Here is a 57,453-nt window from a genome sequence, read left to right as displayed (position 1 = left end):
TCGAAGCTGGCAAAGCGTCTCTCGACCTCGGCGACGACCTGGCCGTGATCGACCGCGCCGGCGGCCGCCACCACCATGTCGGGCCCGCGATAATGCGTCGAGAGGTAGCCGCGCAGCATGTCGCGGTTGAAGGCGCGCAGCGTCTTGGCCGTGCCGAGCAGGGAGCGGCCCATCGGCTGGTCAGGATAACAGAGCTCGTTCAGGTGCTCGAACACGACATCGTCGGGCGTATCCTGCGCGGCACCGATCTCCTGCACGATGACGTTCTTCTCGCGCTCCAGCTCGTCGGGCTCGAAGGCGGGATTGGCGAGGATGTCGGCGAGCACGTCGAGTGCGAGCGGCACGTCGGCCTTCAGCACCCGCGCGTAATAGGACGTGGTCTCGGTCGAGGTGCCGGCATTGAGGTCGCCGCCCACCGCCTCGATCTCCTCGACGATCTCGCGCGAGGAGCGCTTGGTCGTGCCCTTGAACGCCATGTGCTCGAGCAGGTGCGAGATGCCATGCTCGTTCGGCTTCTCGTCGCGTCCGCCGACGCCGGCCCAGACGCCGAGCGCCGCAGTCTCGAGATGGGGCATCTCGTCGGTGACGACGGTCAGGCCGGAGGCAAGTTTGGTCATCTCGACGCTCATCCGGCAACTCCTTGCTTTGCGGCGCGGCTGACCGACAGCACGAACCGCTCGACCTCGGCCTGATCGTTCTTCATCACCCTCATGTGTTCGGATTTGGTCATCAAGCCGTCGAGCCAGGCCGGTAATTGCGGCCGCTGGCCGCAGGCCGCCTCCACAGCGTCGGGGAATTTGGCCGGATGGGCGGTGGAGAGCACGATGCTCGGCACCCTCGTGTCGGTGGTATCGCGGTCCGCGACGGCAAGCGCCACCGCCGTATGGGGATCGACCAGTTCGCCTGCTTCGCGCCAGGCGGCGCGGATCGCAGCCGCAGTCTCGGTCTCGTCGGCGCGCCCTGCATCGAACTCCTCGCGGATCGCGGCGAGCGTCGCGTCGGGCAGCACGAAACGTCCGGACTGCTTCAGCGACTCCATCAGCCGGCGCACGCCTGCTGCATCGCGCCGGCTCGCCTCGAACAGCAACCGCTCGAAATTGGACGAGATCTGGATGTCCATCGACGGCGACGCCGTCGCGTGCACCTCGCGCACCTCGTAGATTCCGGTCTTCAGCGTCCGCGCCAGGATGTCGTTGACGTTGGCGGCGATGCGCAGGGTCCGCACCGGCAGCCCCATGCGCTTGGCGACGTAGCCGGCGAAGATGTCGCCGAAATTGCCTGTCGGCACGACGAAATCGACCGCGCGCGCCGGCGCCCCAACGGCAACGGCGGAGGTGAAATAGTAGACCACCTGGGCGACGATGCGCGCCCAGTTGATGGAATTCACGCCGGACAGCGAGGTCGCATCGCGGAAGCGATGGTTGTTGAACATCCCCTTCACGATCGCCTGGCAATCGTCGAAGGTGCCCTCGATGGCGAGCGCATGGACGTTGGCCGCGCCCGTCGACGTCATCATCCGCCGCTGCACCTCGGAGATGCGGCCGTGCGGAAACAGCACGATGAGATCGACATTCTCGAGTCCCGCAAAGGCTTCGACCGCGGCGCCGCCGGTATCGCCGGAGGTGGCGACCACGATGGTGGTGCGCTGGCCGCGCTTGGCGAGCACATGGTCCATCAGCCGCGAGATCAGCTGCATCGCGACGTCCTTGAAGGCGAGCGTCGGGCCGTGGAACAACTCCAGCACGAACTGGTGCGGCGACATCTGGCGCAGCGGCACCACCGCGGGATGGCGGAAGGTGGCATAGGCCTCGTTCGCCATACGACCAAGCTCGGCGTCCGAAATCTCGTCGTCGGCGAAGGGACGAATCAGGTCGACCGCGACCTCCCAATAGGGCCGGCCGAAGAAGCCGGCGATCGTCTCGGTCGGGAGCTGTGGCCAGGTCGCCGGCACATATAGGCCCCCGTCACGGGCAAGCCCGGTCAGCATCACGTCACAGAAGCCGAGTTCGGGGGCCTCGCCCCGGGTCGAGATATAACGAGTCAAACTGCCCTCCAAAGGCCGGCCGAACCGAGGCTCGATCCTTAAGCCTTTGATTTTACGAAACTACTTGATAACAGCCAGAGGCTTTGGGCCACCATAAAGTGTTTTGCGGCATCGGGAAACCGCTTCCGGCCCTCCTATCGCCCAATGAAAAAGGGCTGCGGCATTGCCGCAGCCCTTCTCTTGGAAGGTCTGTCGTTGTGTGCAGACCGGTTTGCTTCGTCAGGGTCGCGCCCGTCAAAACCGTTCCGGCAAGCATTCGTCGCCGGCCACGAAGTCGTCAAGGGCCAAAACCGTGCCGGCCGAAAAATGTTCCTGTTTTTCCCGACTCGTTTCGGGCACGACTACTGCAATGCAGCCGGGGGTTTATTTCAGATTGCTACTTTTTCCCGAAAGAATTTCTGCTGCAGGAACGAATACAGGCCCGGCCCATTGTGTCCGCGGATGGGTGCCGCCCGTTGCCCATGCATTGCCCGGCAAACGGCGGCGTCGATCCGTCGACCGAACCGCTGCATCCTGGAGCAGCCGGTTCGGTCGCTGGCAGAAGGTCAGTTCATCCCGATTTCCACTGCGATCCGGATCAGGTCGGAGTGGTTCTTGGCGCCCAGCTTCTGCTTGAGCAGGGATGTGGTGTTGGCCACGGTTTTGTAAGAGATGCCGAGCGCCTCGGCGACCTCGACGATCTTGTCGCCGCGTCCAAGCAGGCGAAGGATCTCGAGCTCCCGCGGCGTCATCTGCGAGGCCGGATTGGCTTTGATGGCCGCACCGGAAAACGTCACGGCCTCGGCGAGTTGCGGCGAGATGAAATGGTCGCCCGCGACCACCTTGCGCACCGCTTTCAGCAGGATCCGGGGATCGTCGCCCTTGGAGACATAGCCCTGCGCCCCGAGCTCCACTGCCCGCACCACGAAGGCCGGATCGTCGTTCATGCTGAACATGATGATCTTGGCATCGGGATCGTCCTTGCGGATGCGTCGCATGAGCTCGAAGCCGGAGACATCGGGCAGGCTGATGTCGATCACGGTGACGTCGGGCCGCTTGCTGACATAGGCGCGATGCCCGGATTTGGCGTCGCTCGCCTCGTCAATGCGAATTGAATGGTCGGACGCGAACAGGGTGCGGCAACCGGACAGCACCACGGGATGGTCGTCGACGATCAGGACCCTGGTCGCCAGCTTGGCGGTATCTTGCATCGCGCACTCTCTTGTTTTTCGACTCATAGACCGGCGGGAATAAATGGAAAGGGTAAATCCCGCCGATGCGCGTTAGAATTGGCCTAATGTGGCAACGACTTTCGTTCAGGACGCAACTGTTTCTTCCGCTCGGCGCCAGCTTTCTGGCGGCGCTGATCCTGGCGGGCTTGCTGCTCCATATATTCGCAACGGACCAACTGGCGGCGGAGAACGAGCCGAGACGGCGTTCGACAGAGGCCATCGCCGCCGCGCTCAACGACACGCTGCGCACATCGGACAATCCACGGCGGACGCTCGACGCCTTCGTCCATTCCTTGGACACCTCCTCCGATATCCAATTCCGCGCCTCGGATGCGCGTACCACGCCGTCACCGAAGGACGGCCTGCACAAGCCGCATGGCGTGCCGCAATGGTTCATCGACCTTCTCGCCACCCCCGACATGGACGCGGCATCGCCGGTGATGATCGACGGCAGACGCATCGGCGATATCGTATTCCTGCAGGACATGTCGGCCGATCTGTTCGAGAAATGGATCGGCTTTCTCGCGCTCACCAGCCTGGTCGCCGTGCTGATGGTTCTTACCGGCACGATCGCCTATGTCTTGGCGGGATCCGTCCTGCGGCCTTTGCAAGATCTCGGCCAAGGTCTCACGCGGATACGACGGGGCGATTACACCAGGCCAATTCCGGTCGGGGGTCCGCCGGAAATCCGGCAAGGCTGCAAAGAGGCGAATGCGCTGGCTGCAACGCTGGCGCAACTGAGCCAGGACAATCGCGATCTGATGCACCGGCTGGTGTCGCTCCAGGACGACGAGCGGCGCGATCTCGCCCGCGAATTGCACGACGAACTCGGACCGCTGTTGTTCAGCATCCGCGCCGGCACGATCGCGCTGGCCGAGGCTGCGCCGCCGGCGGGAAATTTCGGCAATTCCGCACAGAGCCTGCTGCAATCGGTCGAGGCGCTCCAGCAGACCAATCGCCGTATCCTCGACCGGCTGCGGCCGCTCTATATCGAGGAACTCGGCCTTTCGACCAGCGTGCAGACGCTGCTCCGGACCTTTCGCAATCAGGCTCCGCACATCATCCTGACGGACACGATCGACGCCGATCTGAACGTGATCGACGGGCCGGCGGCCCAAACCGTGTATCGGCTGATCCAGGAGGCACTGACCAACGTGCTGCGCCATGCCAACGCCAGCAACGCTCATGTAAGGGCGACCGTCGCCGGCGAGACGCTCGCGATCGAGATCTCCGACGACGGCGGCGGCTTTCCTGCGGGCAACGTCTTCGGCCGGGGCTTGACCGGCATGCATGAGCGCGTGCGCGCGCTCAGCGGATCGCTGTCCCTGTTGCGCGTGGATGAGCGAACTTACGTCCGCTGCCGTCTTCCCGTCGAGACGACGCGGGACGCGCCGTCAGCAGGCTAAAGCATGATCCGGAAGAGTGCGCAGCGGTTTTCCCAAAAGATCATGCTGGAACGACAACCCAGGCTGCGATGACGATTCATCCCAACCGCTTCGCGCTCTAGCATACGCAGCCGTCATGCGCGTTATGGCGCGCGGGCTCGCATATTGTGCTGCGGATCTTGCCTTCCGGGTTGAAACGAAACGAGACCTGAATGCGCAGCGCGCCGGCGACGGAATATTCGAGATCGACGCCGTGGGGCGTCGGATGGATTTCCTCCAGCCCGAAACCTGCCGACGAGAAGGCGCTGAGCCGCGGCTGCCAATAGGCTTCGAGCGCGCTCCGTCCATGATATCGCTGCGTGCCGTTGCACGCGCATTCGAGCTGGGCGTCGTCGGCATAGAGATCGAGCAGCGCCGTGAGGTCGCCCTTCCGGCAGGCGTCCACCCAATCGACGATAATTCCCATCTGGTCGAAATCGCTCACGCCGCAATCCTGTCTGCCGCGGAAATAACCAGCGGCTTAGGACCACACTCGTGAATATGCGCTGAATAATAAACCCCGGGCGATACCGGGTTCCCGCGAGATGGTTCCGAACAAGCTCAGCCCTGCCGCCGGCCTCTTGCCCATACGGCGAAGGCGATCAGAAGGGCGCCGGCCAGCGTGAACCAGGTCATCGCATATTGCAGGTGATCGTCCTTCAGATTCACGTCGAGCGGTCCCGGTCGTGGAATGCCATTCGCGGGCGCGGGATGCTCGAGATCGACATAGAACGGCGCGACCGTACCCCAGCCGAGCGCGCTTGCGATTCCCAGGTGATCGCGCACGAACCAGAGCCGCTTGTCGCGATTCTCCGCCGGCGTCAGCCAGCCTGGCGCCTCGGGAAAACGCAGATAGCCGGTGAGCGCCACCGGTTGGCCCGTGACGAGCTTCTTCACCGCGCGATCCTCGACACCGCGATCCTGCATCGTGTTCTCGACGAAGCCCGCATCGATCACGACCGTCTCGCCCGTGGGTAGACGCGCCGGCAGAAACGCCCAGGTGCCGGGGCCGGAGGCGTCCTTGCGCACCGCGGAGCCGGAGGAATAGACCATCGCATCGGGCAGGGCCGCGTAGGTGGCGGTGAAGCTGACGCGGCGGAATTCATCGCGAGCAGGATTCAGCGCGGTCCACAGCGCCGGCGGCGGCAGCGCGACGGGCGCCGCCGCAAGCCGCTCGGTGAGTGCCGCGATCAGCTCGTGCTTGGCGGTCCGGCGCTGCAACTGCCAGACACCGAGCGCTACGAACGCAGCCGTCAGGAACAGCGTGAACAGCGCGAAGCCGCCCACGCGGGCCTTGCGCGCGGGCTCGCTCATTTCGCGCGGTCGACCAACCGGCCCGGCGCCGCCTTGTGGTGGAACTGCAGCGCAATCAGCAGCGATTTCATCGCACGCAGCGGCAACAGCGTGGTGGCGAGGATCAGCGGCAGCCAGAGCGCCGCATGCAGCCAGAACGGCGGCTGGTACTTGACCTCGACGACCAGCGCGCAGCCGACCACGATGGCGCCGGCGAGCATGATGATGAAGATCGCCGGGCCGTCGCCGGTATCGATGAAGGCGTAGTCGAGGCCGCAACGGTCGCACGCAGGCGCGAGCGTCAGGAAGCCCGCATAAAGCTTGCCCTGGCCGCAGCGTGGGCATTTGCAGGCGAGCCCGCGCATCGCGCTTTGCAGGACGGTGGTTTCGGGCTGGGGTGGGCCGGCGGTGTCGTTCATGATGGCGGACCCTATCACAGTTTCCGCCGAACGTTCGGCGGCCGGCAAGCGAAAGGGCGGCCCTGGGGCCGCCCTTTCTGATCGGTTCGATGCAACTTAGTGGGCGGCGTGGGCCATGGTCTCGGCGCCGCGTCCCCAGACATAAATGCAGAGGAACAGGAACAGCCAGACCACGTCGACGAAGTGCCAGTACCAGGCGGCGAACTCGAAGCCGAGATGCTGCTTCGGCGTGAAATGGCCGGCATAGGCGCGGAACAGGCAGACCAGCAGGAAGATGGTGCCGACCAGCACGTGGAATCCGTGGAAGCCGGTCGCCATGAAGAAGGTCGCGCCGTAGACATTGCCGGCGAAGGAGAACGCCGCGTGGCTGTACTCATAGGCCTGCACGCAGGTGAAGAGCGCGCCGAGCACGACGGTGAGGATCAGGCCGTACTTCAGGCCCTGGCGGTCGTTCTCAAGCAGCGCATGGTGCGCCCAGGTCACGGTGGTGCCGGAGGTGAGCAGGATCAGCGTGTTCAGGAGCGGCAGATGCCAGGGATCGAAAGTCTCGATGCCCTTCGGCGGCCAGGTGCCGGGGACAGAGCAGGCGCCGGGCTGCGTGCCGAGGCCGCAGCCGAACACCGCATCGCGGGTGGCATGGACGGCGTCGGCCGGAAACAGCGCGGCATTGAAATAGGCCCAGAACCAGGCGACGAAGAACATCACCTCGGAGGCGATGAACAGGATCATGCCGTAGCGGTGGTGCAGCTGCACGACGCGGGTGTGGTCGCCCTTGTACTGGGCTTCCTTGATCACGTCGCCCCACCAGCTCGCCATGGTGTAGAGCACGCCCACGGTGCCGACGCCGAACACGATCGGCGCGGCGGAGAACATGTGGTGCATCCAGGCGATCGCGCCGACCGCCATGATGAAGGCCGAGAGCGAACCGACGGCCGGCCAGGGAGAGGGATCGACCAGGTGATAGTCGTGATGCTTGGTGTGCGCCGTAGCCATTCCGTCTCTCTCCTCAATCCCGTGCCTGTCAGGCACTTATCCCCTTGTTTCCAACCGCCTGAGCGTGAGCCGGGCGGTCAAAGATTTCCCTTGCGTTTGTCGTCCTCGCTGGCGGCGAGCGGCTTCACCACGGGGTCGCGCACCGGATAGAACGTGTAGGACAGCGTGATCGAGCCCAGCCCGTCATTCTCGTGGTCGTCGACGATCGAGGGATCGACGTAGAACACGACCGGCATCTCGCGCTTCTCGCCGGGCGCCATGGTCTGCTCGGTGAAGCAGAAGCAGTTGATCTTCTGGAAATAGGAGCCGACCGTCAGCGGCGCGACGTTGTAGGCGGCCTGGCCCGCGGTGGTGCGCGCGGCCTGATTGGTCACGGTGTAGAAGACGGTCACGACCTGGCCGATATTGACCTCGATCTCGCTCTGCTCCGGCTCGAACTTCCATGGAAGGCCGGGCGCGACGTTGGAATCGAAGCGCACCGATATCCTCCGCGCGATCGGGCCGGTGGCCGGCGCAGAGGTCGCGACCTGCGTCGTGCCGTTGAAGCCCGTGGCACGGCAGAACCAGTTGTAGAACGGCACCGCCGCGTAGGACGCACCGACCATCAGCGCGACCACGCCGCCGCAGATCGAGGCGACCAGCGCGTCGCGGCCAAGGCCACCGAGACGGCCCTTCGTGGCCGTCCGGTTCTGATCCCGCGATATGGTCGGCTCGTGATCCATGTTACCTACATCGGCCGCACTAGCACTGCCGGTCCCTTGACCATGGTGACGGCGAAGAACAGCACCACGAGCACGCCGAGCGCGAGCGCGATTGCGATCGAACGCTGACGACGGCTCTTTTTCTGCGCCTCGGTGAGGACGATTCCATCTGGCTCGGGTTTGTCAGCCATTCCTGCCTCATGCGCCCCCAACTATCGGAGCAAGCGCCCGGTACACGACCTCTGCCAGCAGGGTCGCGAACAGCGCGAACAGATACAGGATCGAGAAGGCAAAAAGCTTGCGGGTCGCGCGCAGCGACTGGCTGCGTTCGCGGCGCATATAGACGTTGATCGCGAGCACCAGCATGCCGGCGCCCAGGATCAGCGAGACGATGCCGTAGACGGCATCGAAATAGCCGAGCGCCCAGGGCGCCGCGGCGACCGCGATCAGCACGATGGTGTAGAGCAGGATCTGGAGGCGGGTCGCGTCGGGGCCGGCGACGTTGGGCAGCATCGGAATGCCGGCGCGCGCGTAGTCGTCGGAGCGGAACAGCGCCAGCGCCCAGAAATGCGGCGGGGTCCAGAAGAAGATGATGGCGAACAGCAGCAGCGGCTCGACGTCGACGGTGCCGGTCACCGCAGCCCAGGCCACCACCGGCGGCAGCGCGCCGGCCGCGCCGCCGATCACGATGTTCTGCGCGGTCCAGCGCTTCAGGCCCATCGTATAGATCACGACGTAGAAGAAGATGGTGAAGGCGAGCAGCGCGCCGGCGATCCAGTTGACGAGGATGCCGAGCGTCATCACCGAGAAGAAGGCGAGCGTCATGCCGAACGCCATGGCTTCGGGACGGGTGATGCGGCCGCGCGGGATCGGCCGGTTCGCGGTGCGCGACATCTTGGCGTCGATGTCGCCTTCGAGCGCCATGTTGAGGGCCCCGGAGGCGCCGGCACCGACCGCGATGCAGAGCAGCGAGGTGATCGCCAGCACGGGATGGAAATGCCCGGGCGCCATCGCCATCCCGACCAGCGCAGTGAAGATCACCAGCGACATCACCCGGGGCTTGAGCAGCGCGAGATAGTCGCCAACCCCCGCTTCTGAGATGCGTGGATTGATGTCGATGGCGTTCTGGTCGAGGACGGACACTTAGATCTACTCGCTTCGTTATAGCGCCGCGGCGCCCGTCACGGGCGCCGCGGAAGATTGCCTATTGCACGCGGGGCAGCACTTCGAACTGGTGGAAGGGCGGCGGCGAGGGCAGCGTCCACTCCAGCGTGGTCGCGCCGGCACCCCAGGGGTTGTCGCCGGCCGGCACCTTGCGGGCGAAGGCGTCGATCACGCAGTAGAGGAAGATCAGCACGCCGAAGCCGGAGATGTAGGAGCCGACCGACGAGACCAGGTTCCAGCCCGCGAAGGCGTCGGGATAGTCGACGTAGCGGCGCGGCATGCCCGACAGGCCGAGGAAGTGCTGCGGGAAAAACACCAGGTTGACACCGATGAAGGTGACCCAGAAGTGCGCCTTGGCCAAAGTCTCGTTGTACATGTAGCCCGACATCTTCGGGAACCAGTAGTACCAGCCGGCGAAGATCGCGAACACCGCACCGAGCGACAGCACGTAGTGGAAGTGCGCGACGACGTAGTAGGTTTCCTGGAGCACGCGATCGACACCCGCGTTCGCCAGCACGACGCCAGTGACGCCGCCGATCGTGAACAGGAAGATGAAGCCCACCGCCCAGATCATCGGGGCGCGGAATTCGATCGAGCCGCCCCACATCGTGGCGACCCATGAGAAGATCTTCACGCCGGTCGGAACGGCGATGACCATCGTGGCCGCGACGAAGTAGGCCTGCGTCGCCGAGGACATGCCGACCGTGTACATGTGGTGCGCCCACACCACGAAGCCGATGCCGCCGATCGCGACCATGGCATAGGCCATGCCGAGATAGCCGAACACGGGCTTGCGCGAGAAGGTCGAGACGATCTGGCTGATCATACCGAAGCCGGGCAGGATCAGGATGTACACCTCGGGGTGACCGAAGAACCAGAACAGATGCTGGAACAGCACGGGGTCGCCGCCGCCGTCGGGTGCGAAGAACGTCGTGCCGAAATTGCGGTCGGTGAGCAGCATGGTGATCGCACCGGCGAGCACCGGCAGCGACAACAGCAGCAGGAACACCGTCACCAGGATCGACCACACGAACAGCGGCATCTTGTGCAGGGTCATGCCCGGCGCGCGCATGTTGAAGATGGTGGTGATGAAGTTGATGGCACCGAGGATCGACGAGGCGCCCGCCAGATGCAGCGACAGGATCGCGAAGTCGACGGCCGGGCCCGGATGGCCGGAGCTCGACAGCGGCACGTACATGGTCCAGCCGGCGCCGACGCCGTTGGCGCCCGGCTCGCCCTCGACGAAGGTCGACATCAGGAGCAGCGCGAAGGACGCCGGCAGCAGCCAGAACGAGATGTTGTTCATGCGCGGGAACGCCATGTCGGGCGCGCCGATCATCAGCGGCACGAACCAGTTGCCGAAGCCGCCGATCATCGCGGGCATCACCATGAAGAAGATCATGATCAGGCCGTGGGAGGTCACGAACACATTGTAGGTGTGCGTCTCGTGGAAGATCTGCACGCCCGGATACATCAGCTCGGCGCGGATCGCGATCGACATCAGGGCGCCGATGACGCCGGCGATGACCGCGAAGACGAGGTACATCGTGCCGATGTCCTTGTGGTTGGTCGAGTAGACGTAGCGCCGCCACCCGGTCGGATGGGCGTGCTCGTCATGTCCGTGGTCTTGCGCGTGATCGCCGTGTGCCGCTGCGCTCGTTGCCATTTTCAAATCCTGCCTTGCGTCCCATGCGGACCTTATGCGGTCCCGCCCTTTTTGTCGCTTTCAGTCCCCTTGAGCCGTCGCCCGGCGCTTACTGCGTCGGGCCGGCCGCGGAGGCGTAGGTGCTGGTGCCGCCGCTCGCAAATTTCTTCTTGGCCGCCTCGACCCAGGAGGCGAACTCCTGGTCGTTGACCACGCGGATCGCAATCGGCATGAAGGCGTGATCCTTGCCGCACAATTCCGAGCACTGGCCGTAATACATGCCGGTCTTGGTGGCCTTGAACCAGGTCTCGTTCAGCCGGCCCGGAATGGCGTCGATCTTGACGCCGAAAGCCGGCAGCGCGAAGGCGTGGATGACGTCCGCGCCCGTGGTCTGGACCCGAATCACCTTGTTGACCGGGACCACCATCTCGTTGTCGACGCCGAGCAGGCGGGGCTGCTTGTCCTGGGCCATCAGCGAGTCGAACTCGAACTTGCCGTTGTCGGGATAGGCGTAGGACCAGTACCACTGCTTGCCCGTCGCCTTGACGGTCAGGTCAGCCTTCGGAATGTCGAGCTGAAGGAACAGAAGCCGGAACGACGGCACCGAGATGCCGACCAGGATCAGCACCGGAACCAGCGTCCAGGCCACCTCGATCAGCGTGTTGTGAGTGGTCCGCGACGGCACCGGATTGGCCTTCGCGTTAAACTTGATGACCACGATCACCAGCAGTGCCAGAACGAACAGCGTGATCAGGGTGATCAGCACGAACAGGAAATTGTGGAACCAGACAATATTGTCCATCACCGGGGAACCGGACTGCTGCAGCGTCCACTCCCACGGCGCCGGCTGCCCGAGCTCGGCGAACGCCGCACCACCCGTACCCAGCGTGACGCCAGCCGCCACCAAGGCGATGGTGGCCAATCCCAGCAATTGCCGGCCCACCCGACCCATCGACATCCTCATGCCGTTCGCGCTCCCCTTACGAAATCACCCCAAGTGCATTCCCCTATTTCCGGGAAACGCTTATTCGATCCGCCAGTCCGACAAACCGCCACGCAAGAATACCTCTAAGAGGAATTGGGGCCAGATCGCTAGAACGCGAAATCAAGCCTCTCAAACCATAATTCTTGATCTATCGCAATGCAGTCTTGAGCTCGGTCTGTCAGCCATCACCGGCAAGATATTTCCCAGCAACATCAAACAAAAATACCGTTTGCCGGGATGCTGCGGCTTGACAGCGGAATTGCCCGCGGTAGGCACTGGCGGATGGCCGCGCAGGAGCCTGATTCGTGCCGGCGGCGGCGGCGCGAGGCGGCGCGGAATTTGCTTGGGAATCGCCTTCAAGACGCCGTCATTCCCGTATCAGTCCGCCAGATTGGCCTGCCAAGCGCGAGCGACCCAGGCGAGCAGAGGGACCGACCCGATGGGGCTTTCGAGATCGATGGCAAAGCCGGCTAGCGGCCTCCCGGCGCTGGCCGCCCTCCTGACCGCGATCGTCCTCCTGGCGCTCCCCGGCCTCGCCCATGCGCAGGGCGCGGTGCGCTCCGTCCATGGCGACTGGCAGATTCGCTGCGATACCCCGCCCGGCGCCCAGACCGAGCAATGCGCGCTGATCCAGAGCGTGGTGGCGGAAGACCGCTCCAATGCCGGCCTGACCGTGATCGTGCTGAAAACCGCCGACCAGAAGAGCCGCCTGATGCGCGTGGTGGCGCCGCTGGGTGTGCTGCTGCCCTCCGGCCTCGGACTCAAGCTCGACAACCAGGACGTCGGCCGCGCCGGTTTCGTCAGATGCCTGCCCAACGGCTGCGTGGCGGAAGTGGTGATGGACGACAAGCTGCTCGGCCAGCTGCGCAGCGCCAAGACCGCGACCTTCATCATCTTCGAGACCCCCGAAGAAGGCATCGGCTTCCCGCTCAGCCTGAACGGGCTCGGCGAGGGCTACGACAAGCTGCCGTAGCGGCCGATCGGGCACTGGTGAGCGATCCTATTGTTTCCGTAATGTGAGGCTTGGCGCCCTCGCGGAACCGGTCCGAAACCATTATCTTGCCCCACAGCCCCCGATAATGGACGGACTCATGACCAACCCTGCAACAACCTCCCTGCTCGACCGTGCCAATCTCGACCGCGACCAGGTTCGCAGCGAGGTCGCGCGCGGGCTTTCGGGCGCCGACGACGGCGAATTGTTCCTGGAATACAGCCAGACCGAAGCGCTGATGTTCGACAATGGGCGGCTGAAGCAGGCGACCTACGACACTTCGCAAGGGTTTGGCCTACGCGCCGTCAAGGACGATGCGGTTGGCTACGCCCATTCCTCCGACGTGTCGCTGCCGGCGCTGATTCGCGCCGCCGACGCGGTCGCCGCCGTGCGCGGCGGCTACTCCGGCAGCTTCGCCGCGCCGCCCCCGCACACCAATGTGCGGCTCTATGGCGACGACAATCCACTCGATGCGCCCGGCTTCGAGACCAAGGTCAAGCTGCTCGCCGAGATCGACGCTTACCTGCGCGACAAGGATCCGCGGGTGCGGCAGGTCAGCGTCAGCCTGGGCGCGACCTGGCAGGTCGTCGAGATCCTGCGGCCCGATGGCGAGAGCTATCGCGACATCCGTCCGCTGGTGCGCGTGAACATTTCCGTCGTCGCCGGCCAGGGTGACCGCCAGGAGAGCGGCAGCAAGGGCTATGGCGGCCGTGCCGGCTATGCCGAATTCATCGAGAGCAGATCCTGGCGCGAGGCCGCCGACGGCGCGCTGCGCGAGGCGCTGGTCAATCTGGAATCGATTCCAGCGCCGGCCGGCGAGATGGACGTCGTGCTGGGCGCCGGCTGGCCCGGCGTGATGCTGCATGAAGCGGTCGGCCATGGCCTGGAGGGCGACTTCAACCGCAAGAAGACCTCCGCCTTTGCCGGCCTGATGGGCCAGCAGGTCGCGGCCAAGGGCGTCACGGTCGTCGACGACGGCACCATCGCCTCGCGGCGCGGCTCGCTGTCGATCGACGACGAGGGCACGCCGACCAATCGCACCGTGCTAATCGAGGATGGCATCCTCGTCGGTTACATGCAGGACCGCCAGAACGCGCGCTTGATGAACATGAAGCCGACCGGCAACGGCCGTCGCCAGGGCTACGCCCATGTGCCGATGCCGCGCATGACCAACACCTACATGCTCGCGGGCGACCGCGATCCCGCCGAGATCCTCGCCTCGGTCAAGAACGGCGTGTTCGCCGCGAATTTCGGTGGCGGCCAGGTCGACATCACCTCAGGCAAATACGTGTTCCAGTGCACCGAGGCCTACAAGATCGAGAACGGCAAGATCGGCGCACCGCTGAAGGGCGCCATGCTGATCGGCAACGGGCCGACCGACCTGCATCGCATCCGCATGATCGGCAACGACCTTGCGCTCGATACCGGCATCGGGACCTGCGGCAAGAACGGTCAGGGCGTGCCGGTCGGCGTCGGCCAGCCATCGCTGCTGATGGAACGCATCACGGTGGGTGGAACGGGCGCATGAGCGTGGAAGACAAAGTGACTGTCACCCCCAAGCGGAAAAGCAGCGGCTGGGGTGGGCAACTCGTGCAGCTCGCCGGCATCGTCGCCGCGGTCTTCATCGCCAAGGGCGCGCTGGCCGAGCCGTTCTACGTGCCGTCGGGCTCGATGGAGCCGACGCTGCTGATCGGCGATGCGCTGCTCGCCTCGAAATTCCCCTATGGCTACGGCACCTCGTCGCTGCCGATTCAGATCAGCCTGCCCGAGAGCGGCCGGGTGTTCGCGGAGACGCCGAAGCTCGGCGACGTCGTCGTGTTCCGCTGGCCCGGCGATCGCTCGCAGGCCTGGGTCAAACGCGTCGTGGGACTGCCCGGCGATCGCATCCAGATGCGGCAGGGCCAGCTCTTCATCAACGACCGTCCCGCCGAACTGAAGCCCGACGGCGTCGGCGCCGCCGAGGACGATCGTGGCGGCAGCGAGCCTGCCTATCGCTATGTCGAGACGCTGCCGAACGGCGTCTCGCATTTGATCTTCAAGATGCGCGACAACGGCCCGCTCGACAACACGCCCGAAGTGACGGTGCCGGCCGGGCATCTCTTCGTGCTCGGCGACAACCGCGACAATTCCGCCGACAGCCGCGTGCCGCTGCGCGCCGGCGGCGTCGGCCTGTTGCCGATCGACAATCTGATCGGCCGTGCCGATGCCGTGCTCGGCTCCTGGGATCTCGGCATGCGCGGTCAGCCGGTGTGGACCTGGCTGTCCGGGTTCAGGCTGGCCCGGTTCTTCACCGCCGTGCATTGAGCGGAAGTCTCTCCCCTTCACGATGAACCGTGACGAATTCCTCGCGCTTGCCCTGAGAAATCCCGTCAACGCTGCGATTGCCGACGCCCTCGCGCAGCCTGCGCTGCCGGATGCCTGGCTGGTCGCAGGTTGCCTGGTGCAGACGGTATGGAACGTGCTCACCGGCCGTGCGATCAGTCACGGCATCGCCGACTACGACGTGTTCTACTTCGATCCCGATACGTCGTGGGAGGCGGAAGATGCAGTGATCCGCAGGCTGCACGCGCGGCTCGCGCATCTCGGCGCCAGGATCGAGATCCGCAACCAGGCGCGGGTGCATCTGTGGTACCCCGACAAGCATGGCTCGCCCTATCCGCCGCTGACGTGCTCGACGGACGGCATCGACCGTTTCCTCACGGAGAATACGCAACTGGGTATCCGACCCGCCGGCGGGAATTTCGACGTCTATGCGCCCCACGGGTTCGATGACGTCGCAAGGCTGATCGTAAGGCCCAACCGGGCGCCGAACTTCTCCGCCGCCAATTACGAGGCGAAAGCCGCGCGATGGAAGGCACTGTGGCCCGAGCTCACGGTGATTGCGGCAGAGTGAGCAAGACTCACTCCTGTCCCGGACAAGACGCGTCGCGAAGCGACGCGGCGCAGAGCCGGGACCCATCGTGCAGAGATTGCGGGACCGCAATGGGCCCCGGTTCAGCAGCGCATCACCCTGTCCGGGGCACGACTACGAGCATCACCGCACCACGCCCGACGTGAATCCGGCCTTGCGGCGCGGCGGCTTGATCTCCTTCTTCAGGAAACAGCGCGCCTCGCGCCCGACGTAGCCGGGGCGGGCATAAGTGAAGGCACGGCATTTGTTGTCGGCGGTGCAGGCGGCCTTGCAGGCCTCCACGCTTTCGCCGTCCTTGAGCTCGAAATTGCGCAAATCACCACCCGGGCGGTCGATCGACGTCTCGACGCCCTCGACGCGCGGCTCGATCACGCCGGCGCCGCGCACCCCGGAGATGCAGCAACTTCCCGGCACGCGCGGCGGCACGGTGTTCTTCAACCAGCAGACCGCCGAGCCGCCTTCGACGTCGGGATAGCTGAAGCTCCAGGAGCGGCAGCGGCGGTCGCGCTCGCACAGCAGCGCACAATCCTCCGGATCGCCCGAGGTGACCGGCGTGCTGAAATAGTCGCCGCCGGGCCTGTCGAATGCTGTCTGCGCGCGCGCGGGCACGCTCGCAAGCGCGAGCAAAAGCAGCGCGGCACAAGCCAAGAGGCGTGCCATGACGGCCCCAGGCGGGCGGCCCTTCACCATCGGAACAGCTTTCGAGTTATTGAGGACGCTCAGGTTTTCCGGCCCGATCATTTGATCGCCGCAAACCTGTACGGGCGATGAACGGCTCGGATCCGGTCGCTCGCCTATGACTCTAGAAAGCGTACTCCGCGTAGACCGGTTCCACCGAGCCCTTCCAGGGACCGTTGAACTTCTCCAGCATCTCCTCCGCCGGCGTCCGGCCGGAATCGATGATGCGATCGAGCGGCTCCAGATGGCGGGTCTCGTCGCGGCCAAGCTGGTCGATCCGGCCGCGCCGGCGCAAGCCGGCATGTGCCAGAACGAGGCACTCCTTGGCGATCTCGAACAGATAGCGGTCCTTGATTCGCGCCTTGAAGCCGAACCGCGGCACGTCATCGCGCAGGGCCTGACGCTCATGCGCGGTCCAGTGCTTCACCATGTCCCAGGCGGCGTCGAGCGAAACGTCGTCGTAGAGCAGCCCGACCCAGAACGCCGGCAGCGCCGGCAAGCGGCCCCACGGACCGCCGTCGGAGCCCCGCATCTCGAGATAGCGCTTGAGCCGCACTTCCGGGAAGATCGTCGAGAGATGGTTGGCCCAGTCCGACAGCGTCGGACGCTCGCCGGGAAGATTGTTATTGCGGCCCTCGAAGAACGCGCGGAACGAGGAGCCCGACACGTCGATGTATTCCTCGCCGCGCTTGACGAAATACATGGGCACGTCGAGCGCGTAGTCGACATAGCGCTCGAACCCCATGCCGTCCTCGAAGGCCCACGGCATCATGCCCGAGCGCGCGTTGTCGGTATCGCGCCAGATCTCGGACCGGAAAGACAGGAAGCCATTCGGCTTGCCCTCGGTGAACGGCGAATTGGCGAACAGCGCCGTCGCGACCGGCTGGAGCGCGAGCGAGACGCGCAGCTTCTTGACCATGTCGGCTTCGGAGGAGAAGTCGAGATTGGTCTGCACGGTACAGGTCCGGTACATCATGTCGAGGCCGTACTGACCGACCTTCGGCATGTAGTTGGTCATGATCTTGTAGCGGCCCTTGGGCATCACCGGGATATCGGCGCGCGACCAGGACGGCGTCATGCCGAGCCCGAGGAAGCCGATGCCGAGCGGCGTTGCGATCTCGCGCACCTGTGCCAGATGCGCCATCAACTCGCCCTGGGTCTGGTGCACATTCTCGACCGGCGCGCCGGACAGCTCGAACTGTCCGCCGGGCTCGAGCGAGATCGCGCCGCCACCGGTGACGTCGTAGAGGCCGATGATGTTGCCCTGCTCCATGATCGGCTCCCAGCCGAGCAGGAGCTTCATGCCTTCGAGCAGCGCGCCGATGCCGCGTGCACCTTCGTACGGCACCGGATGGTGGCCTTCGAGCGTGAACGGCGTCTTCTCGTGCTCGGTGCCCATGCGGAATTCGGACGGGTGCTTGCAGCCGGCCTCGAACCACGCGACGAGTTCGTCGCGTGATTGCAGCGGCGTCATATCGATCTGGTCTCGCGCCATATCAAACTCTAATCAAAAGGCGCTTCGACCGAACGCGCGCGGTGACAGGGATGGCCCGCGAACCCACCGGTTGCGCGGACGAGCGGTTTGCCGCGCGATCATCGCGACGGCATGCTTTCGTTGACGCCCGCGGGCGGCAGTTTCACCTCGCCGCACGAGCAGCCCAGGCGATCGAGCAGATTGCTGAGCTTGACGGCGTCGGCATCGGACAGTTTCGAGCCGACATATTTCTCGATCGCAGCCGAATAGGCGCCCCACATCCGCTTCTGCAACTCGCGGCCGGCTTCCGTGATCTCGACGAACTGGCCGCGCTTGTCGATCTTGCATTCGCGCCGCGAGGCTAGGCCCTCGTCGACCAGGCGGTCGATCAGCCGCGAGGTGGAATATTGCGGGATCAGCATCTGCCGCTCGAGTTCGACCGGCCGCAGCTCGCCCGAGGGCGCCCGCGACAATTCGAGCAGCGCATCATACCAGGCCAGCGGTGGGAAGCCGGCCTTCTTCAAGTCCTGCTCGACGCAATCGAGCACGCGGCTCTGCACCCGCATCAGGCGGATCCAGGCGGCTGTTGCCTCGGTCGATGGTTTGCGTTTCATGGTCCCGCTCAAGTTCGTCGCCCGTCTCTTACTCCATTTGATGCACCTGCATCAATCTTGACTATTTCAAGCAGGTGCATGTAGTTGCTCTTTCGGCCGAACCAAGCATCAGGCGGAATTCCGCGAAACCGCAGGATTCGACCGGTGCCTGCTCGCCATCCCCATGGCCCTCCTGTCGGCCGGCCTGCCCTATGAGATGGTCGAGGTCGAATCGGCGCCAGGAAGCTCGAAAATGGGCGAGGACTATCTGAAGCTGACCCCTGGGGGCTAGGCCCTGCGCCGGGCCTCGACAGCGGCGAGATCGTGACCGAAGGCCCGGTGATTGTCCAGAAGATCGCCGTCAGGCCTCGCCCGAGGCGCTGGCGCCAGCCCGCGACAGTTCCGAGCACCACAAGCTGAAATTCCTCACCTCCGAGCTGCGCGGGAGCTTTGGTCCGCCGTTCACCGAGCAGGACAGGCGAAGCGACGAAGACTGGGATCGATGATCCGGCGCTCTGCTTGCGCCATTCGCTGAATCCGAAGATTCGCGATGCGCTGACTGCAATTTTACGAGCATTGTCAGGGTTAACAATAACTCTGCGTTGTGCACTCCGCGGCCGTCACCATCCTTGTGAGAGCACTCCACTTGGCTCAGCTTCAGCGCGGGAACACGACGCAGACCACTGGACTGGACCGGGAAGCTATTGTGACGGCTGTACTCCTTCTCCTGCTCGCGAGCGCAATCACTGGCCTTGCGACGGGGCTCATCTTCCGAGTCTGGACTCTGCTGCTGGTCTCGCCGGCGACCGCGATCGTTACAGCAACGGTCCTTCAGAGCTCAGGCTTTGGATTTTGGACGGGCGTTCCGATCGTCGTCGGCTGCCTGATTGCCGGCCAGCTCGCCTATTTGGCGGCGACGTTCTACCTGTACAGGGGCGAGCTCTCAATGCAGGACGACATCGACGGCGAACCAGGCAAGCACGGCCATCGCGATATCGAGAAGGAGAACGAGTAGGACCAGGCCGAACCACGAGGGAATTTTTCTGCGCCGCCGGAGGAGCCCGCGGCGGCGCCACGACCGACCCACAAGCAGCAGGGGGGCGTATCTTACCGCAACGCCGGCTGCGCTGTCTTGAGACACGGTGGGGATCATTGCGGGACACCTTCAATGCCAATGGGCCATCCGGGGAAACATCAGCAAGAGCGGTGCCAGGGCGGAGCGTGGCTGCGGCAGGATTCTGGCGTGGATGATCCAGCCTTTTTCATCGTGAACCATGTGATCGGCGACGACGTCGAAGGATCATCTCCTGGAGACAGTTGCCTCATGAACATGATCGTCCTCATGACCGCCGGCGCGCCGCTCGCGATTCTCGGCTTGTCGACGCCGGTCGCGCCGCAGCGCGATTGCATCTTCATGATCCATCCACAGACCACCGCGGCCGTGTTCGAGAGTAGGGAAGGAAAGATCGTCTTTCCGGACCGGCCGACCGAATATCGGTGCAGCTACGCCAGGACGAAGCGCGGCGCAGACATCGCTTTCACCAACCAGAATGGCTGGCGTTTTGAAGTGCGCATCGGCCGCGGCGACGAAGGCAGCTGGACGGCCAGTCTCGCCGGCGAGACCGTATCGGGGCGCGCATTCTCGCCGTTCGGCGACGGAAAATAAAAAGGCCGGATCAATGATCCGGCCTTTTGGCTCTGCGTGCCCGGATTTCGCTCACGCTCCATCCGGGCTACAGGTCTCTCTCAGGCCGCCGCCTTCTTCGGCGCGAAGCGGCCGTAGAAGGTCTCGCCCTTCGCAGCCATCTCCTCGAGCAGCTTCGGCGGGGTGAAGCGCGAGCCGTATTTCGCCTCGAGCTTGCGGCAGAGCTCGACGAACTTCTTCGTGCCCATGAAGTCGATGTAGGACAGCGTGCCGCCGGTGAACGGCGCGAAACCGAAACCGAGGATCGAGCCGACATCCGCCTCGCGTGGATCAGTGATGACGTGGTCCTCCACCGTGCGCGCGGCCTCCACCGCCTGCACCACCAGGAAGCGCTGCTTCAGCTCCTCGATGTCGAGCGTGTCAGGGTCGAGCTGCTTCGGCTGCAGCGCTGACAAGCCCGGCCACAGGCTCTTCTGGCCTTTGCCCTTCTCGGGGTAATCGTAGAAGCCCTTGCTGTTCTTGCGGCCGAGGCGGCCCTGCTTCTCGACCATCTCCACCATCAGCTTCTTCTGATCGGGATTGATGGCGTTGGGGCCGAGATCGGCCTCCGTCGCCTTCATGATCTTGAGGCCGAGGTCGAGCGCAACTTCGTCCGAGAGCGAGAGCGGGCCGACCGGCATGCCGGCCATCTTGGCGCAGTTCTCGATCATCGCCGGCGGCACGCCTTCCAGGAACATCTCGTTGCCTTCGGCGACGTAGCGGCCGACGCAGCGGTTGGCGAAGAAGCCGCGAGAGTCGTTCACGACGATCGGCGTCTTGCCGATCTGCCGGACGTAGTCGAGCGCGGTCGCAAGCGCGAGATCGCCGGTGTTCTTGCCCTTGATGATCTCGACCAGCATCATCTTCTCGACCGGAGAGAAGAAGTGGATGCCGACGAACTTGCCCTGGTCCTTGAAGCCCTCGGCCAGCGAGGTGATCGGCAGGGTCGAGGTGTTCGAGGCGAAGATCACGTCCGGCTTGAGATATTGCTGCGCCTTGGCGAAGGTCTCGGCCTTCACCTTGCGGTCCTCGAACACGGCCTCGATGACGAGGTCGACGTCCTTCAGCGCGGCATAGTCCGCGGTCGGCGTGATGCGCGCGAGCAGCGCTTCGGCATCCCCGGGCTTGGCGCGGCCCTTCTTGATCTGCTCTTCGATCACCTTCTGCGCATGCGCCTTGCCCTTGTCGGCGCTCTCCTGGTCGCGGTCGATCAGGACGACGTCGAGACCGGCGCGGGCCGAGACATAGCCGACGCTGGCGCCCATGAAGCCGGCGCCGATGACGGCGATTTTCTTCACCTTGGTCGGCGGCACGTCCTTCGGGCGGCGGGCGCCCTTGTTCAATTCCTGCATCGACAGGAACAGGCTGCGGATCATCGCGGCCGCTTCCTTCGAGCGCAGCACCGAGGCGAAGTAGCGCGACTCCACGCGCAGCGCGGCGTCGATCGGCAGCTGCAGGCCCTCATAGACGCAGCTCATGATCGCACGCGCCGCCGGATAATTGTCGTAGGTCTCGCGGCGGTAGATCGCGTTGCCGGCCGGGAACATCATCATGCCGGCCTTGGAGAACACCGGACCGCCCGGAAGCTTGAAGCCCTTCTCGTCCCAGGGCGCGACGGCCTTGCCGCCGCCCTTGATCCAGTCCTTCGCCGCCTTGACGAGGTCGGCGGCGGGCACCACGGCGTGAATGAGGTTCAGCGCCTTAGCCTTCTCGACCGTGACGGGATCGCCCTTGAGCAGGATCGTCATCGCATCCTGCGGCGGCACCAGGCGCGGCACACGCTGCGTTCCGCCGGCACCGGGGAACAGGCCGACCTTGACCTCGGGCAGGCCGAGGCGGGTCTTGGGATTCTCAGCGGCGACGCGATAGTGGCAGCACAGCGTGATCTCGAAGCCACCGCCGAGCGCGAGGCCGTTGATCGCGGCCGCCCACGGCTTGCCCGACGTCTCGATCGAACGCAGCACCAGCGAGAAGCGGCGGCTCTGGTCGAACAGCATCTGGTTCGCCGCGGTCTCGCCCTGCTCCTTGAAGACCTTCGCATAGGCCTGGTTCATGCCTTCGAGCATCGACAGGTCGGCGCCTGCACAGAACGCCTCTTTCGCGGAGGTGATGACGACACCCTTCACCGCGGCGTCTGCCGTCGTTTCCTTCACGATCGCCTCGAGCTCATTGGTCGAGGTCTCGTCGAGCACGTTCATCGAACGGCCCGGGATGTCCCAGGTGACGAGCGCGATGCCGTCTGCGTCGGTCTCAACCTTGAAATTCTTGTAGGCCATGCTGGTTGCTCCTCGGTGCCGCAGCCGATCTCAGGCGCGGCGGTTGATGGGGGTCTCGTCTTGCCCTCTCCCCTTGTGGGAGAGGGTCCGAGCGAAGCGAGGGGGTGAGGGGTCTGCATCCGCGGAGACAGACCCCTCACCCGGCCCGAACCCGCTTCGCGTGTTCGCGCCACCCTCTCCCACAAGGGGAGAGGGGAAGAAGTTACACCCGCTCGATGATGGTCGCGGTGCCCATGCCGCCGCCGATGCACAGCGTGACAAGGGCGGTGGATTTGTTGGTGCGCTCGAGCTCGTCGAGCACGGTGCCGAGGATCATCGCGCCGGTGGCCCCGAGCGGATGGCCGAGCGCGATGGCACCACCATTGACGTTGATCTTGGCGCTGTCGATGTCGAAGGCCTGGATGTAGCGCAGCACGACGGAGGCGAAGGCCTCGTTGAGCTCGAACAGGTCGATGTCGGACTTCTTCATGCCCGAGCGCGCAAACAGCTTTTCGGTGACGTCGACCGGACCGGTCAGCATCATCGCCGGCTCGGAGCCGATGTTGGCAAAGGCGCGAATCTTCGCGCGCGGCTTCATGCCGTACTTCGCACCCGCTTCCTTGCTGCCGAGCAGCACGGCGCCGGCACCGTCGACGATGCCCGACGAATTGCCGGCGTGATGCACGTAGTTGACGCGCTCGATCTCGGGATGCGACTGCACCGCGACACCGTCGAAGCCGCCCATCTGCGCCATCATGGTGAACGACGGCTGCAGCTGCGCCAGCGACTGCATCGTGGTCGAGGGACGCATGTGCTCGTCCTTGGCGAGGATGGTGAGGCCGTTGATGTCCTTCACCGGCACGACCGACTTGTCGAAGCGCCCCTCGTCCCAGGCCTTGGCCGCGCGCTGCTGGCTTTGCACGGCGTAGGCGTCGACGTCGTCACGCGAGAAACCGTATTTGGTCGCGATCAGATCGGCCGAGACGCCCTGCGGCATGAAATAGGCCGGCACCGCGATCGAGGGATCCATCGGCCATGCGCCGCCGGAGGCGCCGATGCCGACGCGGCTCATGGATTCGGCGCCGCCACCGATCACCAGTTCATGCTGGCCGCTCATGATCTGCGCCGCAGCGAAGTTCACAGCATCGAGGCCGGAGGCGCAGAACCGGCTGATCTGCACGCCGGGAACGGCGTCGCCGAGGCCCGCCTTGAGCGCGGCGAAGCGCGCGATGTCGGATCCGGCTTCACCGACGGGATCGACCACGCCGAGGATGACGTCGTCGACGGAATCTTCCGGAAGATTGTTGCGGTCCTTCAGCGCCTTCAGCGGCACGGTGGCGAGCGCGAGCGCCGTGACCTCGTGCAGCGCGCCGTCCGCCTTGCCGCGGCCGCGCGGGGTGCGAACGTGGTCGTAGATGAATGCCTCAGGCATGACGCCCTCCTGATGTGATGTTTGAAAGCTATTGGGAAACGGCGGCGGGAGCAGGCCTCAGAAAGCTTCCGCCGGCAATTCCATGATGGTGGCGCATCCGGCCTGGATGCGCGCGAGATTGGCCGCGGTCTCCGGCAGCATCCGCTCCATGAAGAAACGGCCGGTGACCAGCTTGGTCGAGAGATAGGGCGTCGCCCCGCTCTCGGCAATCTTGGCATTCGTCACCTTGGCCATCTTCGCCCACATATAGCCGAGCGCGACGAAGCCGAAGAGATGCAGGTAGTCGGTTGCGGCAGCGCCGGCATTGTCCGGCTTCGCCATCGCATTCTGCATCAGCCACGTCGTGGCCTGCTGGAGGTGGCCGAGCGAGGTGGAGAGCGGCGTGATGAAGGGCTTCAGTGCCTCGTCGCCGCCATTCTCCTTGGCGAAGGCCATCACCTCGCCGAAGAAGGCCATGATGGCGCGGCCGCCGTCGCGCGGCAGCTTGCGACCGACGAGGTCGAGCGCCTGGATGCCGTTGGCGCCTTCGTAGATCATGGCGATACGCGCATCGCGCACGAACTGCTCCATGCCCTGCTCGGCGATATAGCCGTGTCCGCCATACATCTGCTGCGCCTGCACCGCGTTGGCGAAGCCGTAGTCGGTGAGGAAGCCCTTCAGCACCGGCGTCATCAGGCCCATATGGTCGTCCGCGGCCTGGCGGTCCTTGGGATCCTCGGAGCGGTGGGCGACGTCGCTCTTCAGCGCGGTCCAGATCACGAAGGCGCGCGCGGCCTCGTTGAATGCGCGGATCGACAGCAGCGTGCGGCGCACGTCGGGATGCACGATGATCGGATCGGCCGGCTTGTCCGGCGCCTTGACGCCGGTGAGGGAACGGCCCTGGATGCGCTCGCGGGCATAGGCGACGGCGTTCTGATAGGCGACCTCGGACTGCGCGAGGCCCTGCACGGCGACGCCGAGACGGGCCTCGTTCATCATCACGAACATGCCCTGCATGCCCTTGTTCTCTTCGCCGATCAGCCAGCCGGTGGCGTTGTCGTAGTTCATCACGCAGGTGGAATTGCCGTGGATGCCCATCTTGTGCTCGATCGAGCCGCAGACGACGCCGTTGCGCTGCCCGATCGAACCATCGGCGTTCACCAGGAATTTCGGCACCACGAACAGCGACACGCCCTTGATGCCGGCCGGCGCGCCCTCGATGCGGGCGAGCACGAGATGGATGATGTTGTCGGCGAGATCGTGCTCGCCGGCCGAGATGAAGATCTTGGTGCCCGTGATCCTGAAGCTGCCGTCCGCCTGGCGCACCGCCTTGGTGCGGAGCATGCCGAGGTCGGTGCCGCAATGCGGCTCGGTGAGGTTCATGGTGCCGGTCCATTCGCCGGCCACCATCTTCGGGACGTAGATCTTCTTCTGCTCGGGCGTGCCGTGCACCAGCAGCGCCGCGGTCGCGCCCATGGTCAGACCGCCATACATCGAGAACGCCATGTTGGCGGAGATCTGGAATTCGTTGACCGCCTGGCTCAGCGTCACCGGAAGGCCCTGGCCGCCATATTCGGTCGGCGCCGACAGGCCGAGCCAGCCGCCCTCGACGACCTGCTTGAACGCTTCCTTGAAGCCTTTCGGCGTGGTGACGCTGCCGTCGTCGGCGCGCTTGCAGCCTTCGAGATCACCCACGCGATTCAGCGGCTGCAGCACCTCTTCGGCGAGCTTGGCGGCTTCGCCGAGGATCGCCTCGCGCACGTCGCTCGACGCATCGGAGAAGCCCGGCAGATTGTCGTAGCGGTCGATCTGGAAGACGTCGTTGAGCAGGAAGTTCACGTCTTCGACGGGGGCTTTATAGATCGGCATGGGGTTCTCCCGGCATGGGCCTTGAAATGATGTTCGTGCGGTTCCTGCGGCGCGTTCGCCCGCGAGCTTAGCGGGTTCGGCAACTCAGGGCAGTATCATGATTGGGCAGCCAGCTGCTCCGCCATCAGACGGTGCAGCATGTTGATCGCCTTGAGCGGACGCACCATCACCTTGAAGTGCGTGATGCGTCCCTCGCCGTCGAAGCTGATGATGTCGACGCCGTTGATCTCGATGCCGTCGATCATGGTCTTGAATTCGAGCACGGCGCCGCGCTCGTTCCTCCACTCACCCACATAGGTGAAGGTCGGACCGCCGAGCACCTGTTCGGCACTGGAGAGATATTTGAAGGTGATGTCGCGGCCGCGCTGCGGCGTGTGAACGACGGGGCTTTCGAACACGGCATCGGGGTGCAGAAGATCCCAGAGCGCGGTGCGGTCATGAGACTTCATGTAGGCGTACCAGGAATCGAGGCCGGTCATTCTCGGGTGCCTCCCTAAAGGGCTTTCCAGGAGCCTTGGCAAAAAACGCGAAAACAACCCCATGCACAGTAGCGAAAGGGTTGATTCCGCTGGGTTTTCAGGACGGGTCTTTCGCCCGGCCCTTCAGCCGCCTCATATGCACATTGACGCATATGCGCCGATGCGCATAAAGTCAAGCCACAAGGTCGAAAACAGGAGACCGGTCATGGCACTGGGCGACGCGATCCTCGCATGCCTGACGGAACGTCCGATGACGGGCTACGAGCTCGCCAAGACGTTCGATTCCTCGATCGGCTTCTTCTGGAAGGCCGACCACCAGCAGATCTACCGCGAACTCTCCAAGCTGCGCGACCGCGGCTACATCCAGGGCCGCGAGGTCGTGCAATCAGGCAAGCCCAACAAGCTGGTTTATACGCTCACTCCGGAGGGCCGAACAGCGCTGCGGCACTGGGCCGCGCGGCCAAGCACGCCGGCCTCGACCAAGGACGACCTCCTGGTCCGCCTCCATGCGCTCGACAGCATCGACATCGAGCCGCTGCGCGCCGATTTGATGGCCCGGCTCGAGCACCACCGCGACCGCCACGCCAATTACGAGCGCATCCTGAAGAAGCGCTTTCCGGACGGCACGGCAGAGGGCAAGCTCGACCTCGGCAACCTGCTCCTGCTCCGCCTGGGGGCCCGGCACGAGCAGATGGTGGCCGACTTCTGCGAGGAAGCGCTCGAGGCGCTGTCGGCGATGAGCGGCAAGGCCACCGTGGTGCCGATCGAGGATGGCAAGCGCGAGAAGGGCTGAGGGGCCGAGCCCGACCAAGAATTGGTGCCCCGCCCTTGAAAATCATTTCGACACTTGTCATATTTTGAGCGACAAGTGGCGAGACTGATGCTGATGGACGAACTTGCTCAATCCCCTGAAATTGCCCGGCTGGCGGCCGTCACACGGCTTCTCGGGGGAACTTCCACCTTTCGGAAGATGCCCAAGAGCCCACTAGAGGCTCACGAAATTCTCGTGAGTGGCCTCCCATCCAAGGCGCTGGTGTATCTGGTCGCAAATTTCGCATTTCTCCGCTGGGACGATTCTTTCGCCAAGGCGATCGGAATGAGCCATAGAACCTACCAGCGGCACACGGCTGAAAATATCCGGCAGCTCAGCCCTGAACAGAGCGGGCGCGCGTGGAAGCTCGCAGAAATATTGGCGAAAGCCACTTCGGTCCTCGGATCGAAGGAGGAGGCTGAGCAGTGGCTGGAGCGCCCGGCCATTGGCCTCGATCAACGCAAGCCGATTGATCTGTTAGCCACACCTGCCGGGGTTGAACTCGTCGAGGATTTTCTCGCACGGCTTGAGTATGGCGTTTACGCGTGACACCGCTCCCCGCATCGCTCGGCGGCTCCGAGCTGGTGGCTTGGCGTCTGGATCAATCCAAATATGCTGCGACCTGGGACAGTGGAGAGGGCGCGTTTCTCGTCGGAGGCCGCTGGAACAGCAAAGGAGTTCGCACGGTTTACTGTTCGATCGATCCCGCGACGGCGATTCTGGAGGTCGCCGTTCATAAGGGATTTCGCGCGTTGGACATGGTGTCCCATGTGATCACGGCCACAGCGATCGATCCAGCGGGTGTATTCGTCGTCGAGCCCAATACCGTTCCAAATCCCAACTGGCTGAGGCCGGGGATACCGAGCGCCGGCCAGCAGGCATTCGGGGATGAGCTGCTTGCGAAACACAGGTTCATCGTGATTCCGAGCGTGGTCTCGACGGCGAGCTGGAATTTGATCTTCACGGCCGCAAATGCGGCGGGCGCCTACAAGCTGAGATCTCAGGAGCCATTCGCACTGGACACGCGCTTGCACCCGCCAGGTCGCTAAGCCGCGCTCGAGGCGCTGTCGGCGATGAGTGGCAAGGCCACGGTAGTGCCGCTGGCGGATGGGAAGCGCGGGAAGGGCTAGGTTCGGCCTCGGCGGTGCCCACATCTCTCGCTTGCGAGAGCTTTGCAAAATGGGGCGGAACTAGAGCGATGTTCTGCAAACGAATCTGGTCAGTTCTCGTTTCGATTCCGGTGCATTCGGTTTCGTTCCGAATTATGCAAAGCGCTCGCTTGCAGGACAGGTCGCGCCGAAGGCGCGGGTGAGCGCTTTCTCCTCTTCGGGGTTCTCGATTGCGGAAGCACTCTCTCCCCCAACCCTCTCCCGCAAGCGGAGCGCACCTTGTTCCGGGGCTCGCTGTTCCGCCCAACTTTAAGACAGCGGCGCCGCATTCCTTAACTCGTTATTTACCGTAACAGGAAAAAGTCGGTTTTCGAGGCAGACGACCCGCGCCAAATTCGATTGTCTTTGCAACCGGGGCGCGTGGGGAGGCTGGAGGCGCCGGGTGGGGCGCCGGAGTCGGAACCGGACAGAGTCATGAATTCGCGCGTATCGTGGAGTGTTGACGGCATCGATCCATCCGTCCGGGAGCGGGCCGAAGCTGCTGCGCGCAGAGCCGGCATGTCACTCAACGATTGGCTGAGCTCCACGCTCGGCGAGACGGCCCCGCCGAACTTTCGCGCAGCCTACGACCAGCGTCCGCAGCACATGCCGAGCCAAGGCCCCAGTCAGGAGAGCCGCGAAGTCGCGGACATCCACCAGCGGCTCGACGCGATCACCCAGCAGATCGAACGGATTTCCAAGCCCGCCCCGCGCCAGGACTCTTCAAGACCAGACGTCTCGCGCGAGCAGGGCGTCGCGCGTCAGCTCAACGATGCGATCTCGCGGCTCGATGCGCGCCTGTCGCAAATCTCCCGCCCGCAGCGGCAGCCGCAGCCCCCCCGCCCCGCCCCGGCCGACACGCGCCAGCGCCAGGATGCGGTCGAGCGCGCGGCCGCGCAGGTCTATCGCAGCTCACCACCCCTGAGCCCGGCTTCGTTCGACGTCGCGGTCGCCGAGATCACCGCGCGCCAGAGCGAGCTCGACGGCTTTGCGCCCAGGCAGATGCCGCCGCGTGCCGCGCCTTCGCTTGCGCCCGCCGCTCCTTACGCACCGCCCATGGCCCCGCCGGCGCCTGCCTACGCGCCGCCGCCACCGCAGCCGGGGCCGGATTTTTCATCGCTCGAGCGCCACCTGCTCAAGATCACGAGCCAGATCGAGTCGCTGCAGCGTCCCGACAATACCGAGCAGGCGATCAACGCCTTCCGCAGCGAGCTTGCCGAAATCCGTGCCGCCATCACCGAGGCGATGCCGCGCCGCGCGATCGAATCGATCGAGAACGAGATCCGCTCGCTGCACCGTCGCATCGACGAGACACGGTCCAACGGCACCGACGGCCAGGTCCTCTCCGGCATCGAGCATGCGCTGTCCGACATCAAGCAGGTGCTGCGCACGCTGACGCCGGCCGAGCAGCTCACCGGCTACGACGAGGCGATCCGCAATCTCGGCGCCAAGCTCGATCTGATCCTGCGCGCCAATGACGATCCCTCGACAGTGCAGCAGCTCGAAGGCGCGATCTCGGCGCTGCGCGGCATCGTCTCGAACGTGGCCTCCAACGAGGCGCTGGCACGGCTTTCCGAGGACGTGCAGCTGCTGTCGTCCAAGGTCGACCAGGTCACCCGCGCCTCCGGCCACGGCGACAGCTTCGCGGTGCTGGAGCAGCGCATCGCCGCGCTCACCGCCGCGCTCGAAACCCGCGAACGGCCTCAGCCATCCGAGAGCACCGAGCACCTCGAAGCCGCGATCCGCGCGCTGTCGGACCGTTTCGACCGCATGCAGGTCGGCAGCGATTCCGCGTCCACCTTCGCGCATCTCGAACAGCGCGTCTCCTATCTGCTGGAACGGATCGAAGCCGCCTCCGATCCGCACAACGGCAATCTGAGCCGCGTCGAGGACGGGCTGCACGACATCCTGCGCCACCTGGAGCGGCAGCAGGCGACCTATGCCGCGCTGGCCGAGAGCCGCAACTCCGCACCGCTCGCAGATTCCGGCATGGTCGATCTCGTCAAGCGCGAGCTCTCCGACATCCGCTTCAGCCAGGCCGAGACCACCCGGCACACCCAGGACTCGCTCGAGGCCGTCCACAGCGCGCTCGGCCACGTCGTCGATCGCCTCTCGATGATCGAGGGCGATCTGCGCGCGGTGCGCACCGTGCCGGCGCCGCAGCCGATGCCGATGGCCGCTCCGATGGAGCCGGCGCCGATGGCGCGCGAGCCGCGGCCACAACCGCAGCAGCCGAAATACGATCCGAAGCCCGAGCTGCCCAATCCCGCCGCCACGCAGGGTGCGCAAGCCGCCTTCGTCGCCGCGCCGCGCGAATTCCACGCAGCCGCGCCCGTTGCGCCGCCGCCGGTGCCGGCGGCACCGCAAGTCGCACCACCCTTGCCGCCGCGTGCGATCAGCGAAATCCTGGAGCCGCACACCGCGCCCGCGCGGACCGCGCTCGCGCCGGAATTGCCACCGGATCATCCGCTCGAGCCGGGCACACGGCCGGGCGGACGCCTCGCCACGCCGTCGGAGCGCATCGCCGCCTCCGAGAGCGCGATCAGCGGAATTGCCACCGCGCCGAAAGAGCCGGTGTCGTCGTCGAGCTTCATCGCGGCCGCACGCCGCGCCGCGCAAGCCGCCGCCGCGCAGCCGGAAAAGACCGGCCGCGCCGCCAAGGCAGGGGCCGACCGATCCAAGAACAAGGACCAGGGCAAGGACGGCGGTTCGACCATCACTTCGAAGATCCGCTCGCTGCTGGTCGGCGCAAGCGTGGTCGTAATCGTGCTCGGCACCTTCAAGATGGCGATGAACCTGCTCGAAGGCGGCAGCCCGCCGCCGGCGCCGCAGGCCATGGACGATACGTCCGGCCAGCCGGCGCCGCTGGCCCCGCCGCCCCCGGTCGAGACCAAGCCCGCCACGCCCGAGCAGATCACGCCTTCGATGACGTCGCCGACGCCGATCGGACGGCAATCCCAGATCAATGCCGCGCCGGCGCCCGCCGCCATTCCGGGCAACTCGGCCTCCGTCGAGATCCCGCCGGCGCCTGCCGCGGCCCCGCCACCGGCCTCCAGCGACGTCACCGGCGCGCTGTCAGGCACCAGCCGCGCCAAGCTCGGCCTCGTCCAGGTGCCGCCGAGCGAGAGATTGCCTGACGGCATCGGCGGCCCGGCCTTGCGCACCGCCGCGATGAAGGGCGATGCAACCGCGGCCTACGAGATCGGCGTGCGCTTTGCCGAAGGAAAGGGCGTTGCCACGAACTACGACGAAGCGGCGAAGTGGTACGACCGCGCGGCGCAGGCCGGCGTGGTGCCCGCGATCTTCCGCCTCGGCACGCTCTACGAAAAGGGCCTTGGCGTGAAGAAGGACGCCGACATCGCCCGCCGCTACTACACCCAGGCCGCCGAGCGCGGCAACGCCAAGGCGATGCACAATCTCGCGGTGCTCGACGCCGACGGCGGTGGGCGCGGCGCCAATTACAGGAGCGCGGCGCAGTGGTTCCGCAAGGCGGCCGATCGCGGCGTCGCCGACAGCCAGTTCAACCTCGGCATCCTCTATGCTCGCGGCATCGGCGTCGAGCAGAACCTCGCCGAATCCTACAAATGGTTCAGCCTGGCGGCCGCGCAGGGCGATGCGGACGCGGCCGGCAAGCGCGACGACGTCGCCAAGCGCCTCGACCCGCAATCGCTCGCCGCCGCCAAGCTCGCGATCCAGACTTTCAGCCCCGAGCCGCAGCCCGACGATGCCGTCAATGTCGCAGCGCCCGCCGGCGGCTGGGACACCGCGTCGCAGGCAAGCGCAAAGCCGGCGCCGAAGGCCGTCGCGACCAAGCGCTCGGCTTCGGCCGCGAATTGAGCCGCATAGTAACGAGATCGAACCAAGCCAGCCACGGACTCGGTGCACCTCGCCCGCGTGCGGGAGAGGTCGGCGCGTAGCGCCGGGTGGGGATTTTCTCCTCTTGAACAGTCGTTCCTGGCGGAGCCTGAGCGCGCGCCTCGTCCTTCGAGACGACCGCTTCGCGGTCTCCTCAGGATGAGGCTAAGTGGCACCGGTGCCCGCTGAAACTGCTGCCGCGCACTTAGCCCTCATCCTGAGGGCCCGCCAAAGGCGGGCGTCTCGAAGGATGGCCACAGGGGAAGGCTCTCAAATGCGATAGCCCTGCCCCGAAGCGGGGGAGGGAGCGTACCCTTGTGGTCGCAACGATCTCGCCCGGTTTGGTCACGCTCTCGCCGCGCCCATTCACCACGCGCGAAGTTCCCGGTCCCGCCCGCAGGCAAAGTCCGCTATTGAGGGGCGCGGCAATCGTTCCGTCCTTTCCGCGAGCATTCCGCGTTCGTCGATCCGTCTCGCCGGTGCGTGGTTCAATGCAGCTCTACCTTCCGATCGCCGATCTTCCGGTCAACGTCTTCCTGGTGCTCGTCATGGGCGCCGCGGTCGGCTTCGTCTCGGGCATGTTCGGAATCGGCGGCGGCTTCCTGATGACGCCGCTGCTGATCTTCATCGGCATCACGCCGGCGGTGGCGGTCGCCTCCGTCGCGAGCCACATCGCGGCCTCGTCCTTTTCCGGCGCGCTGTCCTACTGGCGGCGGCGCGCGATCGATCCTGCACTGGCAAGCGTCCTGCTCTGCGGCGGCGTGACCGGCACGGCGCTCGGCGTCTGGACGTTCACGCAGCTGCGCGCGCTCGGCCAGCTCGACCTGATGATCGCGCTCTCCTACGTCGTGCTGCTCACCACCGTCGGCAGCCTGATGTTCTCCGAGGGCCTGCGCGCGTTGATGCGGACCCGGCGCGGCGCGCTGCCGCCGCGACGCACGCACAACTGGATCCACGGCCTGCCGCTGAAGATGCGGTTCAAGCGCTCGAAGATCTATCTCTCGGTGATTCCGGTCGTGGTGGTCGGCATCGTGATCGGCTTCATCGGCGCCATCATGGGCATCGGCGGCGGCTTCATCCTGGTGCCGATCATGATCTATCTGCTCAGGGTGCCGACCTCGACGGTGATCGGGACCTCGATGGTGCTGACGCTCGTCACCATGCTGTTCGCGACCATGCTGCACGCCGTGACCAACCACCTCGTCGACGCCGTGCTGGCGCTGATCCTGATGGTCGGCGGCGTCACCGGCGCGCAGTTCGGCGCCCGCGCCGGCCAGAAGATCCGCGGCGAGCAGCTGCGGTTGCTGCTCGGCCTGCTGATCCTCTCGGTCGGCGTCCGCTTCGCGATCGAGCTGGTGATCCAGCCCTCGGATCTCTTCACCATTCGCGAGCTCGGAGTGAGCGGATGACGCGCACGCTTCTCGCAATCGTTCTCGTCCTGCTGCTCGGCGGCGCTGCGCGGGCCGAGCGGCTGATCGTGTCGGTCTCCAACCACCGCGTCACGGTGACACCGAACTATTCCGGCGAGGAGCTGGTGCTGTTCGGCTCGGTCGAGAGGGACGCCACGACGCCCGCCGACCGCACGGCTTACGATCTCGTCGTCACCGTGAGGGGCCCGCGCGCCGACATGGTGACACGGCGCAAGGAGCGCACCTTCGGCATCTGGATCAACACCGACTACCGGCAGTTCCTGCAGGTGCCGAGCTATCTCGCGCTGTTCGCCAACCGCCCCTTCGACGCGATCACCTCGCCCGAGATCGCTCGGCGGCAGCAGATCGGGCTCAACAACGTGCTGCTGACGCAGCGGGTCGGCGGCGATTACGCCGACGTGGTGCCGAACGATGCGTTCCGCTCGGCCTTCATTCGCTTGCGTACCGAGCGCGGCCTCTATCGCGAGGATCCGAGCGCGGTGACGTTCCTGACACCAACGCTGTTCCGCACCGGCATTCCACTGCCGGCGGAGGTGCCGATCGGGACCTATGAGATCGAGATCAAGCTGTTTGCGAACGGCGCATTCATCGGCAAGACCGAGACCGCGTTCGAGATCGTCAAGGTCGGCTTCGAGCAGTTCGTCGCGACCACCGCACGGCACAACGGGTTTCTGTACGGTCTGGCCACGGTGGCGATGGCGCTGATGACGGGCTGGATGGCGTCGATCGTGTTCCGGAAGGATTGATGGGCGCATACTGCCTCGTCGCCGTCATGCCCGGGCTTGTCCCGGGCATCCACGTTCTTGCGCGCGGCAACGAAGACGTGGATGGCCGGATCAAGCCCGGCCATGACGAAGACTGAGCTCACGACGCCGCCTTGGCCGGCCGCGTCACCAGATAGATCCCGAGCGCAACTGGAATGATGCCGAGCAGGTCCCGCGCCTCGACGTGCTCGCCCAGCACGAGGAACGCGAACAGCATGCCGAGCGGCGGCATCAGGAAGTGATAGGCGCTGGCGGCGGTGGCGCCGCACACCTTCAGCAGATGAAACCAGAGCCAATAGGCGAGGATCGAGCCGCCGAGCACGAGGAAGGCGAAGGCGCCGATCAGGCTCGGCGTATAGTCGATCGCATGGATATCGGCGAAGGTGAGCGCGACCGGCGTCAGCACGATGCCGGCGGCGAGGTTCTGCACGCCGTTGCCGATCCACAACGACCCCTTCGGCGCCAGCAGCTTGAACAGGATGGTGCCGGCCACGAGCGAGGCCAGCGAGGCCAGTGTGAAGACGATGCCGTGCAGGGAATCGGTGCCGACCGAGAGGCGGTGCCAGACGATCGCCGTCACACCGATCACGCCGAGCAGGAGGCCGCTCGCCTTGCGCCAGGTCATGCCTTCGCCGAGCAGGATCGCGGCGAGCGCCGCCGTGAACACCGGATTGGCCGAGACGATCAGCCCGCCGAGACCGGCGGAGACCGATTGCAGGCCGGTGTAGCCGAGGCCGAGATAGAGCGCGTTGTTGGCGATGCCGAGCACGGCGAAGATGGCGGCGTCGCGCCAGGACAATGACCAGCCGTCGCCGCGGATCAGCGTGGCGCCCAGGATCAAGATGCCGGCCAGCGAGAAACGCGCGGCGAGCAGGATCAGCGGCGGGCAATGGGTGACGCCGATCTTGCCGGCGATGAAGGCGTAACTCCAGAGCAGGCAGAACAGGCCGATGGCGAGCGGCAGCGTGTTGAAACGGCTGGGGGCTGCGGAAAGCGAGGTGGCGAGCGACATGAGGGCATTCTCGGATGTTTTTCTTCTGGACCCCGATCTAGGGAGACCGCTTGTCATTTGGAAATTAAATGATTAACTCGACATCAGTGGATTTTCCAATGGAGGCCAGCATGCTCGACCTGGAGCTCCTGCGCAGCTTCGTCTCGGTGGTCGAGGCCGGCGGCTTCACCCGCGCCGGCGCCCGCGTCCACCGCACGCAGTCGACCGTGAGCCAGCAGATCAAGCGGCTGGAGGAGGATGTCGGCCAGTTGCTGCTGCACCGCGACGGCAAGGACGTGCGGCCGACCGAGGCCGGCGAGCGGCTGCTCTCCTATGCGCGCCGATTGCTCTCGCTCGCCGAGGAGGCGCGCGACGTGCTGCGCCAGCCTGACAGCGAAGGCGCGATCCGGCTCGGCATCCCCGAGGATTTCGCGGCGTACCGGCTGCCCAAATTGCTGGGTGCGTTCTCGCGCTCGCATCCGGGCCTGCGGCTCGACGTGCGCGCCGACCAGAGCAAGCACCTGGCCCGCGATCTCGAACGCGGCGAGCTCGACCTTGCGCTCTACAAGCGCGAGGCCGGGGGAAAGGACGCGATCGCGGTGTGGCCCGAGCGGGTGCACTGGGTCACCAGCAAGAGCCATCCGGTCGACGTCAACGTGTCGTCGGTGCCGCTGATCGGCTTTCCGCTCGGCTGCATCTATCGTGCCGGCGCCATCCACGCGCTGGAGAGCGCCGGCCGCGCCTGGCACACCGCCTATACGTCATCGAATCTCGCCGGCATCCAGGCCGCGGTCGCCGCCGGCATGGGCTTGAGCATCCTGTCGGAGATGTCGATCCAGTCCGAGCACCGCGTGCTGACGGCGAAGGAGGGCTTTGCGCCGATCAACAAGACCGAGCTCGCACTGATGGCTTCGCCGGACGCGAGCCCGGCAACGCTGCGGCTTGCGGGTCGTCTCGCGGAGTTTTGCGACACGGTGCAGACGAAGGCGGCTTGAGTCCGCCGGACCTCAGACGGCTCTCAATTCGCCGCGGACAGCAGCTTGTCGCCGCACGCATTTGCGTAGAACTTGCCGCCGCATTGGCGCTTGATCGCGGCGCAGCGGGCTGCGGGCGACGCATTCTGCGGGACCGTGAATCCGCAACTGAGACCGTCGGCGCTGCGACCGGATTTGCCGGCGGCAAACGCCGCGCCGGAGGCGCCGATGCAGACGACGAGCAGGGCCGCAGCGGCGATCTCGATCGGCAGTCGCGTCAGCAGTCGCGTCAGCAGTCTCATGGGGTCTCCTCCACACTGATGGCTGAATCTTTCGTAATCTAGCACCGAATCCCGGTTTCTCCGTGCTCGCCCGGGTTCCCAATTCGGCCCGTTCCTTGCATAAATTTGCGCCAGCGCAGTGCACCACCGCACGGGCGACAGTTCCAGTGCAAGGGCAGGACGCGTAGATTGGTAAGAGTTCTTTCGACCCAGGAAGTGACGGCTTTGCAGGATTCATCGTTCCAACCCAGTTCTCCGGCCCACGGACAGCCCATCGACGAACTCGCGCTGGCTGAGATCAAGGGCGCGATCCTGGCAAAGCTGCGCCTTGCCATCGGCAAGGACGCGGGCATGGCGACGAAACACGACTGGTACCAGGCCGCGGCGCTGGCGCTGCGCGACCGCATCGTGCATCGCTGGCTGACGGCCGAGAAGCACAGCTACGATGCGGGACGCAAGCGGGTCTATTATCTCTCGCTCGAATTCCTGATCGGCCGCCTGTTCACCGACGCGCTCAACAACATGGGGCTGCTGAAGATCTTCGAGGTCGCGCTCGGCGATCTCGGCGTCTCGCTGCCGGAGCTGCGCAAATGCGAGCCGGACGCCGCGCTCGGCAATGGCGGCCTCGGCCGCCTCGCCGCCTGCTTCATGGAGAGCATGGCGACGCTGTCGATTCCCGCGATCGGTTACGGCATCCGCTACGATTACGGCCTGTTCCGCCAGATCATCAATCAGGGCTGGCAGCAGGAATATCCCGATGAATGGCTGAGCTTCGGCAACCCCTGGGAATTGCAGCGGCCCGAGGTGATCTACGACGTCAATTTCGGCGGCGGCGTCGAGCATGTCGAGGACAAGGGCCGCGACCGCGCGATCTGGCATCCTGCGGAGACCGTGCAGGCGATCGCCTATGACACGCCGATCGTCGGCTGGCGCGGCCATCACGTCAATGCGCTGCGGCTGTGGTCGGCGCGCTCGCCCGATCCATTGAAGCTCGATGCCTTCAACAAGGGCGACTACGTCAGCGCCAGCGCCGAGCAGTCGCGCGCGGAGGCGATCTGCAAGTTCCTCTATCCGAACGACGAGAGCCCGGCGGGCCGCGAGCTGCGGCTGCGCCAGGAATATTTCTTCGTCTCCGCCTCGCTCCAGGACCTGGTGAAACGGCATCTCGCCTCCGACGGCCAGCTGCGCAACCTCGCAGGCAAGGTCGCGGTGCAGCTCAACGACACCCATCCGAGCCTTGCCGTCACCGAATTGATGCGGATCCTCGTCGACCTCCACAATTTCCGCTGGGACGAGGCCTGGAAGATCACCGTCGCTACCCTCTCCTACACCAACCACACGCTGCTGCCCGAGGCGCTGGAGACCTGGCCGGTCGAGCTGTTCGAACGGCTGTTGCCGCGGCATCTGGAGATCATCTACCGGATCAACGTGCAGCATCTGGCGCTCGCGGAGGCGCGCTGCCCCGGCGACATCGACTTCCGCGCCTCGGTCTCGCTGATCGACGAGAAGAGCGGCCGCCGCGTGCGCATGGGCCAGCTCGCCTTCGTCGGCTCGCACCGCATCAACGGCGTCTCGGCGATGCATTCCGACCTGATGCGGGAGACCGTATTCCACGACCTCAACCATCTCTATCCCGGCCGCATCACCAACAAGACCAACGGCATCACCTTCCGCCGCTGGCTGATGCTGGCGAACCCGAAGCTGACCGACCTTTTGCGCGAGACCTGCGGCGATGCCGTGCTCGACGACCCCACCCAGCTCAGCCTGATCGAGGCGCGCGCCAGCGACGTCGAGTTCCAGAAGAAATTCCGCAGCGTCAAGCACCACAACAAGGCGGCCCTGGCGCGCCTGATCGGCGAGCGGCTCGGCATCAAGGTCGATCCGAGCGCGCTGTTCGACGTGCAGATCAAGCGCATCCACGAATACAAGCGCCAACTGCTCAACGTCATCGAGACGGTCGCGTTGTACCAGGCGATCAAGGACGACCCCAGCGGCAATTGGGTGCCGCGGGTGAAGATCTTCGCCGGCAAGGCGGCGGCGAGCTACCGCTACGCCAAGCTGATCATCAAGCTGATCAACGACGTCGCCGAGATCGTCAACAACGATCCCGCGATCGACGGCAAGCTCAAGGTCGTGTTCCTGCCCGACTACAATGTCAGCCTCGCCGAGGTGATCATTCCCGCAGCCGATCTCTCCGAGCAGATCTCCACCGCCGGCATGGAAGCCTCCGGCACCGGCAACATGAAGCTGGCGCTCAACGGCGCCATCACCATCGGCACGCTCGACGGCGCCAATATCGAGATCCGCGACCATGTGGGACCTGAGAACATCGCGATCTTCGGCATGGAGGCCGGCGACGTGATGATCCGGCGCAAGCAGGGGCTCGACGCCTCCGACGTGATCCGCAATTCGCCGAAGCTGCAACGCGCCATCAACGCCATCGGCGCCGGCGAGTTCTCGCCCGGCGATCCCGGCCGTTTCGAATCGATCGCGCATGCGCTGCGCTATCTCGACCATTACATGGTCAGCGCCGATTTCGATTCCTACTACGAGGCGCAGCGCGCGGTCGATGCGCGCTGGCTGGTCTCGTCGGCCTGGACACGCGCTTCCATCCTCAACGTCGCGCGCATGGCGTGGTTCTCCTCCGACCGCACCATCCGCGAATATGCCGAGGAAATCTGGAACGTGCCGGTCAATCCGACCACGCCGGTGCTGCCGGATCTGCGCGACGCCGCGGGCTGATTTTCCGCGGCGTGAAACGGCGTTACCTGCGAGGTTATTGCATCTCGCAGGGCGGATGATGATATGATCGTTATCATCCCCAAGGCGGCGCCGGTGACACGCCGCAGCAACCTCGACCAGCGTCATTGCGATCGCAGCGAAGCAATCCAGAATCTTTCCTAGGAGACAGTCTGGATTGCTTCGCTGCGCTCGCAATGACGGCGGGGAGACACTGAGGACTCCAATGCACGCCAAGCTTCCCCACCCCTTCGACGACGCCACCCGCGTCACCGCCGGCGATTCCAGCTGGCAGGGGCACACCAGCGACGATTACTGGGCCTTCGTCGGCCCATTCGGCGGCGCCACTGCCGCGACCATTTTGCGCGCGCTGATCGAGCATCCGCAGGCCGCCGGCGATCCGCTCGCCCTCACCGTCAATTACTGCGCGCCGATCGCGAAGGGTCCGTTCGATCTCGACGTGCGGCTGGTGAAGGCCAATCGCTCCAGCCAGCATTGGAGCGTCGAGCTCAGCCAAGGCGGCGGCGAGGTCGCAACGCTCGCCACCGCGGTGTTCGCCGAGCGGCGGCCGTCCTGGGAGCACCGGGTGGCGCAATATCCGGATGCAAAGCCGTTCGAGGAGACGATGCCGTTTCCCGAAATCTCGGCGTCCTGGGCCAACCAGTACGAATTCCGCTTCATCGAGGGCGAGATGCGGATCGGCCCGCAGCAGGCCGAGCCCGCCAGCACCTATTCGAGGATCTGGATCAGCGACCGCACGCCGCGCAAGCTCGACATGCTGTCGCTGATGTCGATGTCGGACGCCTTCTTCGGCCGCATCTTCCACGCGCGCCGCGAACTCGTGCCGTTCGGCACGGTGTCGCTGACGACCTATTTCCACACCGACAGCGCAGAGCTCGCGGCTGAAGACATCACGCGCGTGCTGGCGACGGCGGACTCGAAGATCATGCACAAGAGCTACGCCGACCAGAACGCCGAGCTGTGGTCGCCGAACGGCAGGCTGCTCGCGACCACGACCCAGATCGCGTATTTCAAGGCGTAGGCGTCTCCACAACGTTCGTCATTGCGAGCGCAGCGAAGCAATCCAGACCGTCTCCGCGGAAAGATTCTGGATTGCTTCGCTGCGCTCGCAATGACGGTGAGAGTTGCGTACAAACAAAGAGGGCGGCCTCACGGCCGCCCTCTTGCATTGAAGACAGTGCGAGAGATCACTCCGCCGCGAGCTTCACGTCCGGCGCGGCGGCGCGCACCTCGGCGTCGACCTGGGCTTCGAACTTGGCAAAGTTCTTCTGGAACATGCCGACCAGCGCGCGGGCGGTCTTGTCGAACTCGTCCTTGTCCTTCCAGGTGTTGACCGGGTTGAGGATCTCGCTCGGCACGCCCGGCAGCGCGGTCGGGACCGCGAAGCCGAAATATTTGTCGGTGCGGAATTCGACGTTGCGCAAGCTGCCGTCGAGCGCGGCGGTGAGCAGCGCGCGCGTCACCTTGATCGGCATGCGGCTGCCTGTGCCGTACTTGCCGCCGGTCCACCCCGTGTTGACCAGCCAGCAGTCGACATTGTGCTGGGCGATGAGGTCGCGCAGCATGTTGCCGTAGACCGAGGGGTCGAGCGGCAGGAAGGGCGAGCCGAAGCAGGTGGAGAATTCCGGCTGCGGCTCGTTGCCGAGACCGCGCTCGGTGCCGGCGACCTTGGCGGTGTAGCCGGAGAGGAAGTGATACATCGCCTGCGCCGGCGACAGCTTTGCGATCGGCGGCAGCACGCCGAAGGCGTCGGCGGCGAGCATCACCACGTTCTTCGGCTGCGGCGCGCGGCCGGTGCGCGAGGCGTTCGGGATGAACTCGAGCGGGTACGCCGAACGCGTGTTCTCGGTCTTGGAGCCGTCGTCGAAATCAACCACGCGGGTGTCTTCGTCGAGCACGCAGTTCTCGAGCACCGCGCCGAAGCGGGTCGAGGCCGCATAGATCTCGGGCTCGGCCTCCTTCGAGAGCTTGATGCACTTGGCATAGCAGCCGCCCTCGAAATTGAAGACGCCGTTCGGGCCCCAGCCGTGCTCGTCGTCGCCGATCAGCGTGCGGTTGGGATCGGCCGACAGCGTGGTCTTGCCGGTGCCCGACAGGCCGAAGAAGATCGCGGTGTCGCCCTTGGCGCCGACATTGGCCGAGCAGTGCATCGGCATCACGCCGCGCTCGGGCAGATAGTAGTTCAGCGTGGTGAAGACCGACTTCTTCATCTCGCCGGCATAATAAGACCCGCCGATCAGGACGATCTTGCGGGCGAAATCGATCGCGACCACGTTCTCCGAGCGCACGCCGTGGCGTTTAGGATCGGCGCGGAAGCTCGGCATGTCGATGATGGTGAGCTCCGGCACGAAGGTCGACAGCTCGAGCGCCTCGGGGCGGATCAACAGCGTGCGGATGAACAGCGAGTGCCAGGCGAGCTCGGTGAAGACGCGCGTCTTGATCCGGTAGGCCGGGTCGGCACCACCATAGAGATCCTGCGCAAACAGCTTCTTGCCTTCGGCGTGCTTGAGGAAGTCCTGGTAGAGCGTTTCGAACTGCTCCGCGGTGATCGACTGGTTGCCGGCCCACCACATCTTCTTGTCGGTGGTGGCGTCACGGACCGTGAACTTGTCCTTCGGGCTGCGGCCGGTGAACTCGCCCGTGTCGGCGCAGAGCGCACCGTCAGCGGAGAGCACAGCCTCACCCGCCGCGAGCGAGTATTGATAGAGTTGCGGCGCACGGAGATTCCAGTGCACCTGCTTGAGATTCCTTAAGCCGAATTTATCGGCGCCGAAGGCACCGTTGCGCACGCCCGTCTCTTGCACGAAAGAATCCTCCTAGAACCCGCGACACTCAGCGCGACAAGTTTAGCGCCACCACGGTCACCTTGATCAATGGGCCGTTCGGCCTCGGCTGAACGACGTCATAATCGTGAACGCTGGCGTTGCCAAGCTGATCCCGCAGGATTTGGTTTATTCAAGGACCGCGCCAAACGTCGCGCATGTCAGCTCTGAGCAGCCGCGGCAAAAAAGTACGAATGATCGCGCAACCAAATGCACGTTTGCGCGTTACTCGGGGTTGTTGCGATGCACAATCGCCGCGGCGCAATCTCACCTGACCTCACCTTCGCCGATCAGTGCGAACGGCCCCCACATCGCGGGATAGGCATTTCGCGGCGACGAGGCGTCATCGAGATAGGCTAACATCGCACGGCGCAAGGCTTCGGCACGACCGATCCTTGGTTCGTTCTTGAGCAGCGCGAACGTCGATGTGGTCAGGCGGGTGGCAGCTTCCGAATCCACGGCCCAATGCGAAACCAGCAGCGCGCGGGCACCTGCATAGAAGAACGAGCGCGCCAATCCCGACAGCGCCTCGGCGCCGGGCTTGTCGCCCGCGATGGTGTTGCAGGCCGACAGCACCACCCAATCGGCGTTGAGCTTGAGCTGGGCCACTTCGCTCGCGGTAAGAAGACCGTCGTCGAGCTCCGACGGCTGATCCGGAATGGAGAGTGCGAGCGAGGGCTCGCCCAGTCCCTTGACGTCGCCGGCAACGAGGCCGTGGGTGGCAAAGTAGATGATGCCGTATTGGGCAAGCGCTGCACGCTTCAGCGTCGTTTCGCTGGCATCGCGCCCGAGATGGATATCGGCCGCGGCGGCGCCGACGTCCCTCGCCACCGCATTCAGCTCGTCGGCGGTGTCGGGCAGCTGCGGCAGCGCCTGCGCCAGCCGCGCGCGATCGACGCCTGCGCCGCGCCAGAACTCGGCATAGGCCATCGTCGCGATGCTGCGCGCGGCGATCCTGCCGCTCGCGGCGCGCCGGTCGGCAGGACCTTCGGCTCCAGGGTTGAACACGGGATCGCCGAAACCGGTCATCGGCTTGACGCCGTGGTCCCTGCGGGCAAAGGCGCGCAGCGATTTCAGGCTGATCACCGACGGCAGCACCGAGACGGCCTGACGCCGCAGTAGCCAGGCGGCATCGCGATAGCCTTCGGGCCTGTCCGGGATCGCCGCCTGCGGCTTCTCCGTGACCAGCAGATGAAACGGCAATGCGGTCAGCGCGGCCGACGGCACGACCAGCAGGTTGCGCTTGTCCTTCGTCAGCGCCTCGACCGGGCCGAGCAGCGCGGTATAGAGCTCGCTCGCGAGCGCAAGATCGAACAGTCCCGATTTGCCGGAGGCATCACTCGCCTTGCCGACATCCAGCCCCCTGCGGAAGGCGGCCACCTTCTGCGCCAGTGCATCCGCTCCGAGAGAAATCTCCTTCCAGTCGACGCTCTCGCGCGTGATCGCGACGACATAGCTCTGACTGTCGACGACGGAATAGATCACCATCGCCTCGTCGGCCGAGAGCAGCGGCTGGATCTCCTTCACCGTCAGCGGCAGCGGGTTGGAGAGCGAGGCATAGTCGGGAAACTCGACGGCGAGCGTCTTCTGCAATTCATTGCGTGCGCTCGCGATCGCCGCGATCCGCGCGCGGCTGCGCTGCTCGGCCGCGACGTCGCGCTGCGCGGGCGGCTTCGACACCGCGGCGACGATCGCCTTGTCGAGCGCGTCGGATTCGGCCGCGAGATCCTGGTCCTTGCGCACGAGTTCCGCGAGCCGGTCGCTGCCGGCGGCCAACCGGACTGCGAGCTTGGTCACGGCGGAGGCGGCGGACGATTGCGTGCCGCGTTGGATCGCACCGAGTGCGTTATCGAGCGCCCTGTCGTTCGTCAGCAGCGATTGCTGCCGCGCTGCGAACAGGATCGGCAGCACCACGCGCAGCTGGGCACGATTGGCGGCGAGCGTCTTCTGCGCAAACGGCAGAGCGTCCGCCGTCCGTCCCGTCGCCTGCAGGAAATGGGCGAGATTGCTCGCCGAAGTCGCGACATCGGGATGATCCGGTCCGAGTGCACGCTCGCGGATCGCCAGGGCGCGACGATAAAGCGGCTCGGCCTCGGCATGGCGCTTCTGGTGCTGGTAGAGCCCGGCGAGATTGTTGAGCGAGCGCGCGACATCGGGGTGTTCCGGCCCCAGCACCTTTTCGCGGATCGCGAGCGAGCGCTTGATCGGAGCTTCGGCATCGGCGTCGCGATTGAGGTCGCGATCGACCTGACCGATGTTGTTCAGGACGGTTGCGACCGCGGGATGCTCGGGCCCGGCGGCTTTCTGATAGATCGCGAGCGCGCGCCGGAACAGGGGCTCGGCGTCGGCAAAGCGCTCCTGCTTCACATAGAGCGTGGCGAGATTGTTCAGAGCTCGGCCGACATCGGGATGCTCGCGCGACAGGCTCTTTTCGCTGATGGCGAGCGCGCGCTTGAACAGCGGCTCGGCTTCAGCGAAGCGGCCCTGCCGTTGAAACAGCGCGGCGAGATTGTTCAGCTCGGGCGCGATCAAGCCGGTGTCGAGGCCGAGCGACTTCTCCATCAGCGCGATGGCGCGCTTGTAGACCGGCTCGGCCAGATCGTCGCGGCCCTGGCCGGCATGGACCTGGCCGAGATTGTTGAGCGCGGCGGACAATTCGCGACCGTCGTTGGCCTTCTCCAGGCTCGCGACCATGGCCTGCGCCAGAGGCAACGCTTCGGCATATCTGCCGGCCTGATTGAGTGCGTTGATCCGCGCCCCCTGTGCGGCGAGATCGCCCTTCTGGGCGAGGGCCGGGGTGGCAAGCAAGATGGTGATCGCGAGCGCCAGACCCGCGGCCCATGCCATACGATGACGCGCCATGACCCCTCTCGCTGCGAGCCCGAAAACCATCACGGTCATGGGTCGCAGGGACGGGTCGCGGCGTTCAAGTCGTTGCGCTCTGGTCCATCTTCATGCGCGCTTCGCCAGCGAGGCGGACCAGCATCTTGCGCAGTGCCGTGCCATCCGTCACCCGCTCCGGGAAGTCCAGCCGCAACGTGGTCTGGCCGTCCTGCATGTCGAGGCCCTCGGGGTCGCAGCCGGTGCAGCGCCAGTCGCCCTCGGCGGCGTCGAGGAGCTTCGTTGCATAGAGGTTCATGGTATCGCGATGGTCGGCATTCATGTGCTCGACGGCGCCCTCTTCCGCCGACAGCAGGTCCTCGGCGCCGGTGAGGTCCGTGAGAAACTGATCGGGCCTGAGGTCGACGATCCGGCCGAAGCCGGCGACCAGATGGGTCCCGGTGGGACGGATCCGGAAGAAGGCGAAATCCTTAAACGAAACAAAGCCCTCCGCCGATGGATGGGCACTGAGATACCGTCGCTGCAGCAGAGCCTTGTCGGCATCGGCCTCCTCCGCCCGGCCGGACAGCATGATTCGGGCGCCTTCCAGGGGATCGCCGGCCACGCGCTCGTCCAGCATCAGCGAGACCCGGCTGTCGGCGAGGATGTTCCTTGTGTGCACGGCGAGGCGCGAGATCAGCAGGATCGGCGAGCCATCGGGGTGGCTGGCGAGATTGACCAGGGAACAATAGGGATCGCCGCTGCCGGTCATCAGCGTCGCCAGGGCCCCCTGCCGGGACCGCCGCAGCAGCGATTTGGCGAGCTTTCCGGGGTCGAAATCGGGAGTCGGTTGCATCGGCTTTCTCTGGTCAGGTGGTTGCATGGAGGGCCTTGTTTCGGGTAAACGAGAGGCCGGTTATGGGTCGAGATGCGGCGAATCTGCCGCGTTTCGTGGAACTTGGTCACACTTCAGCCCAGCTTGCATTGCTCGGTGACAAGGTTCGAACGCCACTTCGGCACCCATGTATGTATGCGGCGCATCACTGGATTGCTCGCCGTTTCAAGCCACGACCCAAACGGAAAGCAGAAAGCAGAGGCTCATGCCCACAATCGCTTTGGTCGACGACGACCGCAACATTCTCACATCCGTCTCGATCGCGCTGGAAGCCGAAGGCTACCGCATCATGACCTACACCGACGGCGCCTCCGCGCTCGACGGTTTCCGCACCACCCAGCCCGATCTCGCCATCCTCGACATCAAGATGCCGCGCATGGACGGCATGGAGACGCTGCGCCGCCTGCGGCAGAAATCCGACCTGCCCGTGATCTTCCTCACCTCCAAGGACGAGGAAATCGACGAGCTGTTCGGCCTCAAGATGGGCGCCGACGACTTCATCCGCAAACCGTTCTCGCAGCGCCTGCTGGTCGAGCGCGTCAAGGCGGTGCTGCGCCGCTCGGCGCCGAAGGACCCGACCGTCGCGCCGAAGGAGAACGACGCCAAGGCGCTCGACCGCGGCCTGCTGCGCATGGATCCGGAACGCCACACCTGCACCTGGAAGAACGAGCCGGTGACGCTGACCGTCACCGAATTCCTCATCCTGCAGGCGCTCGCGACCCGGCCCGGCGTGGTCAAGAGCCGCAACGCGCTGATGGACGCCGCCTATGACGACCAGGTCTATGTCGACGACCGCACCATCGACAGCCACATCAAGCGGCTGCGCAAGAAGTTCAAGGTGGTCGACAACGAGTTCGAGATGATCGAGACGCTCTACGGCGTCGGCTACCGTTTCAAGGAAGCCTGAGGCGGCTGGCGCCCTTCACGAAGATCGATGTCATCTCCGGTTCTCGTTCCATCGGGACCAGGATCGCTCTAGGATGCGGGGACCTTCGCACGAGCTGTCCTAACGCGGGCGTGAGCATTGCTTGACCGAACGCAGCCTGACTCAGACCAGAGCGCCGGGGATCTTGCATCCGACGGCGTTCCGGAGCACGTCACTGATGAAAAGCCGCAGGGCTGGCGACCGCTGAACTGGCTGAAGCGCGCCGGGCAGTTCTTCTTCGCGCTGTCCTTCTCGAGCCTGACCCGCCGCATCGTCTCGCTCAACCTTGCCGGCCTCGTCGCGCTGGTGGCGAGCATCCTGTACCTGTCGCAATTCCGCGCCGGGCTGATCGACGCGCGCGCGCAGAGCCTTTTGGTGCAGGCCGAGATCATCGCCGGCGCGATCGCGGCCTCCGCGACCGTGCAGACCAACGCCATCACCATCGACCCCGACCGGCTGCTCGACCTCAAGCCGGGCGAGACCTATGGCGGCTCGGACGAATATTCGCCGCTGGACTTCCCGATCAATCCGGAGCGCGTGGCGCCGGTGCTGCGCACGCTGATCTCGCCGACCAAGACGCGCGCCCGCATCTACGATCCGAACGGCAGCCTGCTGCTCGACAGCCGCAACCTCGAGAACGTTCTGCGCTTCGATCTGCCGCCTCCGGCCGAGAAGCCCGGTTTCGTCGAGCGCGGCATGGTCGCGGTGCGCACCTGGCTGAACCGCGGCGACCTGCCGCTTTATCGCGAGCTCGGGCCCGAGAACGGCAATGGCTATGCGGAGGTGGGGGACGCGCTGCAGGGCCAGAAACGCTCGATGGTGCGGGTCAATGCGCGCGGAGAGGTGATCGTGTCGGTCGCGGTCCCGGTGCTGCGCTCGCGCGCGATCCACGGCGCGCTGATGCTGTCGACGCAAGGCGACGACATCGACCAGATGGTCACCGCCGAGCGCCTCGCCATCCTGAAGGTCGGCGGCGTCGCGGCCGCCGTCATGATCATGCTGTCGCTGCTGCTCGCGAGCACGATCGCCGGACCCGTGCGCCGGCTCGCCGACAGCGCCGAGCGCGTCCGCCGCCGCATCAAGGCCCGCATCGAGATTCCCGACTTCACGCGCCGCCGCGACGAGATCGGGCACCTCTCCGGCGCCCTGCGCGACATGACCAGCGCGCTCTACAGCCGCATCGAAGCGATCGAGATGTTCGCCGCCGACGTCGCCCATGAATTGAAGAACCCGCTGACCTCGCTGCGCTCGGCGGTCGAGACGCTGCCGCTGGCGCGCAACGAGACCAGCCGCGCGCGCCTGCTCGAGGTGATCGAGCACGACGTCAAGCGGCTCGACCGGCTGATCTCCGACATCTCCGACGCCAGCCGCCTCGATGCCGAATTGCAGCGCCAGGACGCGATCCCCGTCGATCTGCGCCGCCTGCTGACGACGCTGGTGTCCGTCGCCAACGAGACCAAGCTCGGCCACGACGTCGCGGTCGAGACGCGCTTCGAGGGCCGCAGCCCGACCGACACCTTCGCCGTGAGCGGCCATGATTCACGGCTGGGGCAAGTGGTCTCCAACCTGCTCTCCAACGCGCAATCGTTCTCGGAAGCCGGCAGCAAGGTGCGTCTCACCTGCCGCCGCGTCCGCGGCGAGATCGAGATCGTGGTCGACGACGACGGCCCCGGCATTCGCGACGACGCGCTGGAGCGCATCTTCGAGCGCTTCTACACCGACCGTCCGCATCAGGGTTTCGGCCAGAACTCCGGCCTCGGCCTGTCGATCTCCAAGCAGATCATCGACGCCCATGGCGGACGCATCTGGGCGGAGAACCGTCCTGGCCCGCTGGATGCCGAAGGGGCTCCGACGGTTGCCGGCGCGCGCTTCGTGGTCAGGCTGCCGGCCCTATGAGCGACGGCGGGCCCAGCGTTCACGCCTCCGCCGTCAAGGTCGGATCTCTGGCGGTGCTGATCCGCGGGCCGTCGGGCTCCGGCAAGTCGCGCCTTGCCTTTGATTTGATCATAGCGGGACGCTCGGGCGTGGTCGAAAGGGCCGTTTTGGTCGGTGATGACCGTGTCCATCTGGCGACAGTCGGCCATGAAATTGAGGTGCGCCCCGCGCCGGTGTTGGCTGGCCTGATCGAGATCCGGGGCTTGGGAATCCGTCGCTGCGACTTCGTGGAGCATGCGACCGTCGGTCTCGTGGTCGATCTGGACGCGGCGGACGCGGAGCGCCTGCCTGCGGCGGAATCGTTGAAAACCAGCATTTTTGGTGTCGAAATACCGCGAGTCCCGGTTGGCCGCGACCATTCGCCCCTCCTCCTGGTTGTTGCGGCCTTGACCACTACCAAGAGTTCATCTTCCGTTAACCCTACCGGCGATTGTTCGAAGGGAAATGGTAACCATATGAACCCCAGTATCGCGACCGAGTAGACCGGCGCAGCTCCCATTATCCATCCGTCTATATTCAGGGAGATACGCAACATCCCCTCTTGCGCGGGGGCTCTGGATGGTCAAAGTGGCGCGTTCGTGCGGTGCACCAAAAGCGCCCGCGAGGAGTTTTCCGATGATTGGTCTAGTACTTGTGACCCACGGGCGCCTTGCCGACGAATTCAAGGCAGCGCTTGAGCATGTCATGGGTCCACAAAAGCAAATCGAAGCGATCACGATCGGTGCCGAAGACGATTCCGATCTCTGCCGAAGCGACATCATCGAGGCGGTCAATCGCGTCGATTCCGGCGACGGCGTTGCGATCCTCACCGACATGTTCGGCGGCACGCCATCAAACCTTGCAATATCCTGCATGAGCCGGCCCAAGGTCGAAGTGCTCGCAGGGATCAACCTTCCCATGCTGGTGAAGCTCGCCAAGGTGCGCGAGGAGCGTTCGCTGCCCGACGCGATCGCGATGGCTCAGGAAGCGGGCCGCAAATACGTCACGATCGCCAGCCGCGTGCTCGCCGGCAAATGAGCGGGGAGGCGCCACAAGCGGGGACAGGCGTGCCCGCGGGCGCGATCTCCAAGGATCTCCTGATCATCAACAAGCGCGGCCTGCACGCTCGCGCCTCCGCGAAATTCGTCCAGGCGGTCGAGCGCTTCGACGCGCAGGTGTGGGTGACGCGCGGCGGCGAGACCGTCGGCGGCACCTCGATCATGGGCCTGATGATGCTCGCCGCCGGTCCCGGCACGACGATCACGGTATCGGCCGCCGGCACGGATGCCGAAGCCGCGCTCGCGGCGATCACCGAACTCGTCGAGAGCAAGTTCAACGAGGAAGGGATTTAGGCCCGATTGTCATTCCGGGGCGATGCGCAGCATCGAACCCGGAATCTCGAGGTTCTCAGGTGCGCAAATGCGCACCGTAGCTCACGCTTCGCGTGCCCCGGAACGACAATAACCCTCACTTCCCAGGCGCTGCGATGTAGACGTTCCAGGTCATCGACGGGCCCGCCTTGCCGTGGGTGAAGCGGCGCGTCGTCATCACGATGCGCTCGGCGTTCGGCGCGGTCTCGGACACCCATTTCTCGAACTTGGGCAGGCGTTCGTCGGTCGCATCGAACACGCCGATGAAGCCGTATCTCTTGATGTCGTCGAGCGAGGTCAGCCCGGAAGCCCAGGCTTCGTTCGGCGTGAACGGGCTGGGGTGATCGGGGCTGTAGAACACCATCGGCTGAATCGTCTCCATCGTTCCCGCGACGACGGCCCAGCGCGAGGCGAAGCGCGCGTGCCAGGCCTGGGTCAGCTCGCGCGCCAGCTCCGACCGCGCGCCATAGGTCGCGGTGTTGCCGCCATTGACCGCCATCTCGCGCGCGGCGATCCAGGGCGAGGCGGCGAGCGTTGCAGCGCTGAGCACGAGCCAGATCGCGGCGATGTTGAACAGCACGGCGCTCTGCACCCGCAACGCAGGAATCGCGACCAGCGCGAGCGGAACCAGGAAGAACAGCGAGATGCCCCAATCGGTCTTCATGTAGATGCTGAAGACCAGCGCGCCGAGCGGCGGGCCGAAGGCGACGATGATCTGGACGATCCAGACGTTCAGCGCCTGCGAAAGATTGACGGCGGGATTGCCGCCCCGCGCCCAGGCGCGCGTCACGATGCGCGAGGGGGCGCGCCGCAGCAACTTGATCAACGGCGGCACCAGCGCCATGGCCAGCGCCGCGAGCGCCACCGGCAATGCCAGCAACCCGAGATTATGCAGCACATAGCCGGCGACGAGCTGATGCACCTGACCGCTGTCCTGGAGGCTGTAGGTGTCGCCGGCATAGGTCAGCGGCACGAAATGCGCGTCCGCCAGCCAGACGATGTGCGGGATCATCGCCGCGACCATCGTCGCGATCGCCACCCACGGCGCGGGCGACGACAGGAATCGCAACCGGTCGGGATGGATCAGCGCGGCGAGGCCGATGGCGCCGACCATGGTCAGCACCCAATATTTGGTCATCAGCGCCAGCGCGCCGGCAAGGCCGAGCAGGATTCCGGATTGCCAGGTCCGCTTCTCGAATGCGTTGAGATAAGCGAGCACCAGGAGCGGCAGCGTGACGAGCTGGAGCAGGTCCGGGTTGTACTTGAAGCCCTTGAAATTGAAGATCGGGTAGAGTGCGATCATCACCACGACGAGGAACGCGCGTCGCGCATCCACCACGCGCAAGCTCACGAGCCAGCAGATCACCATGCCGACGCTCACCGTCGCCATCGCGAGCGCATAGGTCGCCCAGTCCGCCGCCGGGAACACCTTGAACCAGAGGCCGGCCACCCAGCCCGACAGCGGCGGGTGCTTGCCATAGCCCCAGAGGAATTTCTGGCCCCAGCCATAGGCTTCTGCGACGTCCATGTGAACGTCCTGCGCCGCCTTGATATTGATCAGGATGAAGGTCCAGAGCACGGCATGCAGGATGGCGAGCTGGATCACCAGCCACAGCCGCGCCTCGGGACGGACCGCGCAGGCAACCAGCCAGGCCCGGAAGCGGTTGTAACTCAAGCGGGTCTTCGCCCGCGCTCTGGCGGATGGGATCGAGGTGGTGGACATGCGCCGTTGCGTAGCGCGTTTTGGCCTGCCGTGGAATCAGCTTGGCGTGAAGAAAGGCCCTGAAAATACAGCAATATGGTTGCCGCACGAGGATGTGAGTGGTATCCCGCGCCCATGACGACCGTCCCCATTTCCAACATCCGCAATTTCTCCATCGTCGCCCATATCGACCATGGCAAATCGACGCTCGCCGACCGCCTGATCCAGATGACCGGCGGCCTCTCCGACCGCGAGATGGCGGGCAAGGAGCAGGTGCTCGATTCCATGGACATCGAGCGCGAGCGCGGAATCACCATCAAGGCGCAGACGGTGCGCCTGCAGTACCGGGCCAAGGACGGCAAGGATTACATCTTCAACCTGATGGACACGCCCGGCCATGTCGACTTCGCCTACGAAGTCTCGCGGTCGCTGGCGGCGTGCGAAGGTTCCCTCCTGGTGGTCGACGCCAGCCAGGGCGTCGAGGCGCAGACGCTCGCCAACGTCTACCAGGCGCTCGACAACAATCACGAGATCGTCCCGGTCCTGAACAAGGTCGATTTGCCCGCCGCCGAGCCCGAGAAGGTCAAGCAGCAGATCGAGGACGTCATCGGCATCGACGCTTCGGATGCGGTGATGATCTCGGCCAAGACCGGCCTCGGTGTCCCCGACGTGCTGGAGGCCATCGTTACGCGTCTGCCGCCGCCGAAGGGCGATCGCGACGCCACGCTGAAGGCCCTGCTGGTCGACAGCTGGTACGACGTCTATCTCGGCGTCGTCGTCCTGGTGCGCATCGTCGACGGCACCATGAAGAAGGGCCAGCGCGTGCGCATGATGGGCACGGGCGCGGCCTACGACGTCGAGCGCGTCGGCTTCTTCACGCCAAAGATGCAGCAGGTCGAGGAACTCGGCCCCGGCGAAATCGGCTTCATCACCGCCGCGATCAAGGAAGTCGCCGACACCCGCGTTGGCGACACCATCACCGACGACAGGAAGCCAGTTACGGAAATGCTGCCGGGCTTCAAGCCCGCGATTCCCGTGGTGTTCTGCGGCCTTTTCCCGGTCGATGCCGACGACTTCGAGACGCTGCGCGCGGCGATGGGCAAGCTGCGCCTGAACGATGCCAGCTTCTCCTTCGAGATGGAAACCTCGGCCGCGCTCGGCTTCGGCTTCCGCTGCGGCTTCCTCGGGCTGCTGCACCTCGAGATCATCCAGGAGCGGCTGTCGCGCGAGTTCGACCTGAACCTGATCGCGACCGCGCCGAGCGTCATCTACAAGATGAAGCTGACCGACGGCAGCGAGCTCGAGATCCACAATCCCGTCGACATGCCCGATGTGGTGAAGATCGCCGAGATCCAGGAGCCCTGGATCGAGGCCACGATCATGACGCCCGACGAATATCTCGGCAGCGTGCTGAAACTGTGCCAGGACCGCCGCGGTGCGCAGAAGGAGCTCACCTATGTCGGCTCCCGCGCCATGGTGAAATACGACCTGCCGCTCAACGAGGTCGTGTTCGACTTCTACGACCGGCTGAAGTCGGTCTCCAAGGGCTACGCCTCGTTCGACTATCACCTGACCGACTACAAGCCGGCCGATCTCGTCAAGATGCAGATCCTGGTCAATGCCGAGCCGGTCGACGCGCTCTCGATGCTGGTCCACCGCACCCGCGCCGAAGGCCGCGGCCGCGCCATGGTCGAGAAGATGAAGGAGCTGATCCCGCCGCACATGTTCCAGATCCCGATCCAGGCGGCGATCGGCGGCAAGGTGATCGCCCGCGAGACGGTGCGCGCGCTGCGCAAGGACGTCACCGCAAAATGCTACGGCGGCGACATCACGCGCAAGCGCAAGCTTCTGGAGAAGCAGAAGGAAGGCAAGAAGAAGATGCGGCAGTTCGGCAAGGTCGACATCCCGCAGGAAGCCTTCATCGCCGCGCTGAAGGTGGATAGCTGAGGCGACGCTCGGGACGGGCCGGCCCGGTCTCCCGGGCCGGTAAACAGGCGCTCACCAGGCGGCCAACAAAAAAGTGCGAAAACAACCCCATGCACAGTAGCCGCCCCCTTGATGGCACTGTGTTTTTCGATTTTTTCGAAGTCGGTTTGACCCGTCGGGCAAAACAGGGGTATGATGGCATCATCGGAGCGGGCCGGATGAGCCAGCACGATCGTCCATCTGATTTTTTCAAGTGTCGATCATTCATTCACGGAGTTATTTCATGGTTCGTGCAAATCACACGTCGCAAGATACTTGGCAGCTAGGCGCTGCAGTAGGCTAGGCTTCTGCAATAGCGGCAGGGACGTTCATTGCTTCGGCCCACGCGCAATCAACCCAGCGAACCCACGGGTTCGTTCCCGCCGTATTACGGGCCTGGTCGTGACATCGCGTCACAGAACAATTGCGTGAAGCGTTGGGCACGTGGTTGTTGGCTCGGGTCGGCGCTCGCGCTATTGTAGTTGAGCCTCAATGAGCGGAGGTGTCATGCGGCGACGCGAATTTCTCGCACTGATCGGTGCCGCGGCGGCCTGGTCACCCCTTGCTCGCGCGCAACAGCCAAAGAAAGTCCCCCATATTGGCTTCTTGACCACCGGCTCGATCGAGCAAACCCGCACTTCGATGGCTGCCTTTCATCAAGGACTACGCGAACGCGGTTATATTGACGGAGAGAATATCATCGTAGAGTTCCGAGCAGCCGATTCGAAGGTCGAACAACTCCCGGCCTTGGCGAGTGACCTCGTCCGTCTCAATCCTGCTCTCATAGTTGCACAGAATTCGCTTGCTGCGCGGGCGGTGCAGCAAGCTACCAAATCGATTCCTGTTGTTGTGCCAGTCATGGGCGACCCGGTCGAAGACGGACTCGTCGCCAGCATCGCCCGACCAGGAGGTAACATCACCGGACTAACCTTCATCGGCCCGCAGCTTGTTCCCAAGCGGCTTGCGCAATTGAAGGAAACATTGCCCAAGGCGTCTCGGATAGCAGCGATTTGGCACCCGGCTGCATACGGCAAAACTACAACTCAAGGCATGATCAGCGCTGCGGAGTCCGCATCAAAAACCGTGGGCATTCATTTGCAACTCATTGCCGTCCAAGATCCTGACGGGCTGGGCGAGGCGTTTTCCGCGCTTGCGGGCGCGCGTGCCGATGCAGTCTTCCTGTTTCCCAGCCCGATGTTCTTCATCGCACGCAAGCGCATCGCCGACCTCGCCGCAGAACATCGGCTGCCGCTATTCGCCATTGGCAAGGAATTTGTTCAACTCGGTGCGCTCCTGTCCTACGGAGCGGATATCATCGACTTGAACCGGCGATGCACTGATTACGTCGATAGAATCCTCAAGGGCGCCAAGCCCGGGGATCTGCCGGTCGAGCAACCAACCAAGTATGAACTATTCGTCAACCTCAAGACTGCAAAGACACTCGGGATCGAACTACCTGCTACATTGCTGGCCCACGCGGACGGTGTGATAGAATGATTGACTGATGCAAGTCGATGCATTCATGCCCGCGAACGACCGGTCTTTTCGAGACCTCGTCCCGTTCCCGACAGAGGGGGCGCGATCAGCCGTCCGGCCCTCAAGGCGAAGGAGGTGGCCTGGGTCCCGTCAAAGGTCACCCCACACCCGTCGGCACATTCCTGGACCCAGTCAAGCTCTAGGGCCCACGCGCCACCCGCTCGTGTGCCGTCGGGAGAGTGGTGGGCACGGCGCTTTGCGCCTTTGCCCACCTTACGAAAGCCGTGCTCGCGTGCGCTCCTCGAGGCACACCCTCACGGCACCTTCTTCGCCTCGACGTACCGTGCAAAGCTGTCGAGGATCGCCTGCCAGCCGCCCTGCTGCTGCTCGACCGAGTGCGTGGTTTCGGCATCGAAGACGACGCGGACGACAACGCCGTTCGGGCCGGGTACGAACTCGACCTCGGCCTTCCGATCGCCGAACGAATATTCGATCCGCTTGTGCTCGACGATCTTGGTGTAAGTGCCGGCGAAGTCGAAGCCCATGCTGCCATCCTTGGCTTCCATCCGGGACGAGAAGGCGCCGCCGTCCCGCAGGTCGACCGTCGCCCTGGTCGTATGCCAGTCGTCGGACGCGGCATTCCAGTTCACGATGTCGGCTGGCGTCGTATAGGCGCGCCAGACCTGATCGATCGGGGCGGCGACGCTGGTTTCGACGGTGATCCTCATAGGCATTGCTCCAGTTTAATTCTTGTAGTCGAGGTGCGACATCACGTCCCCGCGTGCCGAGCCGTCCGCGGCACTTTTCGGGAATTGTAGACCAAGGACGATCGAACCCCGTCGGGACCGACATGGTCATCGCGAATATCTGGGATTCAAGACACCATCAGGTCGTCACGGCCCGAGCTGCTGCAGCACGGCGAACCACAACGCGAGCGGCTCTCTGAGCGCGCCGGGCTCGAACGGCTTTTGGCGAACGGCCGTGTGCACCATGACAAGCTTGGACGCGGGATCGACCAGGATGACCTGACCGCGGATGCCGAGCAGGGCAAATCGGCGCTGCTCGCCGGGGAGGAGCCACACCTGATAGCCGTAGCCGAAATAGGGCGTGGCCACGCGCGGGACGAGGTGGCCATCGGCCGGCCGCACGGTTGTGGCATCCAGCAGCCATTGCCGAGGGACCAGCTGCCGGCCTTCCCAGGCGCCGTCATGGGCGAGCAACCGGGCGAGGCGCGCATAGTCGCGCAAGATTGCGTTGAAGCAGCAAAAGGCGATCTCCTGCCCGCTGCCGTCGATCACCCAGGAGGCGTCCGCCTCGGTGCCGATGGGGTCCCAGATCCGGTCGTGAAGATAGTCGGCAACCGCCGTGCCGGTGGCGGCGCGCAGGACCAGGCCGAGGATCTCGGTTTCAACGCTGGCATAGTGGAATTTAGTGTCCGGCGGTGCGGTCCGGGTGTTGAACTGCGCGACGACGGCGGCGGGGTCCTTTGGCTCACCAGAGAACAGCGCCCGCCCGAGCCGGGCGATGTCGTCGTTCCCATCATAGACTTCCGAGAATTCGACGCCCGAAGACATGTTCAACAAGGCGCGGATGGATGTGTTGCCATATTCCGTGCCTGCAAGGCCGCCGACGTAGCTCGAGACCAGGTCGTCGATCGACTTGATCCGTCCCTCCGAGACCGCGATCCCGATTAGCATGGCCACCAGCGTCTTCGCCATGGACTGCGAGACAAAGCGGTGATGGTCGGTCCGCGCATATTGATAGTGCTCGTAGAGGATGGTGTCGTCCCGGGCGATCAGGAGTCCCGTCACCGGGTTGCGCTTGAGGTAGTCCGCGATGCTCAGCTTTTCGGTGCCAAAACTGTAGGTGATCGACGGCTCCGGCGCGCGCTTGAATTGCCAGGGCGCCGTCGCGCGCCCGACCCGGCGCGAGGGATAGATCTCGCCGAAATGGCTGTAGCTCCCGACGAGCCTGTCGAGCTGAGGGGGCGCGCCCCGCTTGCCAACCGGGTAGCCCTCGGCCGCACCGTAGAGCTCGGCATCGGGACCGCTATCCGAAAAGACCGGGCCCGGCTCGGCGGGCGCGCTTCGGATGTCCTGCGCGCATGCCAACGGCGCCCAGACCGCAGAGGCGAAAATGACGGGCAAGACCAACCGGCGACACACGCCCGGCCTGCACAGCGCTTCCCCTCTCATTGCACTTGCCTCCCCGCACGCTCGTGTCTGCGTGCGCTTGCGAGAACGACACCGAGCGGCATGCTACCACTCCAGGCCGACGGCGTCAGCAAGCGCTGACCCATGCTTGCAATTTGAGGTAGATCACGCCC

The 57,453-nt window shown here is 65.0% G+C and carries 50 protein-coding genes (1 of these 50 cut by a window edge); 23 read left to right on the top strand and 27 right to left on the bottom strand.

The annotated features are described in order from the left end of the window. From FJV43_RS20940 to FJV43_RS20930, 3 genes are all read right to left on the bottom strand, one after another. Positions 1-629 carry the 5' end (the start) of a pitrilysin family protein gene (locus FJV43_RS20940; RefSeq protein WP_239620470.1) on the bottom strand. The gene continues 661 nt to the left of window position 1, outside the view, so 629 of the gene's 1,290 nt are visible here — the first part of the coding sequence; the start codon lies at positions 627-629; its stop codon lies beyond the left edge, outside the window. Beyond that, on the bottom strand, positions 626-2,044 hold the full coding sequence (gene thrC, locus FJV43_RS20935) for a threonine synthase (RefSeq protein WP_239620464.1): 1,419 nt from the start codon (positions 2,042-2,044) through the stop codon (positions 626-628). Before thrC ends, FJV43_RS20940 begins: the two co-directional genes overlap by 4 nt. Positions 2,045-2,589: 545 nt before the next feature. Continuing rightward, entirely contained in the window at positions 2,590-3,234 is a 645-nt protein-coding gene (locus FJV43_RS20930) for a response regulator transcription factor (RefSeq protein ID WP_239620462.1), read from the bottom strand. 86 nt (positions 3,235-3,320) lie between these two features. On the opposite strand from FJV43_RS20930, the gene FJV43_RS20925 reads away from it, so the two are divergent. Beyond that, positions 3,321-4,661, top strand: a complete 1,341-nt coding sequence (locus tag FJV43_RS20925) for a histidine kinase (RefSeq protein WP_239620461.1) — start codon at positions 3,321-3,323, stop codon at positions 4,659-4,661. Positions 4,662-4,758: 97 nt separating this feature from the next. Here the strand turns inward: FJV43_RS20925 and FJV43_RS20920 are convergent, their stop codons facing one another. The 9 genes from FJV43_RS20920 to coxB form a co-directional block, all read right to left on the bottom strand. After that, on the bottom strand, positions 4,759-5,124 hold the full coding sequence (locus FJV43_RS20920) for a nuclear transport factor 2 family protein (RefSeq protein WP_239620460.1): 366 nt from the start codon (positions 5,122-5,124) through the stop codon (positions 4,759-4,761). Between the two features lie 116 nt (positions 5,125-5,240). After that, positions 5,241-5,993, bottom strand: a complete 753-nt coding sequence (locus FJV43_RS20915) for an SURF1 family protein (protein WP_239620459.1) — start codon at positions 5,991-5,993, stop codon at positions 5,241-5,243. Continuing rightward, the gene (locus FJV43_RS20910) at positions 5,990-6,391 is read right to left on the bottom strand and encodes a DUF983 domain-containing protein (protein ID WP_239620458.1); all 402 of its coding nucleotides are present in this window, start codon (positions 6,389-6,391) and stop codon (positions 5,990-5,992) included. Before FJV43_RS20910 ends, FJV43_RS20915 begins: the two co-directional genes overlap by 4 nt. A gap of 96 nt (positions 6,392-6,487) precedes the next feature. Further along, entirely contained in the window at positions 6,488-7,384 is an 897-nt protein-coding gene (locus FJV43_RS20905; RefSeq protein WP_197968579.1) for a cytochrome c oxidase subunit 3, read from the bottom strand. Between the two features lie 77 nt (positions 7,385-7,461). Then, on the bottom strand, positions 7,462-8,106 hold the full coding sequence (locus FJV43_RS20900) for a cytochrome c oxidase assembly protein (protein WP_239620457.1): 645 nt from the start codon (positions 8,104-8,106) through the stop codon (positions 7,462-7,464). A 5-nt stretch (positions 8,107-8,111) separates the two neighbouring features. Beyond that, positions 8,112-8,276, bottom strand: a complete 165-nt coding sequence (locus FJV43_RS20895; RefSeq protein ID WP_018644977.1) for a hypothetical protein — start codon at positions 8,274-8,276, stop codon at positions 8,112-8,114. Positions 8,277-8,283: 7 nt separating this feature from the next. Then, complete coding sequence (locus FJV43_RS20890; protein WP_239620456.1) at positions 8,284-9,228, bottom strand: heme o synthase; 945 nt, start codon at positions 9,226-9,228, stop codon at positions 8,284-8,286. 61 nt (positions 9,229-9,289) lie between these two features. Beyond that, positions 9,290-10,915 carry a cytochrome c oxidase subunit I gene (ctaD, locus tag FJV43_RS20885; RefSeq protein ID WP_239620454.1) on the bottom strand — a complete coding sequence of 542 codons (1,626 nt, stop codon included), beginning with the start codon at positions 10,913-10,915 and terminating at the stop codon, positions 9,290-9,292. 88 nt (positions 10,916-11,003) lie between these two features. Beyond that, on the bottom strand, positions 11,004-11,858 hold the full coding sequence (gene coxB / locus FJV43_RS20880; RefSeq protein WP_061882495.1) for a cytochrome c oxidase subunit II: 855 nt from the start codon (positions 11,856-11,858) through the stop codon (positions 11,004-11,006). A gap of 460 nt (positions 11,859-12,318) precedes the next feature. Here coxB and FJV43_RS20875 point away from each other — a divergent pair, with 460 nt between their 5' ends. From FJV43_RS20875 to FJV43_RS20860, 4 genes are all read left to right on the top strand, one after another. Then, positions 12,319-12,852: an invasion associated locus B family protein gene (locus FJV43_RS20875; protein WP_239620448.1), complete on the top strand. Its 534-nt coding sequence runs from the start codon at positions 12,319-12,321 to the stop codon at positions 12,850-12,852. 118 nt (positions 12,853-12,970) lie between these two features. Then, positions 12,971-14,398, top strand: a complete 1,428-nt coding sequence (gene tldD / locus FJV43_RS20870; RefSeq protein WP_239620446.1) for a metalloprotease TldD — start codon at positions 12,971-12,973, stop codon at positions 14,396-14,398. Next, positions 14,395-15,174 carry a signal peptidase I gene (gene lepB / locus FJV43_RS20865; protein ID WP_061882496.1) on the top strand — a complete coding sequence of 260 codons (780 nt, stop codon included), beginning with the start codon at positions 14,395-14,397 and terminating at the stop codon, positions 15,172-15,174. Before tldD ends, lepB begins: the two co-directional genes overlap by 4 nt. 22 nt (positions 15,175-15,196) lie before the next feature. After that, positions 15,197-15,763, top strand: a complete 567-nt coding sequence (locus FJV43_RS20860; protein ID WP_239620438.1) for a nucleotidyltransferase family protein — start codon at positions 15,197-15,199, stop codon at positions 15,761-15,763. 141 nt (positions 15,764-15,904) lie between these two features. Here the strand turns inward: FJV43_RS20860 and FJV43_RS20855 are convergent, their stop codons facing one another. The 3 genes from FJV43_RS20855 to FJV43_RS20845 all read right to left on the bottom strand — a co-directional run bounded on the left by FJV43_RS20855 (position 15,905) and on the right by FJV43_RS20845 (position 18,547). Beyond that, complete coding sequence (locus tag FJV43_RS20855) at positions 15,905-16,471, bottom strand: PAN domain-containing protein (RefSeq protein ID WP_239620436.1); 567 nt, start codon at positions 16,469-16,471, stop codon at positions 15,905-15,907. 112 nt (positions 16,472-16,583) lie between these two features. Further along, on the bottom strand, positions 16,584-17,954 hold the full coding sequence (locus FJV43_RS20850; RefSeq protein WP_239620434.1) for a glutamate--cysteine ligase: 1,371 nt from the start codon (positions 17,952-17,954) through the stop codon (positions 16,584-16,586). A 98-nt stretch (positions 17,955-18,052) separates the two neighbouring features. Further along, on the bottom strand, positions 18,053-18,547 hold the full coding sequence (locus FJV43_RS20845; RefSeq protein WP_061882499.1) for a MarR family winged helix-turn-helix transcriptional regulator: 495 nt from the start codon (positions 18,545-18,547) through the stop codon (positions 18,053-18,055). A gap of 685 nt (positions 18,548-19,232) precedes the next feature. On the opposite strand from FJV43_RS20845, the gene FJV43_RS20840 reads away from it, so the two are divergent. Together FJV43_RS20840 and FJV43_RS20835 are read left to right on the top strand one after the other, a co-directional pair. After that, positions 19,233-19,541 carry a hypothetical protein gene (locus FJV43_RS20840; RefSeq protein ID WP_239620432.1) on the top strand — a complete coding sequence of 103 codons (309 nt, stop codon included), beginning with the start codon at positions 19,233-19,235 and terminating at the stop codon, positions 19,539-19,541. 153 nt (positions 19,542-19,694) lie between these two features. Continuing rightward, positions 19,695-20,192: a hypothetical protein gene (locus FJV43_RS20835; RefSeq protein ID WP_239620426.1), complete on the top strand. Its 498-nt coding sequence runs from the start codon at positions 19,695-19,697 to the stop codon at positions 20,190-20,192. Positions 20,193-20,272: 80 nt separating this feature from the next. On the opposite strand, the gene FJV43_RS20830 is transcribed toward FJV43_RS20835, so the two are convergent. The 4 genes from FJV43_RS20830 to FJV43_RS20815 form a co-directional block, all read right to left on the bottom strand. After that, complete coding sequence (locus tag FJV43_RS20830) at positions 20,273-22,486, bottom strand: FAD-dependent oxidoreductase (protein ID WP_239620424.1); 2,214 nt, start codon at positions 22,484-22,486, stop codon at positions 20,273-20,275. Positions 22,487-22,688: 202 nt separating this feature from the next. Next, positions 22,689-23,897, bottom strand: a complete 1,209-nt coding sequence (locus FJV43_RS20825; protein ID WP_239620419.1) for an acetyl-CoA C-acetyltransferase — start codon at positions 23,895-23,897, stop codon at positions 22,689-22,691. A gap of 57 nt (positions 23,898-23,954) precedes the next feature. Next, positions 23,955-25,745 carry an acyl-CoA dehydrogenase C-terminal domain-containing protein gene (locus FJV43_RS20820; RefSeq protein ID WP_239620417.1) on the bottom strand — a complete coding sequence of 597 codons (1,791 nt, stop codon included), beginning with the start codon at positions 25,743-25,745 and terminating at the stop codon, positions 23,955-23,957. A 95-nt stretch (positions 25,746-25,840) separates the two neighbouring features. Continuing rightward, positions 25,841-26,224 (bottom strand): nuclear transport factor 2 family protein, encoded by a 384-nt coding sequence (locus tag FJV43_RS20815; RefSeq protein ID WP_028179840.1) that lies wholly within the window; start codon positions 26,222-26,224, stop codon positions 25,841-25,843. A gap of 205 nt (positions 26,225-26,429) precedes the next feature. Here FJV43_RS20815 and FJV43_RS20810 point away from each other — a divergent pair, with 205 nt between their 5' ends. The 6 genes from FJV43_RS20810 (at position 26,430) to FJV43_RS20785 (ending at position 34,214) form a co-directional block, all read left to right on the top strand. Next, a complete protein-coding gene (locus tag FJV43_RS20810) occupies positions 26,430-27,017 on the top strand; it encodes a PadR family transcriptional regulator (RefSeq protein WP_239620415.1) in 588 nt (195 codons plus the stop codon). 87 nt (positions 27,018-27,104) lie between these two features. Continuing rightward, positions 27,105-27,584: an antitoxin Xre/MbcA/ParS toxin-binding domain-containing protein gene (locus FJV43_RS20805; protein WP_239620413.1), complete on the top strand. Its 480-nt coding sequence runs from the start codon at positions 27,105-27,107 to the stop codon at positions 27,582-27,584. Continuing rightward, positions 27,581-28,084 carry an RES domain-containing protein gene (locus FJV43_RS20800; protein ID WP_239620411.1) on the top strand — a complete coding sequence of 168 codons (504 nt, stop codon included), beginning with the start codon at positions 27,581-27,583 and terminating at the stop codon, positions 28,082-28,084. Before FJV43_RS20805 ends, FJV43_RS20800 begins: the two co-directional genes overlap by 4 nt. 534 nt (positions 28,085-28,618) lie before the next feature. Next, complete coding sequence (locus FJV43_RS20795) at positions 28,619-32,020, top strand: tetratricopeptide repeat protein (protein WP_239620396.1); 3,402 nt, start codon at positions 28,619-28,621, stop codon at positions 32,018-32,020. Between the two features lie 509 nt (positions 32,021-32,529). After that, positions 32,530-33,447 (top strand): sulfite exporter TauE/SafE family protein, encoded by a 918-nt coding sequence (locus tag FJV43_RS20790; protein ID WP_239620395.1) that lies wholly within the window; start codon positions 32,530-32,532, stop codon positions 33,445-33,447. Beyond that, positions 33,444-34,214: a TIGR02186 family protein gene (locus FJV43_RS20785; RefSeq protein ID WP_239620393.1), complete on the top strand. Its 771-nt coding sequence runs from the start codon at positions 33,444-33,446 to the stop codon at positions 34,212-34,214. Before FJV43_RS20790 ends, FJV43_RS20785 begins: the two co-directional genes overlap by 4 nt. Positions 34,215-34,332: 118 nt before the next feature. Here the strand turns inward: FJV43_RS20785 and FJV43_RS20780 are convergent, their stop codons facing one another. Next, on the bottom strand, positions 34,333-35,244 hold the full coding sequence (locus tag FJV43_RS20780; RefSeq protein WP_239620392.1) for a DMT family transporter: 912 nt from the start codon (positions 35,242-35,244) through the stop codon (positions 34,333-34,335). A gap of 110 nt (positions 35,245-35,354) precedes the next feature. Between FJV43_RS20780 and FJV43_RS20775 the strand changes: the two genes are divergently transcribed. Further along, entirely contained in the window at positions 35,355-36,218 is an 864-nt protein-coding gene (locus FJV43_RS20775; RefSeq protein ID WP_239629532.1) for a LysR substrate-binding domain-containing protein, read from the top strand. Between the two features lie 23 nt (positions 36,219-36,241). Here the strand turns inward: FJV43_RS20775 and FJV43_RS20770 are convergent, their stop codons facing one another. Then, positions 36,242-36,499, bottom strand: coding sequence for a hypothetical protein (locus FJV43_RS20770; RefSeq protein WP_239620390.1), 258 nt, complete (start codon positions 36,497-36,499; stop codon positions 36,242-36,244). A gap of 204 nt (positions 36,500-36,703) precedes the next feature. On the opposite strand from FJV43_RS20770, the gene FJV43_RS20765 reads away from it, so the two are divergent. After that, positions 36,704-39,220: a glycogen/starch/alpha-glucan phosphorylase gene (locus tag FJV43_RS20765; RefSeq protein WP_239629530.1), complete on the top strand. Its 2,517-nt coding sequence runs from the start codon at positions 36,704-36,706 to the stop codon at positions 39,218-39,220. 223 nt (positions 39,221-39,443) lie between these two features. Further along, complete coding sequence (locus tag FJV43_RS20760) at positions 39,444-40,259, top strand: thioesterase family protein (RefSeq protein WP_239620388.1); 816 nt, start codon at positions 39,444-39,446, stop codon at positions 40,257-40,259. 166 nt (positions 40,260-40,425) lie between these two features. Here the strand turns inward: FJV43_RS20760 and FJV43_RS20755 are convergent, their stop codons facing one another. The 3 genes from FJV43_RS20755 to FJV43_RS20745 all read right to left on the bottom strand — a co-directional run bounded on the left by FJV43_RS20755 (position 40,426) and on the right by FJV43_RS20745 (position 45,736). After that, positions 40,426-42,042 (bottom strand): phosphoenolpyruvate carboxykinase, encoded by a 1,617-nt coding sequence (locus tag FJV43_RS20755; protein WP_239620387.1) that lies wholly within the window; start codon positions 42,040-42,042, stop codon positions 40,426-40,428. A gap of 285 nt (positions 42,043-42,327) precedes the next feature. Next, the gene (locus FJV43_RS20750) at positions 42,328-44,922 is read right to left on the bottom strand and encodes a CHAT domain-containing tetratricopeptide repeat protein (protein WP_239620386.1); all 2,595 of its coding nucleotides are present in this window, start codon (positions 44,920-44,922) and stop codon (positions 42,328-42,330) included. Positions 44,923-44,986: 64 nt separating this feature from the next. Next, positions 44,987-45,736 (bottom strand): DUF2470 domain-containing protein, encoded by a 750-nt coding sequence (locus FJV43_RS20745; RefSeq protein WP_239620384.1) that lies wholly within the window; start codon positions 45,734-45,736, stop codon positions 44,987-44,989. A gap of 244 nt (positions 45,737-45,980) precedes the next feature. Between FJV43_RS20745 and FJV43_RS20740 the strand changes: the two genes are divergently transcribed. The 5 genes from FJV43_RS20740 (at position 45,981) to FJV43_RS20720 (ending at position 49,966) form a co-directional block, all read left to right on the top strand. Beyond that, positions 45,981-46,682: a response regulator transcription factor gene (locus tag FJV43_RS20740; RefSeq protein ID WP_008542552.1), complete on the top strand. Its 702-nt coding sequence runs from the start codon at positions 45,981-45,983 to the stop codon at positions 46,680-46,682. A 117-nt stretch (positions 46,683-46,799) separates the two neighbouring features. Then, a complete protein-coding gene (locus FJV43_RS20735) occupies positions 46,800-48,596 on the top strand; it encodes a sensor histidine kinase (RefSeq protein WP_275973682.1) in 1,797 nt (598 codons plus the stop codon). After that, positions 48,593-49,117, top strand: coding sequence for an HPr kinase/phosphatase C-terminal domain-containing protein (locus FJV43_RS20730; RefSeq protein ID WP_239620383.1), 525 nt, complete (start codon positions 48,593-48,595; stop codon positions 49,115-49,117). Before FJV43_RS20735 ends, FJV43_RS20730 begins: the two co-directional genes overlap by 4 nt. A gap of 133 nt (positions 49,118-49,250) precedes the next feature. Then, on the top strand, positions 49,251-49,652 hold the full coding sequence (locus FJV43_RS20725) for a PTS sugar transporter subunit IIA (protein ID WP_024339151.1): 402 nt from the start codon (positions 49,251-49,253) through the stop codon (positions 49,650-49,652). Continuing rightward, on the top strand, positions 49,649-49,966 hold the full coding sequence (locus FJV43_RS20720; protein ID WP_028178574.1) for an HPr family phosphocarrier protein: 318 nt from the start codon (positions 49,649-49,651) through the stop codon (positions 49,964-49,966). The genes FJV43_RS20725 and FJV43_RS20720 overlap by 4 nt, the downstream gene beginning before the upstream one ends. 115 nt (positions 49,967-50,081) lie before the next feature. On the opposite strand, the gene FJV43_RS20715 is transcribed toward FJV43_RS20720, so the two are convergent. Further along, positions 50,082-51,707, bottom strand: coding sequence for a glycosyltransferase family 39 protein (locus tag FJV43_RS20715; protein ID WP_239620381.1), 1,626 nt, complete (start codon positions 51,705-51,707; stop codon positions 50,082-50,084). 114 nt (positions 51,708-51,821) lie between these two features. Here FJV43_RS20715 and lepA point away from each other — a divergent pair, with 114 nt between their 5' ends. Together lepA and FJV43_RS20705 are read left to right on the top strand one after the other, a co-directional pair. Further along, positions 51,822-53,633: a translation elongation factor 4 gene (gene lepA, locus FJV43_RS20710; protein WP_239620379.1), complete on the top strand. Its 1,812-nt coding sequence runs from the start codon at positions 51,822-51,824 to the stop codon at positions 53,631-53,633. A gap of 525 nt (positions 53,634-54,158) precedes the next feature. Continuing rightward, on the top strand, positions 54,159-55,148 hold the full coding sequence (locus FJV43_RS20705) for an ABC transporter substrate-binding protein (protein WP_239620377.1): 990 nt from the start codon (positions 54,159-54,161) through the stop codon (positions 55,146-55,148). A 293-nt stretch (positions 55,149-55,441) separates the two neighbouring features. Here the strand turns inward: FJV43_RS20705 and FJV43_RS20700 are convergent, their stop codons facing one another. Together FJV43_RS20700 and FJV43_RS20695 are read right to left on the bottom strand one after the other, a co-directional pair. Next, positions 55,442-55,855, bottom strand: a complete 414-nt coding sequence (locus tag FJV43_RS20700; RefSeq protein WP_239620376.1) for an SRPBCC family protein — start codon at positions 55,853-55,855, stop codon at positions 55,442-55,444. A gap of 165 nt (positions 55,856-56,020) precedes the next feature. Beyond that, complete coding sequence (locus tag FJV43_RS20695; protein WP_239620374.1) at positions 56,021-57,274, bottom strand: serine hydrolase; 1,254 nt, start codon at positions 57,272-57,274, stop codon at positions 56,021-56,023. Positions 57,275-57,453 lie beyond the last annotated feature (179 nt).

The sequence above is a fragment of the Bradyrhizobium sp. I71 genome (assembly GCF_022354745.1).
In the GTDB taxonomy this organism is placed as follows: Bacteria; Pseudomonadota; Alphaproteobacteria; order Rhizobiales; family Xanthobacteraceae; genus Bradyrhizobium; species Bradyrhizobium liaoningense.
Note: the sequence above shows the minus strand (reverse complement) of the source record. Positions and strands in the feature narration are given on the sequence as shown.

Excerpts from the sequence above, each read along its gene's own strand:
- coxB (WP_061882495.1), bottom strand. The coding sequence starts at position 11,858 with ATGAGGATGTCGATGGGTCGGGTGGGCCGGCAATTGCTGGGATTGGCC.
- FJV43_RS20810 (WP_239620415.1), top strand. The coding sequence starts at position 26,430 with ATGGCACTGGGCGACGCGATCCTCGCATGCCTGACGGAACGTCCGATG.
- FJV43_RS20875 (WP_239620448.1), top strand. The coding sequence starts at position 12,319 with ATGGGGCTTTCGAGATCGATGGCAAAGCCGGCTAGCGGCCTCCCGGCG.
- ctaD (WP_239620454.1), bottom strand. The coding sequence starts at position 10,915 with ATGGCAACGAGCGCAGCGGCACACGGCGATCACGCGCAAGACCACGGA.
- FJV43_RS20780 (WP_239620392.1), bottom strand. The coding sequence starts at position 35,244 with ATGTCGCTCGCCACCTCGCTTTCCGCAGCCCCCAGCCGTTTCAACACG.
- FJV43_RS20860 (WP_239620438.1), top strand. The coding sequence starts at position 15,197 with ATGAACCGTGACGAATTCCTCGCGCTTGCCCTGAGAAATCCCGTCAAC.
- FJV43_RS20895 (WP_018644977.1), bottom strand. The coding sequence starts at position 8,276 with ATGGCTGACAAACCCGAGCCAGATGGAATCGTCCTCACCGAGGCGCAG.
- FJV43_RS20760 (WP_239620388.1), top strand. The coding sequence starts at position 39,444 with ATGCACGCCAAGCTTCCCCACCCCTTCGACGACGCCACCCGCGTCACC.
- FJV43_RS20795 (WP_239620396.1), top strand. The coding sequence starts at position 28,619 with ATGAATTCGCGCGTATCGTGGAGTGTTGACGGCATCGATCCATCCGTC.
- FJV43_RS20835 (WP_239620426.1), top strand. The coding sequence starts at position 19,695 with ATGCCAATGGGCCATCCGGGGAAACATCAGCAAGAGCGGTGCCAGGGC.
- FJV43_RS20775 (WP_239629532.1), top strand. The coding sequence starts at position 35,355 with ATGCTCGACCTGGAGCTCCTGCGCAGCTTCGTCTCGGTGGTCGAGGCC.
- FJV43_RS20850 (WP_239620434.1), bottom strand. The coding sequence starts at position 17,954 with ATGGCGCGAGACCAGATCGATATGACGCCGCTGCAATCACGCGACGAA.
- FJV43_RS20790 (WP_239620395.1), top strand. The coding sequence starts at position 32,530 with ATGCAGCTCTACCTTCCGATCGCCGATCTTCCGGTCAACGTCTTCCTG.
- FJV43_RS20905 (WP_197968579.1), bottom strand. The coding sequence starts at position 7,384 with ATGGCTACGGCGCACACCAAGCATCACGACTATCACCTGGTCGATCCC.
- FJV43_RS20725 (WP_024339151.1), top strand. The coding sequence starts at position 49,251 with ATGATTGGTCTAGTACTTGTGACCCACGGGCGCCTTGCCGACGAATTC.
- tldD (WP_239620446.1), top strand. The coding sequence starts at position 12,971 with ATGACCAACCCTGCAACAACCTCCCTGCTCGACCGTGCCAATCTCGAC.
- FJV43_RS20750 (WP_239620386.1), bottom strand. The coding sequence starts at position 44,922 with ATGGCGCGTCATCGTATGGCATGGGCCGCGGGTCTGGCGCTCGCGATC.
- FJV43_RS20700 (WP_239620376.1), bottom strand. The coding sequence starts at position 55,855 with ATGAGGATCACCGTCGAAACCAGCGTCGCCGCCCCGATCGATCAGGTC.
- FJV43_RS20855 (WP_239620436.1), bottom strand. The coding sequence starts at position 16,471 with ATGGTGAAGGGCCGCCCGCCTGGGGCCGTCATGGCACGCCTCTTGGCT.
- FJV43_RS20740 (WP_008542552.1), top strand. The coding sequence starts at position 45,981 with ATGCCCACAATCGCTTTGGTCGACGACGACCGCAACATTCTCACATCC.
- FJV43_RS20815 (WP_028179840.1), bottom strand. The coding sequence starts at position 26,224 with ATGACCGGCCTCGATTCCTGGTACGCCTACATGAAGTCTCATGACCGC.
- lepB (WP_061882496.1), top strand. The coding sequence starts at position 14,395 with ATGAGCGTGGAAGACAAAGTGACTGTCACCCCCAAGCGGAAAAGCAGC.
- FJV43_RS20845 (WP_061882499.1), bottom strand. The coding sequence starts at position 18,547 with ATGAAACGCAAACCATCGACCGAGGCAACAGCCGCCTGGATCCGCCTG.
- FJV43_RS20745 (WP_239620384.1), bottom strand. The coding sequence starts at position 45,736 with ATGCAACCGACTCCCGATTTCGACCCCGGAAAGCTCGCCAAATCGCTG.
- FJV43_RS20825 (WP_239620419.1), bottom strand. The coding sequence starts at position 23,897 with ATGCCTGAGGCATTCATCTACGACCACGTTCGCACCCCGCGCGGCCGC.
- FJV43_RS20770 (WP_239620390.1), bottom strand. The coding sequence starts at position 36,499 with ATGAGACTGCTGACGCGACTGCTGACGCGACTGCCGATCGAGATCGCC.
- FJV43_RS20830 (WP_239620424.1), bottom strand. The coding sequence starts at position 22,486 with ATGGCCTACAAGAATTTCAAGGTTGAGACCGACGCAGACGGCATCGCG.
- FJV43_RS20900 (WP_239620457.1), bottom strand. The coding sequence starts at position 8,106 with ATGGATCACGAGCCGACCATATCGCGGGATCAGAACCGGACGGCCACG.
- FJV43_RS20785 (WP_239620393.1), top strand. The coding sequence starts at position 33,444 with ATGACGCGCACGCTTCTCGCAATCGTTCTCGTCCTGCTGCTCGGCGGC.
- FJV43_RS20715 (WP_239620381.1), bottom strand. The coding sequence starts at position 51,707 with ATGTCCACCACCTCGATCCCATCCGCCAGAGCGCGGGCGAAGACCCGC.
- FJV43_RS20930 (WP_239620462.1), bottom strand. The coding sequence starts at position 3,234 with ATGCAAGATACCGCCAAGCTGGCGACCAGGGTCCTGATCGTCGACGAC.
- lepA (WP_239620379.1), top strand. The coding sequence starts at position 51,822 with ATGACGACCGTCCCCATTTCCAACATCCGCAATTTCTCCATCGTCGCC.
- FJV43_RS20705 (WP_239620377.1), top strand. The coding sequence starts at position 54,159 with ATGCGGCGACGCGAATTTCTCGCACTGATCGGTGCCGCGGCGGCCTGG.
- FJV43_RS20925 (WP_239620461.1), top strand. The coding sequence starts at position 3,321 with ATGTGGCAACGACTTTCGTTCAGGACGCAACTGTTTCTTCCGCTCGGC.
- FJV43_RS20915 (WP_239620459.1), bottom strand. The coding sequence starts at position 5,993 with ATGAGCGAGCCCGCGCGCAAGGCCCGCGTGGGCGGCTTCGCGCTGTTC.
- FJV43_RS20720 (WP_028178574.1), top strand. The coding sequence starts at position 49,649 with ATGAGCGGGGAGGCGCCACAAGCGGGGACAGGCGTGCCCGCGGGCGCG.
- FJV43_RS20730 (WP_239620383.1), top strand. The coding sequence starts at position 48,593 with ATGAGCGACGGCGGGCCCAGCGTTCACGCCTCCGCCGTCAAGGTCGGA.
- FJV43_RS20910 (WP_239620458.1), bottom strand. The coding sequence starts at position 6,391 with ATGAACGACACCGCCGGCCCACCCCAGCCCGAAACCACCGTCCTGCAA.
- FJV43_RS20820 (WP_239620417.1), bottom strand. The coding sequence starts at position 25,745 with ATGCCGATCTATAAAGCCCCCGTCGAAGACGTGAACTTCCTGCTCAAC.
- FJV43_RS20805 (WP_239620413.1), top strand. The coding sequence starts at position 27,105 with ATGCTGATGGACGAACTTGCTCAATCCCCTGAAATTGCCCGGCTGGCG.